This window comes from Arthrobacter sp. StoSoilA2, assembly GCF_019977195.1.
Classification (GTDB): Bacteria; Actinomycetota; Actinomycetes; order Actinomycetales; family Micrococcaceae; genus Arthrobacter.
In genome coordinates this window covers 2988369-3046039 of the sequence record NZ_AP024643.1, presented here as the reverse complement: position 1 = coordinate 3046039, position 57671 = coordinate 2988369, and the positions used below count along the sequence as shown (strand labels likewise).

At 62.1% G+C, this 57671-nt stretch carries 52 protein-coding genes, 2 tRNA genes and 1 riboswitch (2 of these 55 cut by a window edge); of the genes, 45 read left to right on the top strand and 9 right to left on the bottom strand.

Translation table 11 applies throughout. The annotated features are described in order from the left end of the window. The 7 genes from LDN82_RS13835 to LDN82_RS13805 all read left to right on the top strand — a co-directional run. Positions 1–627, top strand: the 3' portion of a protein-coding gene (locus LDN82_RS13835; RefSeq protein WP_224090832.1) for a fumarylacetoacetate hydrolase family protein. 150 nt of this gene lie to the left of the window's left edge; the window shows 627 of its 777 coding nt (coding positions 151–777); its start codon lies off the left edge, out of view; the stop codon is at positions 625–627. A gap of 121 nt (positions 628–748) precedes the next feature. Further along, a complete protein-coding gene (gene gltX / locus LDN82_RS13830; protein WP_224090829.1) occupies positions 749–2269 on the top strand; it encodes a glutamate--tRNA ligase in 1521 nt (506 codons plus the stop codon). A 12-nt stretch (positions 2270–2281) separates the two neighbouring features. Further along, the gene (locus LDN82_RS13825) at positions 2282–3010 is read left to right on the top strand and encodes an HAD family hydrolase (protein ID WP_224164605.1); all 729 of its coding nucleotides are present in this window, start codon (positions 2282–2284) and stop codon (positions 3008–3010) included. A 137-nt stretch (positions 3011–3147) separates the two neighbouring features. Continuing rightward, positions 3148–3219: transfer RNA gene (locus LDN82_RS13820), tRNA-Gln, on the top strand. Between the two features lie 127 nt (positions 3220–3346). Further along, positions 3347–3419, top strand: a tRNA-Glu gene (locus tag LDN82_RS13815). A gap of 146 nt (positions 3420–3565) precedes the next feature. After that, positions 3566–5365, top strand: a complete 1800-nt coding sequence (locus tag LDN82_RS13810; protein ID WP_224164604.1) for a dynamin family protein — start codon at positions 3566–3568, stop codon at positions 5363–5365. Then, positions 5362–6981: a GTPase gene (locus tag LDN82_RS13805; RefSeq protein ID WP_224164603.1), complete on the top strand. Its 1620-nt coding sequence runs from the start codon at positions 5362–5364 to the stop codon at positions 6979–6981. Before LDN82_RS13810 ends, LDN82_RS13805 begins: the two co-directional genes overlap by 4 nt. An 8-nt stretch (positions 6982–6989) precedes the next feature. Here LDN82_RS13805 and LDN82_RS13800 read toward each other — a convergent pair whose 3' ends face one another. Both LDN82_RS13800 and LDN82_RS13795 read right to left on the bottom strand, forming a co-directional pair. After that, the gene (locus LDN82_RS13800) at positions 6990–7526 is read right to left on the bottom strand and encodes a DUF1697 domain-containing protein (protein WP_224090826.1); all 537 of its coding nucleotides are present in this window, start codon (positions 7524–7526) and stop codon (positions 6990–6992) included. A 27-nt stretch (positions 7527–7553) separates the two neighbouring features. Continuing rightward, the gene (locus tag LDN82_RS13795) at positions 7554–8273 is read right to left on the bottom strand and encodes an IclR family transcriptional regulator (protein WP_014922101.1); all 720 of its coding nucleotides are present in this window, start codon (positions 8271–8273) and stop codon (positions 7554–7556) included. Between the two features lie 151 nt (positions 8274–8424). Between LDN82_RS13795 and leuC the strand changes: the two genes are divergently transcribed. From leuC to LDN82_RS13765, 6 genes are all read left to right on the top strand, one after another. After that, positions 8425–9876, top strand: coding sequence for a 3-isopropylmalate dehydratase large subunit (leuC, locus tag LDN82_RS13790; RefSeq protein ID WP_224164602.1), 1452 nt, complete (start codon positions 8425–8427; stop codon positions 9874–9876). Between the two features lie 9 nt (positions 9877–9885). Continuing rightward, positions 9886–10485: a 3-isopropylmalate dehydratase small subunit gene (gene leuD, locus LDN82_RS13785; RefSeq protein ID WP_224164601.1), complete on the top strand. Its 600-nt coding sequence runs from the start codon at positions 9886–9888 to the stop codon at positions 10483–10485. A gap of 205 nt (positions 10486–10690) precedes the next feature. Continuing rightward, positions 10691–12016, top strand: a complete 1326-nt coding sequence (gene murA / locus LDN82_RS13780) for a UDP-N-acetylglucosamine 1-carboxyvinyltransferase (RefSeq protein WP_224090824.1) — start codon at positions 10691–10693, stop codon at positions 12014–12016. An 11-nt stretch (positions 12017–12027) separates the two neighbouring features. Then, the gene (locus tag LDN82_RS13775) at positions 12028–12861 is read left to right on the top strand and encodes a lysophospholipid acyltransferase family protein (protein ID WP_224164600.1); all 834 of its coding nucleotides are present in this window, start codon (positions 12028–12030) and stop codon (positions 12859–12861) included. Next, entirely contained in the window at positions 12858–13910 is a 1053-nt protein-coding gene (locus LDN82_RS13770; RefSeq protein ID WP_224164599.1) for an NAD(P)H-dependent glycerol-3-phosphate dehydrogenase, read from the top strand. Before LDN82_RS13775 ends, LDN82_RS13770 begins: the two co-directional genes overlap by 4 nt. Further along, complete coding sequence (locus tag LDN82_RS13765; RefSeq protein ID WP_224091052.1) at positions 13910–15049, top strand: D-alanine--D-alanine ligase family protein; 1140 nt, start codon at positions 13910–13912, stop codon at positions 15047–15049. The genes LDN82_RS13770 and LDN82_RS13765 overlap by 1 nt, the downstream gene beginning before the upstream one ends. 71 nt (positions 15050–15120) lie before the next feature. Here LDN82_RS13765 and LDN82_RS13760 read toward each other — a convergent pair whose 3' ends face one another. Next, entirely contained in the window at positions 15121–15630 is a 510-nt protein-coding gene (locus tag LDN82_RS13760; protein ID WP_216923870.1) for a DUF3515 domain-containing protein, read from the bottom strand. Positions 15631–15764: 134 nt separating this feature from the next. On the opposite strand from LDN82_RS13760, the gene thiL reads away from it, so the two are divergent. The 4 genes from thiL to rsmD are packed head-to-tail and all read left to right on the top strand — an operon-like array spanning position 15765 to position 20812. After that, positions 15765–16808, top strand: coding sequence for a thiamine-phosphate kinase (gene thiL / locus LDN82_RS13755; RefSeq protein WP_224164598.1), 1044 nt, complete (start codon positions 15765–15767; stop codon positions 16806–16808). 22 nt (positions 16809–16830) lie between these two features. Next, positions 16831–17931: a DAK2 domain-containing protein gene (locus LDN82_RS13750; RefSeq protein ID WP_224164597.1), complete on the top strand. Its 1101-nt coding sequence runs from the start codon at positions 16831–16833 to the stop codon at positions 17929–17931. Further along, positions 17921–20188 (top strand): ATP-dependent DNA helicase RecG, encoded by a 2268-nt coding sequence (locus LDN82_RS13745; RefSeq protein ID WP_224164596.1) that lies wholly within the window; start codon positions 17921–17923, stop codon positions 20186–20188. Before LDN82_RS13750 ends, LDN82_RS13745 begins: the two co-directional genes overlap by 11 nt. A gap of 57 nt (positions 20189–20245) precedes the next feature. Further along, complete coding sequence (rsmD, locus tag LDN82_RS13740) at positions 20246–20812, top strand: 16S rRNA (guanine(966)-N(2))-methyltransferase RsmD (protein ID WP_224164595.1); 567 nt, start codon at positions 20246–20248, stop codon at positions 20810–20812. Here rsmD and LDN82_RS13735 read toward each other — a convergent pair. Beyond that, positions 20809–21468 (bottom strand): fused MFS/spermidine synthase, encoded by a 660-nt coding sequence (locus LDN82_RS13735; protein ID WP_224164594.1) that lies wholly within the window; start codon positions 21466–21468, stop codon positions 20809–20811. The two genes, rsmD and LDN82_RS13735, sit on opposite strands and share 4 nt — an antisense overlap. 131 nt (positions 21469–21599) lie before the next feature. Beyond that, complete coding sequence (locus tag LDN82_RS13730) at positions 21600–22850, bottom strand: aminotransferase class I/II-fold pyridoxal phosphate-dependent enzyme (RefSeq protein WP_224164593.1); 1251 nt, start codon at positions 22848–22850, stop codon at positions 21600–21602. A 35-nt stretch (positions 22851–22885) separates the two neighbouring features. On the opposite strand from LDN82_RS13730, the gene coaD reads away from it, so the two are divergent. The 9 genes from coaD (at position 22886) to LDN82_RS13685 (ending at position 29558) form a co-directional block, all read left to right on the top strand. After that, positions 22886–23368 carry a pantetheine-phosphate adenylyltransferase gene (coaD, locus tag LDN82_RS13725; protein ID WP_223933289.1) on the top strand — a complete coding sequence of 161 codons (483 nt, stop codon included), beginning with the start codon at positions 22886–22888 and terminating at the stop codon, positions 23366–23368. Between the two features lie 183 nt (positions 23369–23551). Beyond that, the gene (locus LDN82_RS13720; protein ID WP_224090813.1) at positions 23552–24079 is read left to right on the top strand and encodes a DUF177 domain-containing protein; all 528 of its coding nucleotides are present in this window, start codon (positions 23552–23554) and stop codon (positions 24077–24079) included. Positions 24080–24112: 33 nt separating this feature from the next. Beyond that, entirely contained in the window at positions 24113–24316 is a 204-nt protein-coding gene (gene rpmF, locus LDN82_RS13715; protein WP_011775139.1) for a 50S ribosomal protein L32, read from the top strand. A 23-nt stretch (positions 24317–24339) separates the two neighbouring features. Beyond that, positions 24340–25050, top strand: coding sequence for a ribonuclease III (gene rnc, locus LDN82_RS13710; RefSeq protein ID WP_216923862.1), 711 nt, complete (start codon positions 24340–24342; stop codon positions 25048–25050). Between the two features lie 19 nt (positions 25051–25069). Further along, positions 25070–26026, top strand: a complete 957-nt coding sequence (mutM, locus tag LDN82_RS13705; protein WP_224164592.1) for a bifunctional DNA-formamidopyrimidine glycosylase/DNA-(apurinic or apyrimidinic site) lyase — start codon at positions 25070–25072, stop codon at positions 26024–26026. 46 nt (positions 26027–26072) lie between these two features. Beyond that, on the top strand, positions 26073–26507 hold the full coding sequence (locus tag LDN82_RS13700; protein WP_224090809.1) for a hypothetical protein: 435 nt from the start codon (positions 26073–26075) through the stop codon (positions 26505–26507). Then, the gene (locus LDN82_RS13695) at positions 26504–27196 is read left to right on the top strand and encodes a hypothetical protein (protein WP_224164591.1); all 693 of its coding nucleotides are present in this window, start codon (positions 26504–26506) and stop codon (positions 27194–27196) included. Before LDN82_RS13700 ends, LDN82_RS13695 begins: the two co-directional genes overlap by 4 nt. 8 nt (positions 27197–27204) lie before the next feature. After that, on the top strand, positions 27205–28524 hold the full coding sequence (locus tag LDN82_RS13690; RefSeq protein ID WP_224164590.1) for an MFS transporter: 1320 nt from the start codon (positions 27205–27207) through the stop codon (positions 28522–28524). Then, complete coding sequence (locus LDN82_RS13685) at positions 28521–29558, top strand: hypothetical protein (RefSeq protein WP_224164589.1); 1038 nt, start codon at positions 28521–28523, stop codon at positions 29556–29558. The genes LDN82_RS13690 and LDN82_RS13685 overlap by 4 nt, the downstream gene beginning before the upstream one ends. A 137-nt stretch (positions 29559–29695) precedes the next feature. Here the strand turns inward: LDN82_RS13685 and LDN82_RS13680 are convergent, their stop codons facing one another. Continuing rightward, positions 29696–34582, bottom strand: coding sequence for a DUF4082 domain-containing protein (locus LDN82_RS13680; RefSeq protein ID WP_224164588.1), 4887 nt, complete (start codon positions 34580–34582; stop codon positions 29696–29698). Between the two features lie 367 nt (positions 34583–34949). Between LDN82_RS13680 and smc the strand changes: the two genes are divergently transcribed. Both smc and ftsY read left to right on the top strand, forming a co-directional pair. Next, entirely contained in the window at positions 34950–38534 is a 3585-nt protein-coding gene (gene smc / locus LDN82_RS13675; protein ID WP_224164587.1) for a chromosome segregation protein SMC, read from the top strand. 20 nt (positions 38535–38554) lie between these two features. Continuing rightward, entirely contained in the window at positions 38555–39763 is a 1209-nt protein-coding gene (ftsY, locus tag LDN82_RS13670) for a signal recognition particle-docking protein FtsY (RefSeq protein ID WP_224090795.1), read from the top strand. 76 nt (positions 39764–39839) lie between these two features. Here the strand turns inward: ftsY and LDN82_RS13665 are convergent, their stop codons facing one another. Beyond that, positions 39840–41060: an MFS transporter gene (locus tag LDN82_RS13665; protein ID WP_224164586.1), complete on the bottom strand. Its 1221-nt coding sequence runs from the start codon at positions 41058–41060 to the stop codon at positions 39840–39842. A 227-nt stretch (positions 41061–41287) separates the two neighbouring features. Here LDN82_RS13665 and LDN82_RS13660 point away from each other — a divergent pair, with 227 nt between their 5' ends. Next, a complete protein-coding gene (locus LDN82_RS13660; RefSeq protein ID WP_224164585.1) occupies positions 41288–42607 on the top strand; it encodes an ammonium transporter in 1320 nt (439 codons plus the stop codon). Then, positions 42604–42942, top strand: coding sequence for a P-II family nitrogen regulator (locus tag LDN82_RS13655; RefSeq protein WP_223933265.1), 339 nt, complete (start codon positions 42604–42606; stop codon positions 42940–42942). The genes LDN82_RS13660 and LDN82_RS13655 overlap by 4 nt, the downstream gene beginning before the upstream one ends. Positions 42943–43092: 150 nt before the next feature. Here the strand turns inward: LDN82_RS13655 and LDN82_RS13650 are convergent, their stop codons facing one another. Next, positions 43093–44493 (bottom strand): glucose-6-phosphate dehydrogenase, encoded by a 1401-nt coding sequence (locus LDN82_RS13650; protein ID WP_224164584.1) that lies wholly within the window; start codon positions 44491–44493, stop codon positions 43093–43095. 171 nt (positions 44494–44664) lie between these two features. Between LDN82_RS13650 and ffh the strand changes: the two genes are divergently transcribed. Together ffh and LDN82_RS13640 are read left to right on the top strand one after the other, a co-directional pair. Beyond that, positions 44665–46242 (top strand): signal recognition particle protein, encoded by a 1578-nt coding sequence (gene ffh, locus LDN82_RS13645; protein WP_224164583.1) that lies wholly within the window; start codon positions 44665–44667, stop codon positions 46240–46242. A gap of 109 nt (positions 46243–46351) precedes the next feature. Next, a complete protein-coding gene (locus LDN82_RS13640; protein WP_224164582.1) occupies positions 46352–47074 on the top strand; it encodes an alpha/beta hydrolase in 723 nt (240 codons plus the stop codon). Here the strand turns inward: LDN82_RS13640 and thiC are convergent. Then, the gene (thiC, locus tag LDN82_RS13635; protein WP_275964515.1) at positions 47057–48904 is read right to left on the bottom strand and encodes a phosphomethylpyrimidine synthase ThiC; all 1848 of its coding nucleotides are present in this window, start codon (positions 48902–48904) and stop codon (positions 47057–47059) included. The two genes, LDN82_RS13640 and thiC, sit on opposite strands and share 18 nt — an antisense overlap. Then, a riboswitch (TPP riboswitch) is annotated at positions 48900–49007 on the bottom strand. (Overlaps the previous gene by 5 nt.) Before the next feature lie 96 nt (positions 49008–49103). Between thiC and LDN82_RS13630 the strand changes: the two genes are divergently transcribed. The 13 genes from LDN82_RS13630 to LDN82_RS13570 form a co-directional block, all read left to right on the top strand. Next, positions 49104–50186: an amidohydrolase family protein gene (locus LDN82_RS13630; RefSeq protein ID WP_224164581.1), complete on the top strand. Its 1083-nt coding sequence runs from the start codon at positions 49104–49106 to the stop codon at positions 50184–50186. Between the two features lie 77 nt (positions 50187–50263). Continuing rightward, entirely contained in the window at positions 50264–51136 is an 873-nt protein-coding gene (locus LDN82_RS13625; protein ID WP_224164580.1) for a VOC family protein, read from the top strand. Positions 51137–51243: 107 nt separating this feature from the next. Next, on the top strand, positions 51244–51696 hold the full coding sequence (locus LDN82_RS13620; protein ID WP_224090783.1) for a hypothetical protein: 453 nt from the start codon (positions 51244–51246) through the stop codon (positions 51694–51696). Positions 51697–51884: 188 nt separating this feature from the next. Then, the gene (rpsP, locus tag LDN82_RS13615) at positions 51885–52304 is read left to right on the top strand and encodes a 30S ribosomal protein S16 (RefSeq protein ID WP_017199647.1); all 420 of its coding nucleotides are present in this window, start codon (positions 51885–51887) and stop codon (positions 52302–52304) included. A 1-nt stretch (position 52305) separates the two neighbouring features. Then, positions 52306–52548 carry an RNA-binding protein gene (locus tag LDN82_RS13610; protein ID WP_144659985.1) on the top strand — a complete coding sequence of 81 codons (243 nt, stop codon included), beginning with the start codon at positions 52306–52308 and terminating at the stop codon, positions 52546–52548. Between the two features lie 131 nt (positions 52549–52679). Continuing rightward, positions 52680–53231, top strand: a complete 552-nt coding sequence (rimM, locus tag LDN82_RS13605; protein WP_224090781.1) for a ribosome maturation factor RimM — start codon at positions 52680–52682, stop codon at positions 53229–53231. Beyond that, positions 53232–54029, top strand: a complete 798-nt coding sequence (trmD, locus tag LDN82_RS13600) for a tRNA (guanosine(37)-N1)-methyltransferase TrmD (RefSeq protein WP_224164579.1) — start codon at positions 53232–53234, stop codon at positions 54027–54029. Positions 54030–54295: 266 nt separating this feature from the next. Further along, positions 54296–54649 carry a 50S ribosomal protein L19 gene (gene rplS, locus LDN82_RS13595; protein WP_014922079.1) on the top strand — a complete coding sequence of 118 codons (354 nt, stop codon included), beginning with the start codon at positions 54296–54298 and terminating at the stop codon, positions 54647–54649. An 80-nt stretch (positions 54650–54729) separates the two neighbouring features. Next, complete coding sequence (lepB, locus tag LDN82_RS13590; RefSeq protein WP_224090770.1) at positions 54730–55404, top strand: signal peptidase I; 675 nt, start codon at positions 54730–54732, stop codon at positions 55402–55404. Then, the gene (gene lepB / locus LDN82_RS13585) at positions 55405–56238 is read left to right on the top strand and encodes a signal peptidase I (protein WP_224164578.1); all 834 of its coding nucleotides are present in this window, start codon (positions 55405–55407) and stop codon (positions 56236–56238) included. It begins immediately after the preceding gene. Positions 56239–56243: 5 nt separating this feature from the next. Beyond that, the gene (locus LDN82_RS13580) at positions 56244–56954 is read left to right on the top strand and encodes a ribonuclease HII (RefSeq protein WP_224090766.1); all 711 of its coding nucleotides are present in this window, start codon (positions 56244–56246) and stop codon (positions 56952–56954) included. Positions 56955–57022: 68 nt separating this feature from the next. Further along, complete coding sequence (locus LDN82_RS13575; RefSeq protein WP_216923842.1) at positions 57023–57367, top strand: DUF2469 domain-containing protein; 345 nt, start codon at positions 57023–57025, stop codon at positions 57365–57367. A 113-nt stretch (positions 57368–57480) separates the two neighbouring features. Then, on the top strand, positions 57481–57671 hold the 5' portion of the coding sequence (locus LDN82_RS13570) for a YraN family protein (RefSeq protein ID WP_224164577.1). The gene runs 175 nt beyond the window's last position; only the first 191 of its 366 coding nucleotides appear in the window; its start codon is at positions 57481–57483; its stop codon lies off the right edge, out of view.

The window sequence follows — 57671 nt, the reverse complement described above, 5'->3', positions numbered from 1 at the left end:
CGGCTCCTTGCCCCGATCATTCCGCGCAGTAAGGTGATCGGCGTTGGGCGTAACTTTGCCGAGCATGCTGCTGAGCTGGGCAACGAGGTTCCGCAGCATCCATTGCTCTTCCTTAAGCCGAACACCTCCGTCATCGGGCCAAACGATCCGATCATCCTCCCGGAGTTCTCTGATGAAGTCTCCTTCGAAGCGGAGCTTTGCGTCATCATCGGCCGTATTTGCAAGGACGTCCCCGAGGAACGCGCCGACGACGTCATTTTTGGTTACACCTGCGGAAACGACCTCACGGCCCGTGACGTGCAGAAGACCGACCTCCAGTGGGCCCGCGCCAAGGGCTTTGACACCTCCGCTCCGCTCGGCCCGTGGATCGAAACTGAACTTGATCCGGACGACCTCTCCATCCAGGGCCGGCTCAATGGTGAACTTCGGCAGGACGGCAGCACCAACCAGATGATTCGCGGCGTGCGCGAGCTCGTCTCGATCGTCTCCCAGGCCTTTACGCTCCTTCCGGGCGATGTCATCATGACCGGGACGCCTGCCGGCGTGGGCCTGGTCAATGAGGGCGACCGCTTCGAAGTGGAGATTGAAGGCATCGGGCGCTTGTCCAACCCCGTGGTCCGCCGCTAACGGCCGCACCAGAGCATAGGGCCCGACGACGGCACGCGGCTTTCGTACGAAAGCAGCGTGCCGTCGTCGAGCCTTTCCGGCGGGGAACCGGGCCGATATCAAGCGGTAAAGTTGAAGCACTATGACTACTGCTTCTGCGTCCAGCGCTGCCTCCAGCGCCATCCCTGCCGTCAACGCCGAGACTCCAGTCCGCGTGCGCTTCTGCCCGTCGCCTACGGGAACGCCGCACGTTGGCCTCATCCGCACCGCCCTGTTCAACTGGGCTTATGCGCGCCATACCGGTGGCAAGTTGATATTCCGCATTGAGGACACTGACTCTGCCCGCGACAGCGAGGAGAGCTACCATCAGCTGCTGGATGCCCTCAAGTGGCTCGGCATCGACTGGGATGAGGGCGTCGAGGTAGGCGGCCCACATGAGCCATACCGCCAGTCACAGCGTGGAGGTATCTACCAGGACGTCATCGCCAAGCTCAAGGCCGGGGGACATGTCTACGAGTCATACTCCACGCCGGAAGAGATCGAAGCCCGCCACAGGGCGGCCGGCCGCGACCCCAAACTGGGCTATGACGGCTTCGACCGCCACCTGACCGAGGAACAGCTTGCCCAGTTCAAGGCCGAAGGCCGGGAAGCCGTGCTGCGCCTTCGCATGCCGGATGAGGATCTGACCTTCAAGGACCTCGTCCGCGGGGAAATCACGTTCAAGGCCGGTTCCGTGCCTGACTTCGCGGTTGTGCGTGCCAATGGTGCTCCGCTGTACACGCTGGTGAACCCGGTGGACGATGCCCTCATGGGCATCACGCACGTCCTTCGCGGGGAGGACCTCCTGAGCTCCACGCCCCGGCAGATCGCACTGTACCGGGCTCTCTACGCCATCGGCGTGGCGGAGTACATGCCGGAATTCGGTCACCTGCCCTACGTCATGGGCCAGGGAAACAAGAAGCTTTCCAAACGGGATCCGGAATCCAGCCTCTTCCTGCACCGCGAGCGTGGCTTCATCCCTGAGGGCCTGCTCAACTACCTTTCCCTGCTGGGCTGGTCGCTGAGCGCGGACGAGGACATCTTCACGGTGGAGCAGCTTGTTGCCAACTTCGACATCCACGATGTCCTGGGTAACCCTGCGCGGTTCGATCTGAAGAAAGCCGAGGCCATCAACGGGACCCATGTGCGCCTGCTCGAGCCGGAGGATTTCAAGCAACGGCTCGTCCCGTACCTCCGGGCTGCAGGTTTCGTGGGGGAGATCCTTACCGCCCGGCAGGAGGAGATCCTCGCCGAGGCGGCTCCGCTGGTTCAGGAACGTATTACCCTGTTGGGCGAAGCCCCTGAAATGTTGGCCTTCCTCTTCAAGGCGGACGACGCGATCGATGTTGCCGACGACGCCCGCAAGGGGCTCCCGGAGAACCTGCAGGAAGTGCTTGACGCGGCACTTGCTGCGTTGGAGCCCATAGAGGATTGGACCGCTGAGAACATTCAGACGGCACTTAAACAGGCATTGGTCGAGGATCTGGGCATTAAGCCCCGAGCTGCCTTTGGGCCGGTGCGCACCGCTATTTCAGGCCGACGTATTTCTCCGCCGCTTTTCGAGTCAATGGTGATCCTGGGTAAGGATTCTTCATTGGCCCGCGTTCGCGCGTTCCGGGGCTAAGCGGCAACGGTCATGGCTATTGAAAGCTCCTTCGGAACTATCCGCGGTGTTCTGTTCGACATCGATGACACCTTGGTGGACCTTGAGTACGCCATGACAACGGCCCTGCGTGATGTTAGCGAGCATCTCCTGCCCGGCCTTGACCAGGCCGGGTGGGTGAAGTTCGGCCGCATCTTCACGCACGAAACAACGCATTTCTATGACCGCTACCTTGCTGGCGAACTGACCTTCAATGAGCAGCGCCTTTTGAGGGGCCGGGCGGCCCTGGGCCACTTTGGGGTGGAGCTCGGAGACGGTGAGGAATCGCAGTCGTGGGTTGCTGAGTACCATCAGCGGCAAACGGCGTACGTGCGCGCTTTCGACGACGTAGCTGGTGTGCTGGATGCGCTCGACGCTGCGGACATTCCCTACGGTGCCGTCAGCAACAACGTTCATGACTACCAACGGGCCAAGTTGGATGGCGCGGGCCTGTCCAGGATCAAGATCCTCGTAGGAACGGATACAGTGGGCGTGCCGAAGCCGCATCCTGCCATCTACCTGGAGGGCGTGCGGCTGCTGGGGACAGAACCAGGCGAGACTCTCTACGTTGGGGACAACCGGCTCCTTGATGCTGACGGCGCAACTGCGGCCGGCCTGATTGGCGTGTGGCTCAACAGGACCGGGGAAGAGGTCGAAGAGTTCGCCGGGCGTCAGGTGGATTCGTTGTCGAGACTGCTGATGAGGGCACCTTCCGCGGCCTGACATCCGTGTGATGCAGGTAACGGCTTCGCGATTTGTGCAGGTGGCAAGACTCCGGTAGAGTCATTACTCGTGCTGAGGGGCACGGAGGGAAAAGCCAAGGGAAACCATGGCGACGAACTCCGGTCCGAAAGTCACTTTGGGATATGGTGTAATTGGCAACACTACGGTTTCTGGTACCGTCATTCTAGGTTCGAGTCCTGGTATCCCAGCTCTGAAATTCCGCGCTATTGCAGCGGAAAATCAGAATTCCAGATCGCTTCGCCGATTTGGAAGAGAGCTGAAAGTATGAAATACTCATTCAGCTTGTTCGCCGGAAACGGTGACAAAAAAGTGCAAGGCCCCATCGTATAGCGGCCTAGTACGCCGCCCTCTCACGGCGGTAACGCGGGTTCGAATCCCGCTGGGGTCACAAACAATTCCCCCGGAACTTTGGTTCCGGGGGAATTTTTGGTTCAAGCGCATTTGCGGTCATGAGCCGGCATTCCGGATTGGCGCCCCGACATTCCCGCGCTCCTTATAACCCGCGGACAGTCTTTGGGCTGGCATGATGATGCTGTGACCGCACATGAAGAGCCGCCAAGAGCAGGGACCAGCCCTGTCGCCAATAAAGCACAGGCTGATGCTGTCAACACCCTTGAAGCGGCCCGCAACGAACTGGCCGGCATCACCTTGCCACTCGCCCTGCCCGACGCCGAAGCCGGTCGGCGCTTGATCAGAGAGACCCTCGCGCAGCTCGACGACTACGTGATTCCCCGGTACCGCAGCCTGGACGCGCCGCTGTTGGCCGTCGTCGGAGGTTCCACTGGGGCGGGTAAATCGACGCTGGTTAATGCGCTGGTAGGCTACCCGGTCACACGTGCCGGAGCTATTAGACCGACAACGCGCCAGCCGATCCTCCTCCACCATCCGCAGGATGGCGAGTGGTTTGAGGGCCAGCGCATACTTCCCAACCTGGAGCGAATCAGGGGTAGCGTCCCTGCGCAACCGTTGCCTGCAAATCAAGCCGGGGTCGAACCGGATGCCCAGGCAATCACGTCCCTGGTGCTCGTGGGTTCCGATCATGTACCCCCGGGCGTGGCGATTCTGGATGCGCCGGACGTCGACTCCATTTCCGATAACAATCGGAGGCTGGCAGGTCAGCTCCTCGCCGCAGCGGACCTTTGGGTGTTCGTCACCACGGCAAACAGATACGCCGACGCCGTCCCGTGGCGCCTGCTCCTGGATGCGGCTTCACGGGACATCACGGTCGCCGTGGTGCTGGACCGCGTGCCACCGGCAGCGGAGGAAGAGGTCAGGACGGACCTGAAGGCGATGTTGGATCGTCAGGGCCTGGCTGCTGCAGAACTCTTTGTGGTGCACGAAAGTGGTTTGGATGATTTGGGAATGCTGCCGCCCGAAACTGTTAGTGGGCTGAGACTTTGGCTTGCCGGCCTTGCCGCTGACGCTGCCGGACGAATGGACGTTGCAAGGCGTACGCTCAACGGAGCCATCAAAGCGGTGAGCGCCCGGTTTGAAGCTATTGCAGCTGCGGCTGCGGCCCAGGATGCTGCGGCCCATGAGCTGCGCTCCGTCTGCGTTCACGAATACGACGACGCCCTACGGCGGATTCTGGACGCGACCAAGGACGGTGCGCTGCTCCGCGGCGAAGTGCTGGCACGATGGCAGGATTTTGTGGGAACGGGTGAATTCTTCCGGGCTTTGGAGCAGAACATCGGGCGCATGCGGGACCGGATCGGAGCATTCTTCAGGGGTGAACCGGCGCCGGCCGTAAAAGTCGAAACGGCGATCGAAACGGGCCTGCAAGCGGTGATTCTCGATGAGGCCGCCAATGCCGCAGAAAACGTCGACAGGCGCTGGCGCTCGGATGCGGCAGGCCGTCAACTCCTGGGTGCCGCAGATCTTTCAGGAACCAGTCCCGGCTTTGACGCGAAGGCCGCTGCCGCCATCCGCTCCTGGCAGGAAGGACTCATGGAACTGATCCGCACCCAAGGTCAGGAAAAGCGCACGCAGGCCCGTTGGCTCTCCTTCGGTGTGAACGGTCTTGGCGCAGCACTGATGGTGGTGGTTTTCTCCATGACTGCCGGTTTGACCGGCTTGGAGATAGGCATTGCCGGGGGAACGGCTGTGGTGGGGCAGAAGCTCCTTGAAGCTGTCTTCGGTGAGGATGCCGTCCGTCGGCTTGCCCAGCAGGCCAGGGCCGATCTTCACACGTCCTGCCAACGCCTCCTCGAGGAAGAGCGGAACAGGTTCCTCAGCAGGCTGGAGGCCACTGGTTTGGAGCCTGGCACCGTTCATGGCGATATGGACCTCGCCCGCCATGCCAAGGCACTCCGTCGCCTGGCAGGGGCGGCATGAGCCGGCACAGCCAAATCCGGGAATCGTCCCAACTCCAGCGGCGGCTCGAAGCGCTCAACACAGCACGGGAACTGGCCGAGGGAGTGCTGCCCGAGCAGGATCTGCAATCCGTGTATGAGGTCCTTGAGCGGGCAACTTCCAGGCGCTCGTTGTCGGCAGGACACACGGTGGTGGGTTTCTTCGGGGCCACAGGAAGTGGCAAGTCTTCCTTGTTCAATGCCGTATCCAGCAGCAATCTGGCAACCGCGGCAGCCCGTCGACCCACGACGTCCGCGCCATTGGCGGGAATTTGGGGCGAGGAAGGAAGCGGGCCGCTGCTGGACTGGCTCGGAGTGCAGGAGCGCCACAGCCTGCCTGGGCTCCCAGGCCTGGCCACTGCGGAGAGCGGCCTGATCCTGCTGGACCTTCCCGACTTTGACTCAACGAAAGTGGAGAACCGGGAGGTAGTCCAGCGCATGGTCGGTATGGTGGATGTCCTGGTCTGGGTACTGGACCCGCAGAAGTATGCAGATGCCGCTGTGCACAACGACTTCCTGCGCCCGATGGCCTCCCACGGAGCGGTCACACTTGTTGTCCTGAACCAAATAGACAAGCTCAATGACGCGGACACCGCTGATGTGCTTCATTCCCTGAAAGGAATCCTGGAGCGCGACGGTCTGGCGGACGTTCGCGTCCTGGGCGCCTCGGCACTGTCCGGCGAAGGCATCGACGCCGTCCGTGGTGCCATCCGGGATGTCGTGATCCAGCGGGAGGCAACCACAAAACGCCTGGCTGCCGATGTCTCCAAGGCTGCAGACGAACTGTCCCTGGCTTCGGGTGCAGGCGAGGCCCGCGGCATCAAGGCAAGCACCAAGGCCAAGCTCGCCACTGAATTGTCGACGGCGGCCAACGTACCTGTGGTGGTTGATGCGGTAGCGCGATCATTCAAGAGGGAATCGGCGCGGAGGACGGGATGGCCCGTGACGCGATGGTTGCTGCGCTTCCGGCCGGATCCCCTGAGGAGGCTGAACCTGGGCAGGCAGGACACCAGGCCCGAGCTCAACCGGACTTCCTTGCCGGTAGCCGGCGCACCCGAACGTGCGAGGACAGATGCAGCCGTGCGTGATTTTGTGGATGAGGCTTCTGACGGCGCTCCTGGCCCCTGGCGGGCGTCCATCCGTGGCGTGGCCAGGGAAGGCCGCGAGCAACTGCCGGATGCCCTGGACCAAGCCATCGCCGGGACGGACCTCAAAACGTCAAGACGTCCGTTCTGGTGGTTGTTGTTCAACTCACTCCAATGGATCGCGCTTCTCCTGGCAGTTGGTGGCCTCGGTTGGCTTGGGGTCCTGGCTGCGCTCGGCTATTTCCAAATGCCCGTTCCGGAGGTGCCGAGGACTGAAGGATGGCCTTGGCCCACGTTGATGGTGGCCTGTGGTGTGGTTCTGGGGATCGTTCTGGCCATCTTCGGCAGAATCATCGGCGGCTGGGCCGCGCGCGTGCGCGCCAAAGGCGTGGCCAAGAGACTGAAAGCGGCAATAGCAGGCGTAGCTGAGCGGCGCATCGTGGAGCCGGTGGAGGTGGAGATTGCCCGTTTGGGTGCCTTCAATGCAGCCTTGAAAGCCGCGCGTAAAGGATAGGGATACCTCTAGAGAGCGGCCGCAGCGTCCTTGACTTTGATCAACGTCCGAAGGTTCCGGGTTGTGGTGCTGGCCTTGTACCGCGGCTTGGCGGAGAGTTTACTGAAGGGACTGGCCAAGGTTCCTCCGGCGGGTGCCAACCATGCGGAAGCTTCCGGTCCGAGCCGCACCTGTTCCACGCCACCAAGGGCTTCTCCGGCCTCAAAGAGTTCGTCAAGCATGGCTTTATCGGACGTGAGCGTGATGTAGCTGTGCGTGGCCTTGTCGTCGGCAGGGTACGGGCAGGCATCCACGAGCTCGGCTACCCGCGAAGCAGTGAGGACAACAACCCAGGCGTCGTAGCCGAAGGATTCACGCAGGCACTTTTCGAACTGGACCTTGACATCCTTGATGCTCAAATCACTCTTCAGGACAACGTTTCCACTCGCCAGCAGCGTCTTGACGTCAGAGAATGGGTAGCCCTTAAGCGCTGATTTCAGCTCGGCCATCTTGATGTTGATCCCGCTGACGTTGATGCCCCTAAGGAATACTGCGTAGGTGGTCATGGACGTCCCCCTTCAATGACGGCAGGTCTAGTCGTTGTTCTTGCGCAAAGCCTCTGTCAGGACCCGGGCGGCATTGCAGACGACCTCGGCGTGCAATCGTCCAGGCTGGCGCGTGAGGCGCTCAATCGGACCGGAAATGGAAACCGCGGCTATGACCCTTCCGGAGGGTCCACGGACCGGAGCGGAAACCGAGGCGACCCCTGGCTCGCGTTCGCCCAGGCTCTGACCCCAGCCCCGGCGTCGTACTCCTGCCAGGACGGTGGGCGTAAAGCGGGCGTTCTGCAATCCTTCCAGCAGGCGGTCGTGGTCTTCCCAGGCGAGGAGGACCTGTGCGGCCGAGCCGGCTTTCATGGACAGCTGGGTTCCCACCGGAATGGTATCGCGCAGCCCGATCGGACGCTCCGCTGAGGCAACGCATACGCGCCAATCGCCCTGCCTGCGGAAAATCTGGGCGCTCTCGCCGGTAGCGTCCCGCAGTTGGATGAGTACGGGCCCGGCAGAGGCGATGAGCCGGTCTTCGCCAGCCGCGGATGCGAGCTCCACCAGGCGACTGCCCAGAACGAAGCGTCCCTGGATGTCGCGACTGACCAGCCGGTGGTGGACCAAGGCCAGCGCGAGCCGGTGAACGGTGGGCCGGGCGAGGCCCGTGGCCGCTACAAGTTGCGCAAGTGTCGTTGGCCCGGCCTCGAGGGCATCGAGTACTTGGGCCGCTTTATCAATGACCCCGACTCCACTAGAATTGTCCATGTAATGATATTGCCGTCTCAATATCTGAGATGCAAGTTGTTTCACTGGCCTATTTTGCAACCGTGCTGCTTCAGTGGTTGGAAGAGTTCAGTGGTTCGAAGAACAGTTCAGCGGATGAAGAACATCCAACTTCAGTGAAGGGAGCAAGGCCGTGGGAAAGACACTGGCCGAGAAAGTCTGGGACGCGCACGTTGTGCGCAAGGGTGAAGGCGAAGGAGCCAATGCCCAGCCCGACCTTCTTTTCATTGACTTGCACCTGGTCCACGAGGTGACGTCACCGCAGGCTTTCGAGGGGCTGCGCCTTGCCGGCCGCAAGCTGCGACGCACCGACCTCACCATTGCCACGGAGGACCACAACACTCCCACCCTGGACATCGACAAGCCCATCGCGGACCTCACCAGCCGCACGCAGATTGAAACGCTGCGCGCCAACTGCAAGGAATTCGGCGTCCGCCTGCACTCGCTCGGCGATAAGGAGCAGGGCATCGTGCACGTCGTGGGTCCGCAGCTGGGCCTGACCCAGCCGGGCATGACCGTGGTGTGTGGCGACTCGCACACCTCCACGCACGGCGCCTTCGGTGCACTTGCCATGGGCATCGGAACCTCTGAAGTCGAACACGTCATGGCAACCCAGACGCTGTCCTTGAAGCCGTTCAAGACCATGGCTATCAACGTCGAGGGGACGCTGCGCCCGGGAGTTACCGCCAAGGACATCATCCTGGCCGTCATTGCCAAGATCGGTACCGGCGGAGGCCAGGGCTACGTCCTGGAATACCGCGGCTCTGCCATCCGGGCCCTGTCGATGGATGCCCGGATGACCATCTGCAACATGTCCATCGAAGCCGGCGCGCGTGCCGGAATGGTGGCTCCGGACCAGATCACCTACGACTACATGCAGGGCCGTCCGCATGCGCCGGAAGGCGCTGACTGGGACGCCGCCGTCGAGTACTGGAACACGCTGCACACTGACGCCGACGCGACGTTCGACGTCGAAGTGGACCTCGATGCGAACACTCTCGAGCCGTTCGTCACCTGGGGCACCAACCCCGGCCAGGGCGTTTCGCTGTCAGCCAAGGTTCCGTCCCCGGAGGACTTCGGCGACGAGAACGCCAAGGCTGCCGCCGAGCGCGCGCTGCAGTACATGGGCCTTGAGGCGGGCACCCCCATGAAAGACATCCGCGTGGACACCGTCTTCCTGGGCTCCTGCACCAATTCCCGCATCGAGGACCTTCGTGCTGCCGCCGACATCATCCGCGGCCGCGAGAAGGACCCGGATCTCCGCATGCTCGTGGTGCCGGGTTCCGCCCGTGTCCGGCTCGAAGCCGAAGCCGAGGGCCTGGATAAAGTCTTCAAGGATTTCGGAGCCGAGTGGCGCTTCGCCGGTTGCTCGATGTGCCTGGGCATGAACCCGGACCAACTGGAGCCGGGGCAGCGCTGCGCTTCAACGTCCAACCGCAACTTTGAGGGCCGCCAGGGCAAGGGCGGCCGTACGCACCTTGTCTCTCCCGTGGTGGCTGCCGCGACAGCCGTCCGCGGAACGCTGAGCTCGCCGTCGGACCTTGAGCCGGCTTCTGCAGGCACATTGACCGGAACCGCAGTCTAGGAGGATCCCATGGAAGCATTCACTACCCACACCGGCATCGGCGTTCCGCTGCGCCAGAGCAATGTGGATACCGACCAAATCATTCCGGCGGTCTACCTCAAGCGCATCACGCGCACCGGCTTCGAAGACGCCCTCTTCGCCGCCTGGCGCAAGGACGAGTCGTTCATCCTCAACCAGGCCCCGTTCAAGGCCGGCTCCGTGCTGGTGGCCGGCCCGGACTTTGGGACGGGTTCCTCCCGTGAGCACGCTGTCTGGGCGTTGAAGGACTACGGCTTCAAAACTGTGCTGTCCTCACGTTTCGCCGATATTTTCCGCGGCAACTCAGGCAAGCAGGGACTGCTGGCAGCCCAGGTGGCACAGGATGACATCGAGCTCATCTGGAAGATCCTGGAGAACGCTCCCGGCACTGAGGTCAAGGTGGACCTGGTCTCCAAGACGGTGGAATGCGGCAACGTCGTGGCTCCGTTCGAGATCGACGACTACACGCGCTGGCGGCTCCTGGAAGGCCTCGACGACATCGGCCTCACCCTCCAGCACGAAGAAGACATCACCGCCTACGAGGCCACAAGGCCCTCGTTCAAGCCGAAGACACTTCCGGCGAAAAGCTGACGAATTCGTCGGCGGCTGAATGCTGCGGAACGAGGACCGGTGGGCCCCCAGGGTGGGCTCACCGGTCTTTTTTTCGGAGGATTGGTGGATACAGGATCTGCCCGGCACGGGGCAGCTCCATTTCGGTTAGGTAACCCGAGCTTCTATGCTTAGCTGGAGCCTTTGTAAGTATGGGGGGCGAGTAGTCGTGAGGAAACCGGTATAGATGAGTAGTGTTCTGACAATCCGCGGTGGCGTCCCGTTGACAGGGCGGGTGACCGTTCGCGGTGCCAAGAACCTTGTGCCCAAGGCCATGGTGGCGGCGTTGCTGGGCAGCGAACCATCAGTGCTTCGGAACGTGCCGGAAATCAAGGACGTGGAGGTTGTTACCAGCCTGCTGAAGCTCCACGGGGTGACTGTGGTCAAGGACCCCGATACGGGTGATCTGACACTGAATCCGAAGGATGCCAAAACGGCATCCAGCACCGCCATTGACGCGCATGCCGGCGATTCACGCATCCCGATCCTGCTGTGCGGCCCCCTGATCCATGCGATCGGAGAGGCTTTCATTCCGGACCTTGGCGGCTGCAAGATTGGCGACCGTCCTATCGACTACCATCTGAACGTCCTGCGCCAGTTTGGCGCCGTTGTGGAAAAGCGCCCGGGCGGCATCCATATCTCAGCACCCAACGGACTGCACGGCGCCAAGATCTCCCTTCCCTATCCATCAGTGGGCGCAACCGAGCAGGTGTTGCTGAGCGCTACGCGCGCGGAAGGAATCACGGAACTCAGCGGGGCTGCGACCGAACCGGAGATCATAGATCTCATCGCCGTGCTGCAGAAAATGGGCGCCATCATCAGTGTCCAGACTGACCGGACCATCCGCATCGAGGGTGTCAAGGACCTTGGTGGCTACAACCACCGGGCGCTTCCGGACCGGAACGAGACTGCGTCCTGGGCCTCGGCCGCGTTGGTTACGCGTGGCGACATTTTTGTTGAAGGTGCTTCACAGCGGGACATGATGACCTTCCTGAACACCTACCGCAAGGTGGGGGGCGGCATGGACATTGGGGATGACGGCATCCGTTTTTACCACCCCGGAGGCAAGCTTTCCCCGCTGGTCCTGGAGACGGATGTGCACCCAGGCTTCATGACTGACTGGCAGCAGCCCCTGGTGGTGGCTTTGACCCAGGCGGAGGGCGTGTCGATTGTGCATGAGACGGTCTATGAGAACCGTTTCGGCTTCACCGATGCCCTGGCCCGGATGGGTGCAAACATCCAGGTCCACCGTGAGTGCCTTGGCAGTGTTCCCTGCCGCTTCGGCCAGAGGAACTTCCTGCATTCCGCAGTGATCTCCGGTCCTACGCCGCTGCGGGGGACCGAGATTGACATCCCCGATCTTCGTGGCGGCTTCAGCCACCTCATTGCAGCTTTGGCCGCGACCGGCACCTCCAGGGTCACAGGCATCGATATCATCAACCGTGGATACGAGCGCTTTACCGAGAAGCTCGCTGGCCTGGGCGCCGATTTCGACATCATCACCACCAAGTAGCGGGGGACCCTTTGAAGGAATCGGCCAAGAGCCGGGCTACGTTCATGCTCCTGGCGGGCATTGCGCGTCCGTTGATGAACCTCCTGATGGGCAAGAAGTGGGAGGGCACCGGGAAGCTCCCCGCGGGCGGCTTCATCGCAGCACCGAACCACTGCACCGAAATTGATCCCGTCGTGATCGGGCACATGCTCTACAACCAGAAGCGTCCTCCGCATTTCCTCGCGAAGGCAGGCCTCTTCAAAGCACCAGTGTTGGGAGCCTTGCTGCGGGCGACGAACCAGATTCCGGTTGAACGCTCGACGGCGGGAGCCAACCGCTCGCTGCAAATCGCCAAAGAGGTGGTGGACGCCGGAGGTGCCATCATTATCTACCCCGAGGGAACCCTGACCCGGGACCCGGACCTGTGGCCGATGAAGGGCCACACTGGCGCTGCCCGCCTGGCATTGCAGACAGGTGCACCGGTTGTTCCGATGGCCCACTGGGGCGCCCATGAGGTGTTCCCCCGATATGCCAAGCGTTTCCACGTCTTCCCTCGAAAGACCGTCAGGGTTCTCGTAGGTGAGCCCGTGGACCTGAGCGCTTTCGCGGACCGGCCCATGGACCGGGCCACGCTGTCCGAAGCTACAGACGTCATCATGGAGGCGGTAACCGAGCTCCTGGCAACCCTGCGGGGTGAGGAGCCGCCCGCCGAACGCTGGGATCCGGCCGTTCATAAGCAGGCCAAACATGGCCGGTTCGTGGAGCGTGGTTCAAATGCTGCACGCGGCGCAGCGCCTGAAAAGGCTGCAGAACCCGCTGGCAACGATGCATCTCTTGAGAATCCGGAACCGGAGGGCAGCAAATGACGGTTATTGAAAGCCGTGTCCCTGCACCGGATACCGTAGCTGTACTTGGCGCAGGTTCGTGGGGAACTACGTTCGCCAAGATCCTCGCGGATGCTGCTGCCACTACCGGGGTGGAGCGGAGGATCCGGATTTGGGGGCGGCGCGCAGGGGTGGTTGATCAGATCAATGCTGAGCACCGCAATGAGCAGTATTTGAAGGACATCGAACTTCCCCACGCCGTCACCGCATCCACGGATGTTGCAGAGGTCCTGCAGGATGCCGGTCTCGTGGTCCTTGCCGTGCCGGCCCAATCGCTGCGGCCCCAGTTGGGGGAATGGAAGCGCCTGCTCGCCCCGGACGCAATTGTCGTATCGCTGATGAAGGGCCTCGAACTGGGGACTGACGCACGCATGAGCGAGGTCATCGCCCAGGAGCTAGGCATCCCGGAATCACGTGTGGTGGTGGTCTCCGGACCCAACCTCGCCATGGAGATTGCCAGGGAACAACCCACTGCGTCTGTAGTTGCCTGCAGTGACGCCGATACCGCCGCCGCAATCGCGCTCTGCTGCACCGCACCGTACTTCCGTCCCTATACCAGCACCGATGTTGTGGGCGTGGAGATCGGCGGGATCGTCAAGAATGTGATTGCCCTTGCTGTAGGTATTTGCGAGGGGCGCCAAATGGGTGACAACACCAAAGCGTCAGTCATCACGCGAGGCCTCGCTGAGACGTCCCGGCTTGCCTTGGCGCTTGGTGGAGAGGCCCACACCATGGCGGGTCTCGCGGGCCTCGGTGACCTCGTTGCAACGTGCTCCTCTGCCCTCTCCAGGAATCACACAGCTGGAAGGCTACTGGGCGAGGGGCTGAGCCTCGAGCAGGTGGCTGAACAGATGACGCAAACCGCTGAAGGTATTAAGTCCGGCCCTGCCGTGCATGAATTGGCTGGCAAACTGAATGTCGAAATGCCCATTACGGCCGCCGTTGTGGCGGTGCTTGAAGGCAAAATGTCCGTTGATGACCTGGGGCCGCGATTGCTGGCCCGGGCCCTGAAGTCCGAAGGCGACTACTGATTGTGACTGAAGAATCCACCCCCGTGACCGGCCGTCGACCCCGTGTGGCGGTCCTTTTCGGCGGACGTTCCAGCGAACACGCTGTTAGTTGCGTGACGGCGGCAGGCGTCATGGGTGCCATTGATAAGAGCAAGTACGACGTCGTGCCCATTGGTATTGCCAAGTCCGGACAGTGGGTCCTTGCATCGGGGGACACCAGCCAGTGGTCCTTGAGCTCGTCCGCACTTCCTGAGGTATCGCCGTCGGACCGGACCGTCACATTGGCAGAGGTGGGCGGCGAGCACCAGCTCATCGTGACCGCACCAAATGCGATACCCGAGGAACTCGGCTCCGTGGACGTCGTCTTTCCTTTGCTCCATGGCCCTTGGGGCGAGGACGGAACCGTCCAGGGCCTCCTGGAGCTATCCGACACACGTTACGTTGGTGCCGGCGTGCTTGCCTCGGCAGTAGGCATGGACAAGCACTTCATGAAAGTAGTTTTCGAAGCCGCTGGACTGACGGTGGGGCCTTATATCGCCGTCACGGACCGCGAGTGGCTCACGGACGCCGAGGCTGTCCGCAAGCGCGTGGACAAGCTCGGTTTCCCGGTCTTCGTCAAGCCTGCCCGTGCCGGCTCCTCCATGGGAATTTCCAAGGTGGATTCTTTGGAGGGCTTGGACGCTGCCATCGAGGAAGCCCGCCGCCACGACCTGAAATTGGTCATTGAAGCCGGCATTGCGGGGCGTGAAATCGAGTGCGCTGTGCTGCAGGGCAGGGGCACCGATGCGCCCCGTACCTCCATGCCCGGCGAAATTGCGGTGGCTCCCGGCGAACACCAGTTCTATGACTTCGCTGCCAAATATGTCGAAGATGGTGCTGCCGCGTTGAGTTGCCCGGCCGATATGCCGGACGAGGCCATTGCGCGCGTCCGGGAATTGGCCGCTGCCGCCTTCGATGCCGTGGGCGCGGAAGGACTGAGCCGGGTGGACTTCTTCTACACGCCCGCGGGTGAGCTCATTATTAACGAAATCAACACCATGCCCGGCTTCACTCCGAAGAGCATGTACCCGCAGATGTGGGCGGCTTCAGGTTTGCCTTATCCGGAGCTGATCGATGAACTCATCCATCTGGCCCTGACCCGCAAAACGGGCCTGCGTTAACCCAAGCCGGCAGCGGCTGGTGTCGGTAGGCAGGACCGGCGCCAGCTGCCCTTTAGCCGGTTGAGCCCCCGCTATTTGGCGGTCGGGAGGTTCTGCAGGTCTTCCTGGCCCACGCAATGGCGCGTTGCTTTGATCTTCCCGGCAGCGGCTGCGAGTTCGGTGAGGACTGTGGCCGAGCTGATGTTGGCGGCTTCCAATTTGACCGGATCGACGAGGATTTCCGTTGCCGGTTCGCGTCCAAAGGTGGTCAGGGTATAGACGCCATCGCCTTCTTTGATCACCCAGTCGATGTCATTCACGCTGACGCAACGGTCAGTGGTTGGTCCAGGGACGTTGACACCGCAGCGCAGGATGATCTGGGAGGGATCGCCCCACGCAGCAGTGGCCTGGCTGTTGGTCTTGCGGAGTGCGGCATCGCCGATCTTGTCCGGGAGCGCCACCATCATCGGGGCGCAGGCCGGATTGGCGGCGTCGGTTGCCGCCGTGACGTCCACAGTGGGGGCGCAGGCTGAAACTGCGAGCACGGACGCTGCGGCCAAGCTGAAGGCCACGGCAGTCCGCGGAAGGGTCTTTCGGTGCATCATTCAAGCCTATCCCGCCCACGCAGCCGCCCGGCGTGAGGTTGGTGGACCCGTTACGAGGGTCACATTGCCGATGGTGCGCCCGGCGCAGGCTCCGGCGATATTTTGTCGGTGTCCCGCGATAGCGTAGAGCCGTGCCCCCAAAACAGCCATCCGAAGTTCAGCCATCCGAAGAATGTCCAACAGTCGCAGATCTGTCGGAGTCCGAGCTCCTTGCCCTGATCTTCCCCCGACTCAACAGCAGCCCCAGCGTCCTGCTGGGTCCCGGCGACGACGCCGCCCTGGTTGCCGCCACAGACGGCCGCACACTGATTTCCATCGATACCCAGACCCAGGACCAGGACTTCAGGCTGGAGTGGAACAACGGCTATCGAACCACAGGATACGACGTCGGATGGAAGTCCGCGGCACAGAACCTTAGCGATATCAACGCCATGGGCGGAACGGCCACCTCGCTGGTGGTGAGCCTGACCATGCCGCCGGCCACACCAGTTCAATGGGTGAAGGACTTCGCGGACGGCCTCACCGCTGGAATCATCGGGCTGGGGGTTCCTGATTGCTCCGTCGCAGGAGGAGACCTCGGCCGTGGCCGGGAGATTGCGGTGACTGTCGCCGTCGTCGGTACTTTGGCTGGAGAGGATCCCGTATTGCGTTCCGGGGCAAAGCCGGGAGATGTCGTGGCAGTGGCAGGTACCCTGGGGCGTGCTGCCGCAGGTCTGGCGCTGTTGGAAAGCGATGTCACCCTAACAGACCTCTCGGCTGGGCAGCGTGCCCTGTTGGATAGCCAATGCCGGCCCTTGCCGCCGTTGGCTGCCGGTCCGCTTGCCGCACGTTCGGGCGTAACAGCAATGATGGACATTTCAGATGGTCTGCTGCGCGACGGCGGCCGGCTCGCCGCAGCAAGCAACGTCATCCTGGACTTTGACGCTGTTGCGTTGAAGGCCCATGCAGTTCCACTGGAACCAGCTGCCGCCTTGCTGGGCGTGGATGCCATGCCATGGGTTCTGGGCGGGGGAGAAGACCACGGGCTGCTGGCTACCTTCCCAGCCGGAATTCAGCTGCCGCAGGGCTTTACTGCGATAGGCTCAGTTCAGGCCGTTGCCCAGTCTCAAGGCACCGGCGTCCGGATTGCCGGACAAGCTGCTGACACCGTGGGATGGGATCATTTTGCAGACTAAGATCGCCGCGAATGCGCACGCCATGAAACGTTGGCTCGGCAAGACAGAGGTGGTCCTGGGCAACCATAGCGACCGCCTGAACGCGATCAACATCTTTCCCGTCGCAGACGGTGATACTGGGACCAACCTTTATCTGACGGCGCGCGCAGCCGTGGCCGCGGTGGCCGGCACCGCTTCGGACGCTGTGGAAACCGGCAACGACGTCGGTGCTGTGCTGTCACGCGCTGGTCAGGCCGCCATGGAACAGGCAAGGGGTAACTCCGGCACCCTTTTTGCTGTTTTCCTGTGCGCTGCGGCGGAGCCGCTGTCCGGAAAAGCGCGCCTGAGTGCGCCGCTGCTGGCCACAGCCCTTAACAGGGCCCAGATCCGGGCTTGGTCGGCCTTGAGCGAACCAGTGTCCGGAACCATGCTGTCCGTCCTTGAAGCAGCGGCCCATGCAGCCCAGGCAGCGGATTCTTCCCAGAACGGCGATGACAGCAACCACGCGCTGGGCGTTGCCTTGGATGCAGTGGTGGAAGCCGCCTTCCAGGCCGTCGTACGCACAGAGGACGAACTCGCGCCCCTGCAGGCGGCGCACGTGGTGGATGCCGGCGGTGTAGGTATGTTGCTGGTGCTGGACTGTCTCCGCTCCGCAGTGCTCGGCGAAGAACTGCAGGATGAGCTCCTCGATGGCCTCCACGGCTACCAGCTGCAGGATCCGCACATCCACCAGCAGATGCCGGCCGACGACGGCGTGGAAGTCATGTGTACCATCAGCCTTTCGCCCTTGGACGCGGCCGTGCTGCGCCAACGCCTGGATGAGATGGGTGATTCCGTCATCATGAGCCAGGTTGGCACTACGGGTCACCATCCAGACGACGACGAATCCACCGCTGAGGCCAGTTATCGTTGGCGTGTGCATGTCCACGTACCTGATCCCGCGCCGGCCGTAGCGCTCATCAGGTCGCTGGGGGAGCCAACGGAAATTGCCGTCAGCCAGCTTGCCCTGCCCCGGGAATATGAAGACGGGTCGCGGGATTTTGAAGACGGGTCCCGGGATTTTGAAGACGGGTCCCGGGATTTTGAAGCAACACAAACTGCAGAACCCAACAGCATCCCGGGCCAGTCACGGCATGAATACTGAGCTGGAACTGCCCCTGGAACGCAGGATCGGCAAGCGCTCGGCGTCCGTCATTGACAAGCACCTTGGCCTCAAGACGACCGGCGCGCTGCTTAACTACTTTCCGCGCAGGTACTTGAGCAGGGGCGAACTTACTCCCATCAGTAACCTTCCCCTGGACGAGGAAGTCACGCTGATTGCGCGGGTCCTGTCCAACAGCACACGTCAGATGCGTGCCCGAAGAGGTTCCATTACGGACGTCGTGGTGACTGATGAAGCCGGTGGTAGCCACGTTCCTGGCACCTTGAAAGTCAGTTTTTTCAATGGGTTCCGGGCCAAGGCGGAACTCCTTCCGGGCCGCCGTGCAATGTTTTCCGGCAAGGTGACCCGGTATGGGGGCGCCTTGGGGCTGACCAACCCGGACTTCCTGTTGCTGGATGAGGATCCGGATGCTGACGGCTCCATTGACCCTGAAAAGTTGGCAGCGATGCCTATCCCTGTCTATCCCGCAACGGCAAAGCTGACAAGCTGGTCCATTCACAAGGTGATTACGGCGTTGCTGCAAACCCTTGACCTCGATGCCTTGGCGGATCCCCTCCCGGAGTCCATTGTCAGCAGGGACGGACTGCTGAGCGTGGCTGATGCTTATCGCCTGATCCACTCGCCTGAGACTGCCAGAGACTGGCAGCGGGCGCAGGAACGGTTCCGCTACCAGGAGGCGCTGGTGCTGCAGGCGGCTTTGGCGCGACGACGTGCCCAGCTTGCTGCAGAGGAGGCCACTGCCCGGCGTCCAGTCAGCGGCGGCCTGCTGGAAGAGTTCGACCGGAACCTGCCCTTCACGCTCACTGCCGGCCAGACAGCGGTGGGAAAGACGCTTTCAGAAGAACTTGGCCAGGACACCCCCATGAATCGGCTCCTGCAGGGTGAGGTCGGCTCGGGCAAGACTATTGTGGCGCTGCGGGCGATGCTGCAGGTGGTTGACGCGGGAGGGCAGGCGGCGCTCCTGGCGCCCACGGAAGTTTTGGCTGCGCAGCATTTCGAGTCCATCCGCAGGACCCTGGGGCCGCTGGCCCGCGATCACCTTTTTGGCGGTACCGGGATGCTCGGAGCCGGCATCGGTGATGAGGCCGGGCGGGCTGGTGTCCAGGTGACCCTGCTGACCGGGTCCATGCCAACGGCGGCGCGAAAACAGGCCATGCTCGATGCCGCTTCAGGAAACGCAGGCATCGTGATCGGAACCCACGCTCTGTTGAGCGACAAAACCAGTTTTCAGGACCTCGGCTTGATCGTGGTGGACGAGCAGCACCGCTTCGGCGTGGAGCAACGTGACGCATTGCGTGCCAAGGCCCAACGTCCGCCGCATCTGCTGGTTATGACTGCCACGCCTATTCCCCGCACAGTGGCGATGACCGTGTTCGGCGATCTTGAAACTTCCATCCTCGATGAACTTCCCGCTGGGCGGGCGCCTATTTCCACCCATGTTGTGGGGCTTGCCGAGAACCCGGGCTGGGCGGATCGAATCTGGAAACGGTCACGGGAAGAAGTCGACGCCGGTCATCAGGTCTACGTTGTATGTCCCAAGATCGGCTCGGACGACGACGGGGACTTCAGCCCGGGGGAAGCGGAACCAAGCGACGCCGAACTCTCGGACGAAGGTCCGGCCCGCGAGCTCGCTTCGGTGACAGCCGTCGTCGAAAGCCTGGTTCAGGAGCCGTCTTTGGTAGGGGTGCCCGTGGCGCCCCTCCATGGTCGTCAGGACCCGCTGCTAAAAACCGAGACCATGGCTTCGTTCGCGGCAAACCAGACCAAGGTGCTGGTCTCCACCACGGTTATCGAGGTGGGTGTCGATGTTCACAATGCCACCTTGATGGTCATCCTGGACGCCGATCGTTTTGGTATTTCCCAACTCCACCAGCTTCGTGGCCGGGTTGGCCGTGGCGGTCTGCCGGGGACGTGCCTGCTGGTCACTACTTTGGAGCCGGGGCACCCGAGCCGTCGAAGACTGGATGCCGTGGCGTCCACCACCGACGGGTTCGAGCTCTCCCAGGAGGACCTGAAACTCCGCCGTGAGGGCGATATCCTGGGCGCCTCGCAATCAGGTGGGCGGTCCACGCTTAAGCTGCTGCGTGTCCTGGAGCACGAAGACCTGATTGCCCGTGCACGCGCGGACGCACAGGCCCTTGTTGCCCAGGACCCGGCCCTGCGTCACCAGCCGGTCCTGGCCGCGACCATTGATGAATACTTGAACCCTGAAAAGGAGGCGTTCCTTGAACGCGGTTAGAGAATCCCCGGGTACGCGCAGTGCTAAACGGTCGGGCACCGGCAATGGAGAGGCGCTGTGAGCCGGATCATTGCCGGAGTTGCTGGTGGGAATCCGCTTACGAGCGTGCCCGGGACCGCAACGCGGCCCACTACGGACCGTGTTAAGGAAGCACTGTTTTCCCGGCTCGAGTCTTTGGCTGTCATCGACGATTCCCGGGTGTTGGATCTCTATGCCGGTTCCGGAGCCCTGGGTGTGGAAAGCGCCAGCCGGGGCGCCCGCAGCGTGGATCTGGTGGAATTCGATGCCAAGGCCAGTGATGCCTGCCAACGCAACGCGGATTTGGTCAACCAAATCCTGGGCGGCAAGAAAGTTTCAGTCCATCGGTCCAAGGTGGAGTCTTTCCTGGAGCGCGCCACAGCACGCGATGTGTGGGACCTGGTGTTCCTGGATCCGCCATATCCACTGGACGAACCAGCGTTGAGTGCCGTGCTGGCCAAGTTGTCGCCCCACTTGGATGAAGGGGCGGTCGTGGTGGTGGAGAGGTCGTCCAGGAGTGCCGAACCGGACTGGCCTGAAGCGCTGGAATGTTTCGCTGACAAGAAGTACGGCGAGACCAAGCTGTGGTTCGCTGAACCCTCCTAGCCTGAAATTCTGTCCAGGTCCACGCCATGGAGGACTGTTGCCGGGTGTGGGCCGCGCGAGAGTAGCGCGCTGGTCCACGCTGCCGGCCATGGCGTTCGGGTGCCCACCACGATGATGTTGCCGGGGTAGCGCCCCGCGAACATTCCCGTCTCGGCAAATGCGATAACGTCCGCCATGGCTTGCCGGAGGGCTTTTACCTGGCTTCGCACCAGGGTCAGCGCCGGTTCGTCGCCGACGTTCACGATCAGTACGCCGTTTGGCCGCAAACGGGCAGCGGCCTCTTCGTAGAACTCCCTGCACGCGATGTGGGCTGGTGCTTCCGGCCCGGAGAAGATATCAAGGATGACGACGTCGAACTCCACGTTGGCGGGAAGTTCGGCCAGCGCCTCGCGTGCGTCGCCTATATGGGTGTGCAGCCGCGTGCCCGCCGGCATAGGCAGCTTTTGCAGAACGAAGTCCAGCAATTCGCGTTCGAGTTCCACTGCATTCTGGTCTGAACCTGGACGCGTTGCCTGAATGTATCGGGCCAAAGTCAGGGCGCCGGCGCCGAGGTGAAGCACGGAGAGCGGTTCACCAGGCTCTGCGGCCAGATCCACCACATGAGCGATCCGGCGAAGATATTCGTAGAAGATCTCCGCGGGGTTGGCCATGTTCACGTGGGATTGTTCAGCGCCACCGATGCTGAGGATGTAACTGCCTTCAATGAGCGTATCGGCATCAACAGTGGCGTGCTGCCCTGTGGTCCGCAGGAAACGCGTGGCGTGATGGCGGCCGGAGTCGTTGCGGTTCAGAGCAGGTCCTTAAGTGCGGACAATCGTTCGGCCGCTTCTTCCAGGACGCTGGTTTTCTTGCAGAAGGCGAAACGCAACAGGCTGCGGGTTCGCTGCGCTCCTTCAGGGTGGCAAAAAACAGGAACCGGGATCGCGGCGACACCTACCAGGCCTGGCAACCGGCGTGCCAGGTCCACGGAGTCCTTGATGCCCAGTGGTTCTGTGTCGACGTTGACGAAGTACGTACCGCCTGGCGTGAAGACGTTGAATCCTGCAGCGCGAAGGCCCTCGGAGAGGATGTCGCGTTTGTGGCGAAGCGTTTCGGCTATCCCGGTGTAGAACGTGTCGGGAAGGGCAAGTCCCACCGCGATGGCGCTTTGGAACGGCGTGCCCGAGCTGTATGTCAGGAACTGTTTGACGGTGCGGACGGCGGCAACCAGGTCCTGGGGGCCGCTGAGCCACCCGATTTTCCACCCGGTGAAGGAGAAGGTCTTTCCTGCAGAGGAGATTGTGAGGGTCCGTTCCGCAGCCCCAGGCATGGAAGCGACTGGAATATGTGTTACGCCGAAGGTTAGGTGCTCGTAGACTTCGTCGCTGACAATGATGGCGTCGTACTTGATGGCCAGCTCAACCACCTTTTCCAGGACCTCCTGGGGGAAAACGGCGCCGGTGGGATTGTGCGGGTTGTTCAGGAGCACCACCTTGGTCCGGCTGCTGAAGGCCTCTTCCAGCCTGGCGGGGTCCGGAAGGAAATCCGGGGCCGCCAGGGGAGCGGTGACATGTTGTGCCCCTGCCAATCCGATGATGGCTCCATAGGAGTCATAGAACGGTTCGAAGGTGAGGACTTCGTCACCGGGCTGGACGAAAGCCAAAAGTGACGCCGCTATGGCTTCGGTGGCGCCGGTAGTGATGATGATTTCCGTTTGCGGGTCTGGAGTGAGTCCATAGAACCGGAGTTGGTGTTCCGCGACAGCTTCGCGCAACTCCGTGGTGCCCTTGCCGGGTGCGTATTGGTTGGCTCCTGCGGCGATGGCTGCCTGCGCTGCGGCTTTGATCTCCGTGGGCCCGTCCTCGTCCGGGAAGCCCTGTCCGAGGTTGATGGCGCCGGAGGATGTTGCCAAGGTGGTCATCTCCTCGAAGATGGTCACTCCGAGGTTTCCGTCAGGCGAAAGCAGGTTGGCGCCGGTGGCGGCCCGCTGCCATGGCGCGGAGGCCTGGCCCGTTGTATGAAGCGGTAAAGTCCTGCCTGCTGATGACATGTCAGCCATGGTATCCCGGCGAAGCTATGGGGTAGGTTCGTGTCATGAGACGTGCGGTATGCCCTGGATCCTTTGACCCTATCCACAACGGACATCTCGAAGTCATCGCGCGGGCAGCGGGCCTGTTTGACGAAGTCATCGTGGCCGTGTCCACCAATTACGCCAAGAAGTACCGCTTCAGCCTCGAAGACCGGATGGAGATGGCCCGCGAGACGCTGGCATCCTTGCGAGGCATTATCGTTGAGCCGATGGGGGAGGGGCTGTTGGCCGAGTACTGCCGCCATCGGGGTGTTTCGGCAATCGTGAAAGGCCTGCGCTCGTCCTCGGACTTTGACTACGAATTGCCGATGGCCACCATGAACCGTCAGCTGACCGGCGTCGAAACCGTCTTCCTGCCGGCAGAAGCGCACTATGTCCACCTTTCGTCCACCTTGATCAAAGAGGTCAATGTATTGGGCGGTGACATTTCGGATTTCGTACCGAAATCTGTGTTGAAGCGGCTCCTCGCTGGCGAGTCTGGAACGTAACCCTCCCGCAAGGGGGTAGTCTTGATAGGTACCTCGCAGCTTCTTGCGGTGGATCCCAGCTGAAACCGTGACGTTCCTTGCGCGCCCGGCATCGGTTTGAGTCCTCAGGCTTGATCAGGCTAAGATGGTACGTCGGTCATATGTTCTACAGGAGTTCTCATTAAGCGAGATGCAAGTTCGCCCTTGGCGCTGGTAGTCAAGGACCTTGGACGCAGTCCAGGAACCATGCGGACACTCAACGAACATGTACCTGCGCCAAGTGACCTTGGTGTGGCGCTCATTGGCGTGAAGGAAGGCTCGGATGTCGAGTTGGATCTTCGCCTTGAGGCCGTACACGAAGGAATTCTGGTATCAGGATCCGTAATCGTCGAAGTAACCGGCGAATGCGGTCGATGCCTGGATCCCCTTGCGTATGACCTTGAAGTCAATGTGCAAGAACTTTTCTTCTATGAAGGCGTCGAGCTTTCTGACGAAGAAGACGATGAAGAGCAACGTCGAGTCGAGCACGATCTGATCGATCTTGAGCCGGTGTTGCGGGACGCAGTTGTCACTATGCTGCCGTTCCAGCCGGTGTGCCGGGAAGACTGCCAGGGCCTTTGCTCCGAATGTGGAGCACGCCTGGAAGACGAGCCGGGGCACCACCACGAGGTCATTGACCCTCGCTGGGCTGCCCTAGCTGATCTGGCTAAGACTGACCGGCAAACTGATTAGTAAGTGTTGGACTAAGAGAGAAATGAGATAGCCGTGGCTGTTCCCAAGCGGAAAATGTCTCGCGCAAACACACGCGCCCGCCGTGCCCAGTGGAAGGCAACTGCCCCCAACTTGGTCAAGACCATCGAAAACGGTCAGGTTACTTACAGCCTGCCGCACCAGGCAAAGGTCGTCACTGACTCTGCCGGCACCGCGCTGTTCCTTGAATACAAGGGCCGCAAGGTAGCAGACGCCTAATCTGCCCCATAGGCTGACAAAGGATGTCTTCAACTGAAGAGCTTCTGAAGCGTCTCGGTGTCTCCATTGACACCGAGACGCTTCGTCTTGCTCTGACACATCGCTCATACGCGTATGAGAACGGTGGGATTCCCACCAATGAGCGTCTCGAGTTCCTCGGCGACTCCATTCTGGGGTTCTCCGTGACCGATTCGCTCTACCGCGAGAACCCCGCGCTGCCTGAAGGCGAGCTCGCAAAGCGGCGATCCGCCGTCGTGAGCACGCGTGCCCTCGCTGGAATCGGTCGCGAGCTTGGCGTGGGCGAGTTCATTTACCTCGGGCAGGGCGAGAAGCTCACCGACGGCAAGAACAAGGCCTCGATCCTCGCGGATACGATGGAAGCGCTCATAGGTGCGACGTACCTCTCCAACGACATCGAAACGGCACGCCAGCTGGTGATGCGCCTTGTGGGCCCGCTCCTGAAGGACGCCGGCGCCCTTGGAGCGGGTACCGACTGGAAGACGAGCATCCAGGAACTGACCGCCAGCCGCCAACTCGGAGCAATCCACTATGCGGTGGAAGGCTCGGGCCCGGATCATGCGCGTACGTTCGAGGCCGTCCTGAACATTGGTGGGACTCCTTATGGCCGCGGCGCCGGCCATTCAAAGAAGGAAGCCGAGCAGGAGGCTGCCGCCGATGCCTGGCGTGCCCTGACTGCCCTGGACCAAGCTCCTGCCGGACCCGCTTCCGCCTGAAGCCGAGTCCACAGACCCAATGCCTGAACTTCCCGAAGTAGAAGTGGTTCGCCGTGGCCTGGCCCGCTGGGTCCGGGGCCGGACGATCACCGGGGTTGACGTCCTTGACTCCCGCTCCATCCGCCGGCATGCCCTTGGCACAGAGGATTTCATCGGCAATCTTGAGCATGCCACGGTGATGGACGTCGTCCGCCGCGGTAAGTTTCTCTGGATGCCGCTCGCCATGGACAGCCTGGGTTCCGTTGGCAGCACCCTGCCCAAGGTAGCGCTCATGGCTCATCTGGGGATGAGTGGACAATTGCTCATGCAGGACCCCCATGTCCCTGACGAGAAGCATCTCAAAGTCAGAATCTCCCTTAGCCCGGTGGAGGGCATGCCGGAGCAACTGCGATTTGTGGACCAGCGCATTTTCGGTGGCCTGTTCGTAACGTCCCTGGTGCCAACTCCCGACGGCGGCCCTGGAGGCTTGGGCGAGACGCCGTTGCCTGAGATCGCTGATGAAGCCTCCCACATTGCCCGGGACCCGCTGGACCCCTACTTTTCCTTCGAGGCGTTCTACCGCAAAGTCAAAAGCCGAAAGACAGGCCTGAAGCGGGCCTTGCTGGACCAGTCGGTCATTTCCGGGATTGGCAACATCTACGCGGATGAGGCCCTCTGGCGCGCGCGCCTCCATTACGCCCGGCCTACCGACACGTTGCGCCGCAGCGATGCTGCCCGGCTTGTGCAGGCCGTGGAAGACGTCATGAACGCGGCACTGGCGGCCGGAGGCACGAGTTTTGATTCCTTGTACGTGAATGTCAATGGCGATTCGGGATACTTCGCCCGATCGCTCAATGCCTACGGACGCGCGGGTGAGTTGTGCAGCCGTTGCGAAGCAGCAGGCCTGCACAGCATTATCAAACGTGAGCAATTCATGAACCGCTCTTCCTACACGTGTCCGGTTTGCCAGCCACGGCCACGAAACGGGCGTTGGTAGGGCCAAAACTGTTCCGGAATCCGGATCGCAATGGCAGACTGTCCCCATGAAAAGCTTGGCGGTTCGGATCGCCATCGCACTGGTTTTCAACGCCATCACGTTGTGGGTGGCGTCAGTTCTTCCCGGGGTCCGTTTGGGAGCCGGGTTTCTTTGGGCCGTCGTGGTGTTCACGGCGGCCACGCTTTTGGTCAAGCCGTTGATCCTGGCCTTTTTCCATCACCGTCACGTCCAGCGGGCCGAGCGGCGTACGTGGCTGGTCACCAAGGTCCTGACGGTGCTGGCCGGGCTGCTGGCCACTTTCGCCATCCTTGTGGTGACGAGCATCTTTTCCAATGGGTTCACCATCAATGGCATCTTCGGCTGGATCGCGGCGACAGTGGTGATCTGGTTGGCATCGTTTATTTACGATTTCGTCGACGACGGGCTTGAGGCCAAGGCCCATGAGCTCCTTGGCGGCGCGGCAAGTCCGGGCAAGCCATGATGGCGCGGCGACTGGTGATTGCGGGCATCTGCCTCGCAGTGCTGATTGCCGCCGTAGCTCTCGTGCTGGACCAGATGGCTTCGAAACCCGGATCTGTTACGGCCCAAAGCCCGGCATCTTCGAGCCCTGGTGCGAACCCCTCGAACGGCTCGGCTTCCGGCAGCGCCAGTGCACCTCCTTCCGGCAGTCCGACGTCGGGCAGTTCCGCAAGTGGCCCGGCGGACGGTGGAGGCGACGGCGGTACAACAGCCAAGCCACTTGAGGTCCTGCCCCCGGTCACATCCACACCCACCGGGCTGCCGGAGCCGTCTGCACCGGCCCCACTTATCACTGGCCCGCTGCCGAAACCCGGCACAGCGAAGGGCTCACTGGTGGAGGGCTGGCCGAGCAGCGTTGTGGCCATGCCGGCCGGGACCACAGTGGGCTCCACCAGCATCTCAACCTCCGGCAACGTCCTGCAGTTGACTGCCGACGGAATCGTGGGCACCCCGCAAGAAGACGTTCTGGCCGCCTTCCGCCAATCCTTGGTCCCTCAAGGCTTCTGGTCCGAGGATGCGCCCGCGCCGGATGGAGCCGTCGCCGCGAGGTTCGTGCGTGGCACGGACACAGTGACGGTGTCGGTTTCGGTGACCGGAACCGGCGTTTCACGCTTCCAGCTTTTGGGCAGCCTGCACACGACGGCGGACTAGGGGCACGCATGTACATCTCACTTTCGGATCGCAGCGGTGGCAAACGGGAAAAGCCCCGCGGAGCCACGACGGCACTATCCAGCGAGGTGCCGTTTCGTTTGTCTCCGGTCATCCTGTGGCTAGGCCTTGTCAGCATGGTGACGGACGTGTCGTCCGAGTCCGTGACGGCAATCCTCCCGCTGTATGTGACAGGATTTCTGGGCCTGTCAACCATCGCTTTCGGATTCATTGACGGCATTAACCAAGGCGCGAGTGCAATTGTCAGGATCGCGGCGGGCTGGGCATCGGACCGCAGCGGACACCCGAAACGGATCGCATTGGCCGGCTATGGGTTGTCCATGCTCGCCAGGATAGGTTTCCTGTTCGCAGGAGGGTTCTGGGCCATTGCAGCCATTGTGACCGGGGACAGGATCGGCAAAGGCATTCGCACGGCTCCACGTGATGCGCTGATCACTGTTTCAGCGCAACCGGAACACTTGGCCCGTTCCTTTGGCGTGCACAGGATGTTGGACAACATTGGAGCGGCCGCAGGGCCAATGATTGCCTTCCTCGTGTTGCTGTTGATCCCCAACGGGTTCAGCACCGTTTTTGTGGTGTCGTTGGCCTTTGCAGTCATCGGCGTAGCAGTTCTCGGGCTGGTGGTGCCGGACCTTCGGGCGGATGGGCTAAAAGGGATTGAAGCGAACAGCGGTGCCGAACAAACAGCCAGCTCCCGGAAGAAAGGCCCCCGGCTCTTCGCGTTCTCGTGGAGCCACCTGCGGGAGCCGGGCCTGGGCAAGCTATTGATCTCTGCGGGTCTCCTTGGGTTGCTGACCATTGGTGATGGTTTCATCTACCTCGTTTTGCAGGATCGGGATTCCTTTGCAGTGCAGTGGTTTCCGTTGCTTTTCGTCGGCACCAACATTGTGTTCCTGGCGTTTGCGATTCCGCTGGGGCGGCTGGCCGACCGGGTGGGCAGGGTACCGGTCTTCGTGGGAGGCCACATCGCGCTGCTTGCCTGCTACTTCCTGGCGGCGGCGCCTTTCGGTGGCCTATGGAGCACCGTGGGCTGCCTGATCCTTCTTGGCGGGTTCTACGCAGCCACTGACGGTGTGCTGGCGGCACTGGCCAGCCAGTTGACTCCATCGGGGAAGCTGGCTACAGGCATCGCCTCTGCACAGACGGTGGTTGCGCTGAGCAGGATGACAGCCTCGGCCGGTTTTGGCGTTCTCTGGTACGCAGTAGGAGCCTCCACAGCCATGGTTGCGGCCGGAGCGTTGTTGGCATGCGCCGTGGTGGCGGTCGTCTTCATCCTTCCTGGGGCAAGGCCAAAGCTGGGCAGCGAATGAGCACTACCTTCACTGGCGGGAGGCTGCGGTGGGCCATCCTCCTTGCGGTAACGGCGGTGGTGCTCGCTGCGGCGGGTATTTATGCGGTTGGCGCCTACCAGCGGTTTGAGCAGAGCCGCACTGCCGCGCCGTCCGTAGGGGTCACTGCAGGCCAGCCGTTGCCGGATGTTCCGTTCGTCCTTTTTCGGAACACGGCAGGCGGACAGGGGTACGGTAATGCCGCTACCGTAGCGTTGTCCTCGCCTGACGGAACGCGCGCGGTGAGCGAACAGGCCTGCGACAGGGTCTACGGAACCGTGTCCACGGTAATTTGCCTCAAAACGAACCGTGGCCTCGTGACCGCGTTCGAAGCCGCCGTCCTGGATCGTGACTGGCAACAGCAACGGGCATGGCCTGTGCCGGGGATACCGAGCCGCACGCGGATCAGTGCGGACGGCTCCATGATTGCAACCACTGTCTTCGTCACAGGCCATTCATATGCGACTGCAGGGTTCTCCACCGCTACTGAAATCAACTTAACTGCGGGTGGTTCAGGTGGTTCGGGGAATCTGGAGGACTTCGCACTGATAGTCAACGGCGAGCGCTTGCAGGCCACGGACAGAAACATTTGGGGGGTTACCTTTGCACCTGGGCAAAGCGACGTCTTCTACGCCACTGCGGCTTCCTCGGGGCGTATCTGGCTTGTTCGTGGCAGTTTGTCGGCCAAGACCCTGACTGCGGTCCACGATAACGTCGAGTGCCCGTCCATCTCACCGGATGGCACACGGATTGCCTACAAGAAGAACGACGCCGGGCCGTTGACTGCGCACTGGAAAGTCGCACTGCTTGACTTGGCTACGGGACGGGAAACTGTTCTTTCGGAGAAGCGAAGCGTGGATGACCAAATCGAATGGTTGGACAACCAAAACCTGCTTTACGGATTGGCCGACGAAAATATCCCAGGTGACAGCAATATCTGGAAGCTGGGGACGGATCCGGCGTCACAGCCCAGCCTGTTTATCCCCCATGCGTGGTCGCCCAGCGTAGTTCGATAAACCCAGCGTAGTTCGATAAAGACGTAGCCCGCTGAAGGGCTGCGCTGGGTTGATGCTTAAATGCCGACGTCCGGCCCTGGAGTTCAAGGGGGCCGGACGCCGGCAGATCGGGGCGGGCTTAGCGCATCAGCAGATCCTCAGCAGATTCCAAGGAGGCCGCAGACCAAACCACCTGATTGCGTGGAGGTTGGGGTCGGACTGGGAGTGGCTGTTGGGGTTGCCGTTGTTGTCGTGGTGGCCGTTGGGGTCGGCGTCGGAGTCGCTGTAGCGCTCGCCTGGGTTTGCGCTTGAGCGGTAGTGGTGGAGTAGACCACGTCCACAAAGTAGTTCGTGGCATTCCAGGAACTGCTTGGCATAGCTCCAGAGGCACCATAGCGGTACAGGCCGTTGTCCGGTCCGGAAGCCGTGAAGACGCCACTGGTCCACGTTTGGTTAAAGAAGCCGGTGGTGTAGGAGTATCTGCCATTGGGTGCCCGGTAGGACACCACGTATCTCTGACCCGTCACCAGCGCTACTGGTGTGGACAGTGTGGCTGTTTGCCATCCAGTAGCCGTCTCGTTGACGAAGGTCACTTGTGCCAGGCGGGTGCCGGACGCGTTCCACAGCGACCCAACATGGGTCCCGGTATTCCCGGTGCCTTTATAGAAACGAATGCCTGTCACGTTGCCTGCCTGGGAAACGGTGAATGCGGTCCCCAGTTCCACCGCTTTCGTTTCCGAAGCCGAGGCCACTTGCGGTAGCAGCGACCCAAAGATGGTGGACTGTTGCACAGTGGGGCTGGCTGTAGTGAACTGCCAGCTGGTCGGCGGCAGGGTTTGACCCTGTTGCGAAACCACGTTCGTCACGCTGACGGATACCGACGCGCTGCTGGGCAGGGCCGTGGTCGGCGTAAACGTCACCGTCCGGCTGTCAGCGGACAAGGCGGTGGTGCCCGCTACGGATGCGCCATTGGCAGTCAATGCCATCGACGCTCCGGACCGGATAGCCGAGGACAGCGTTATCGAGGGTTTGACGTCGGTGGGGATGCCCGTAGCGCCAGGTGCCGGCACCTGGGCCGTGACCGTCAGTGGGGGTTCGGGCACCGCGAGCACCAGGTCCACCAGATAACTTGCTGTGGAAGGCACGTTCGGGAAATCGCTGCTGTAAGAGAACGCTCCTGCGTCTGAAGCGGTTCGCAGGGGTCCACTGGTGAGACCTTCACCGAAGCCGTTGGCCGTGTAGGAGTACTTGCCGGTCGGCGACTTGTAGGCCACCACGTATTCAGTGTCAGCGGCAATATTGACTGGTTGGCTGAAGGTTGCCGTCTGCCAACCCATGCTCGACTCGTTGGTAAACGTGACCGATGCAAGGAGCTGTCCGGCACCGGAGTAGAGCGAACCCGTATGCGTCCCGGTGTTTCCAGCGGACTTGTAGAAGCGGATGCCCGTCACCTGTCCTGTTGTGTCGCTGGAGAAACGGACACCCAGCGTCAGCGGTGCACCATCGTCAACCTCGGCAGTGGTCGGCGTGACGCTGTCCTGGTACAGGGTGCATGGGCACGAGCCCGGTATGCGCGGAGCTGGAACTGTGGTGAAGGTCCAGGTGCCTCCGGTCAATTGCTGCCCGGAGGCAGACGACGTCGCAGCCAGAGTGGCCGTGTATGACGTACCAGCGGCGAGAGGCGAGGCGGGGGTGAACGTCACCTGGCGCGTTGTTTGGTCATAGCTTGTTGTTCCAGCGACGGCGGCGCCACTGGCGGTTTTCACCCCGAGCGTGACGCTTGACGGTGTGGCTGCTTCAGAAAGTACGGCGCTGACCTTGCTGTCCAGCGGGACACTGGACGCGCCAGGCAAAGGCGACTGTGCGCTTGCCGTGAAGGCAGGCGGTGGAATCATGGCCACGACGTCAACCAGGTAGCTGGCGGTTGAACGGGAAGCCGGGAAGCCTCCGCTGTACGTGTAGGCACCAGCATCCGAATCTGTGCGCAAAGGTCCAACACTCATGCCTGAACCGAAGCCGTTGGTGGTTGCGGAGTACGTGCCCGTCAGGGACGTGTAGGACACAATGTAGTCCGTGTTGGCAGCGATCGGGACCGGCTGGCCGAAGATCGCTGTTTGCCATCCGGAAGCACTCTCATTGGCGAAAGTGACTGTCGCCAGCTGTTGTCCGGACGCGGTGTACAGCGCCCCGTTGTGGGTGCCGGTGTTGCCGGCCGACTTGTAGAACCTGACGCCCGTGACTTCGCCGGCCCTGATGCTGGAGAAACGCACGCCAAGAGTTAGTGGAACTCCGTCCCGGATCTCGGCAATGCCGGGTGTAACGCTGTCATCGAAGAGACTGCACGGGCAATCCCCGGCGACCGGCAAGGTTGCCGCCGTCGTGAAGGACCAGGTTCCGCCGGCAGTTACTGATCCGCCGATCGAATCGGTCCCTGTCAGGGTTGCCGTGTACGTCGTGCTGAAGGCCAAGGCAGATGACGGCGTGAACGTCGCCCTACGCGTGGCTGAGTCGTACGCCGTGGTGCCCGCCACGGTGCCGGAGGAGGACTTCAACGTCAGCTGGACGCTGGATGCAGTAACCGGTTTGGAGAACACGGCACTGACCTTGGTATTGACGGAAACGCTGGAGGAGGACGGGTAAGGCGTTTGTCCGGAAACCGTCATCGGCGTGGTGTCAACCGTGCTGAAAAGGGCGTCAACGAAGTAGTGGCCGCCGTTGTAGCTGGCGATCGGGAATCCCGAACCGCTGTAGACGCCCGCAGGCTGGGCACCGAAGCCGCCGGCAACTGTCAACGGCGCATCCGTCCAGCCACTGTAGGCCCACTGGTATTCCTTGCTGGCATAGTGGCCGTTCGGGGCCCAGTAAGAAACCGTGTAAGTTTGCCCGGCTGCCACAGGGACGGCCTGGCTGAAGAGGACCTGCTGCCAACCGGACGTTGTTTCGTTGCTGAAAGTGGCCGTGGCCAGGCGCTCGCCTGAGCCGCTCCAGAGCGAGCCGATGTGCGTGCCTGTATTGGCCTGGCTCTTGTAGAACCTCACGCCCGTGACGAAACCATCCACAGTTGGCGAGAAGCGCAGTCCCAGTTCATAGGCCCCGGCGTCGCCGGAGTCCTGGATGGCAGGGACAGTCTGGCCGAAGACGCTGTAGGGGCCGGTAATGGTGAGGTTCCGGGTGGAAGCGGCACCAATGTTGGCGCTGTCATCGATGGCCCGGACCTGGACAGTGGCCGCTGAGAGGCCTTTCTGGATGTAGGTGTAGGTCCAGTTCTGCTTGCCTTGGGCAGGGTGCCACGTAGTGCCACCGTCCGTTGACACCTCGACGCCGGCCACGACGCCGCCGCTGTCTGAGGCAGTACCGGAAACGGTAACGCTTGTTCCGTGGGCAATGGAGGCAGCGTTGGCGGGTGCGGCAATGGAGACGGTTGGCCCGGTTCGATCCGTGCTGGCCGTTGCGGCGACGATGCCCGCTGCCCGTGTAGCGGGTTGGGCACCCATGTCGGCCAGCAGGTTCGCTTGGGCCTGCCGCATCCGGGGATCGGCCGCTGCGCCATCGCCGTCGTGTTCCTGGTCCAGGCCCCAGGTCCATTGGACGCTGCCGGCTGAGAACACCAAGGCGCCGCTGGGGGCACGGTAGAGAGTCAGATGATGTGTTGTGCGGCCCGGCTTGACCGTGTTGCCGAAGTCCTGCAGGTACTGGTCAACGTCCCCTACTGTGGTGGACAGCTGGATCAGGCCCGCTGGCCGGAATCCATTGTCCAGGTCCTCGTTGGATTCATATCCGATGGTGTGGGGGGCCAAAGCCGCCGAGGAACCTGCCGGCAGCGACGTCAGGGATGTATTACGCCACAGCCTCGTCTTCCCTTCCTCGGCCGAGACGGTCACGGGCAGGTCAGTGTAGTTGGACATGTAGAGAGTTCCGGTAAGCCCGTTCTCCGGTAAGCCCGCGCCAGCGCTTTGCGATGCAAACCGCGGGTCACGCCACGTGCCGGTCCACTGGGTACTGGGGTCGCTCTTGGTGTTGGCCCACGTCTCCTTGTAGCAGGTCAAAGTGCGGCCGGCGCCGCCATCAACCGTGGACGCCTCGAAACGCGTGTGCCAGTACATCTCATTGCCGGAGAGGAACTGCAGGTTTACGCCCGCGTCCCTGGCTGCGGTGACGGCAGCGCGTTGCGGGCCGGACCAGTACTCATCATGGCCCACCGACAGGAAGACCTTGTGATTAAGCAACTGGGCGCCGCTGCGGTCGGTATCCAAGCCACTTATGTAGCTGACGTCGTAGCCATTCTGTTCCAGGAAGCGAACCATCGGATACTCGTTGGCGAAGTAGAAGTCCCGTCCGCCGATCCCGCCACGGGTGTCCATGGGACGGTTGTAACTGAGTTTGTAGGCTCTGCCGTTGGCCGCGCCCTGGTAGAAGTTGGAGCCGCCGTAACCGTTGTACGCCTGCCATGTTGTGTCGGAGGTCTGGAAGACGACGTCGGAATGGTTGCCATCGTTTCGGACAATGAACGTGATGTGGCTCTGGTCTCCGTTGTCAGGCCGCGTCAGGAGAGCTATGTAAATGCCCGAGACAGCCGTCGAGGGAACCTGCCAGGTCGCTGAAACTGCCCAGTTGCCACAGTCATAGAGTTCGGTAGTCAGGTCACTGATGCACTGGGGCTGGTTCTGCCGCAGTACCGACGGCGTCACGTTGGCGATCTTCCGGGCGCCGTTCCCCCCGTACCAGCCTGTGCGGTAGATGGCAATCGTGTAGTTGGAGGCGTTCGTATCGATCTTAAACTTGATGGGCTGCCCGGCGTTGACACTGATCTCCGTGGAAAATCCCTGTATCCCGGCGTCGCCCGCCCCGGCGATATCCCACTCCGACGACGGACTTCCGGGTTTGGAGTTTTCACACACCACAGGATTCATCCCGGGGTCGCAAGGCCCCGCTGCGACGGCCGCCGGTGCAGTTAGAGGCAGCAAAGCTGCAACCATGGCAATCACCAAAGGCAAGAGGAAGCCTTTGAGGACTTGCTGTGGTCGGGTAGCTGAAGGACCGGTCATCAGAACTCCTGGAGTGGTACGCCAATTGCGAATATGGGTCCGCGTCTAGCGCACGGTCCCTGCTTGCCGCTCCCCAGCCAGGGTCAAACCAAGATCTTCAGTTATGGAATACGGGTTCTGCACTTGGCTGATCGTTTCCGAAGATCTGGACCGTATCCAGCCTTAACCCGAGGGACCTTCAGGTCAAAGCCGGATCACCGGAGCGAATCCGCCAAGTAACCCTTGGCAGGAGTGTAGGGGCGCGGCATCCCTGCCGCAAGGCTTTCCCGTTACAGATCCATGGATTTCGGCCAAACGGCAGTAGATTTAGGGAGATACAGCCGCCCCCGAGGGCTGACAACAGGCCATCCAGGAGAACCGAACCGCCTTGCATTTGAAAAGTCTGACTGTCCGCGGATTCAAGTCGTTTGCGTCGGCCACGACGTTCGACTTCGAGCCCGGCGTCACCGCAGTCGTCGGTCCCAACGGTTCGGGCAAGTCCAACGTCGTGGATGCCTTGGCCTGGGTCATGGGGGAGCAAGGCGCCAAGACACTGCGCGGCGGCAAGATGGAAGATGTCATCTTTGCCGGCACGTCCGGCAGGCCTCCTTTGGGACGCGCCCACGTTTCCCTGACCATCGACAACGCGGACAACGCGCTTCCCATTGAGTACAGCGAAGTCACGATTTCCCGCACACTTTTCCGGACCGGAGGCTCCGAATACGCCATCAACGGTGCGCCCTGCCGGCTCCTGGACATCCAGGAGCTTTTGTCCGATTCCGGACTGGGACGCGAGATGCACGTGATAGTCGGCCAAGGCCAGTTGGACCGCGTACTACACGCGACACCTGAAGACCGCCGCGGTTTCATCGAGGAAGCCTCAGGTATCCTCAAGCACCGGCGCCGCAAGGAAAAAACCGTCCGTAAGCTCGAAGCCATGCAGGCCAACCTGGCCCGTCTTGGCGACCTCACCGCAGAGATCCGACGCCAGCTGACACCCTTGGGCAAGCAGGCAGAAATCGCCCGGCGTGCACAAACAGTCCAGTTCGATGTCAGGGACGCCCGCGCCCGGCTCCTCGCCGACGACCTCGTAGCGCTGACATCGAGCCTGGAGCAGGACGTCGCAGACGAAGCCGCCCTCAAGGAACGCCGCCAGGTGGTCGAGGCAGAACTGGGCCACGGCCGGCAACGCCAAGCCGCATTGGAACAGCAGGCAGCGGAAGCAACCCCCCGGCTCAACGCAGCGCGGGACAACTGGTACCAGCTGTCGGCGGGCCGTGAGCGGCTCCGCTCGCTGGGTTCCCTGGCAGCCGAACGTCGCCGGCTGCTGGGCTCCTCGGAAGCTGTACCGGACTCCGGCCGGGACCCCGAACAGCTGGAGCGCCAGGCGGCGAAGGTCCGCGGGGAACAAGCGGCCTTGGAACACGACATCCTCGCCAAGCAGGCCGCCCTCCTGGAAGCAACAGTGGCGAAGGACTCTGCTGAGGCGCTCGCAGCCGCAGAGGACAAACGGCTGACGGCCATGCTAAGGGCAGCTGCCGACCGTCGTGAAGGTCTGGCCAGGCTCGCAGGCCAGGTCGCGGCCGCACGCTCCAGGGCAGAAGCGGCGGAGGCCGAGCGCGGCCGGCTCCGCGAATCACTGGCTGCGGGCAACGAGCGACGCCGCCACGCGCAGAGCGAATTCGCTGCACTCGAATCGCAGGTTGCAGGGGTTGAAGATGGCGAAGAGAGCCTGGACGCCGAGTACGAGAATGCCACTGAGGCTCTGGACTCCGTGCTGGCGGAGATCGAAGAGCTGAAGTCCGCGGAACGGGAAGCACTTCGTCAGCGGGATGCCCTGACCGCGCGCCGCGATGCACTTCTTTTGGGACTGAACCGCAAGGACGGCTCGGAGCGTCTGCTCACTGGCGATGTCCAGGGGATTCTCGGGCCGCTGGCCGGGATGCTGGCCATTGAGCCCGGTTATGAGGCCGCGATAGCAGCCGCGTTGGGCTCGGCATCGGACGCGCTCGTGGTAGGGGACTCCACTGTCGCCGTCGCCGCGATCCAACTGTTGAAAGAGGACGACGCCGGCAGGGCCGCGTTGCTCTTGGCCGACGCCGACCGTGGGGCTGGCGAAGCAGCATCCCCCGTGGAGCTGCCGGGTGGCAGCAGATGGGCAGTGGACGTCCTCAAGGTCACCGAACCAGCTGCCCAGGGTGCCTTGGCCCTGCTGGCCGGGGCCGCCGTCGTCGACGATCCGGCAGGGGCGGCAGCGCTGATTGGTGAACACCCGGAACTCAAGGTGGTCACCCGCACAGGCGACGTCTTCACCTCGCTGACCGCCCATGGCGGTTCAGCCACGGCGCCCTCCCTGCTGGAGATCCAGGCAGCAGTGGACGACGCCGTGGCCGGCCTCCAGGAGGTTACGGCACGGTTGGAGCGTGGACGGTTCGCCCTGGCCGGGGCCGAAGCCCGTCGCGCCGAAGCCCGGGACCGGGCGGATGCGGCCTTGGAAAGGCTGCATGAATCCGATGCCCGCCTTGCTGCCGTAGCAGAGCGCCTGGGCCACTTGAACTCCCTTCTTCGCAGTGCGGTGGGTGAAAGCGAACGCCTGGAGGCATCACTGGCGCGTGCCGAAGCGAACATTGCAGAAGCCCGGTTGGACCTTGAAGTCGCGGCTGAGCGGCTCGCAGCCGCCCAGGAAGCTCCGGACGAGGAACCCTCCACGGATCGGCGGGACGAACTCGCGGCGCAGGCGCGCTTGGCCCGTTCCAACGAAATGGAGGCCCGACTTGCCCTGCGCACGGCAGAAGAACAAGTAGGCGCTGTCGCTGGCCGGGCGGCCTCACTGGAACGCGCAGCGGCTACGGAGCGGCGGGCCCGTGAAGAGGCGGCCCGGCGGGCGCAAAGGCGGCGCGCCCAGGCCCAACGTGCTGGTGCAGTGGTGTCGGCCGTTGAGCAGGCGCTTCGCTTCATCGATATATCAGTGGATCTCGCCGGCCATGAACGCGACCTTGCCGAGCAAGCACGGGAGCAACTGGAGAAAGAACTCTCGGGCGTGCGTTCCGGAAACGATTCGCTGGCAAAGGAACTCGCCGAACTTACCGACTCTGTGCACAAGGACGAGATGGCAAGGACCCAACAGCGTCTTCGAATCGAGGCGTTGGAGGCCCGTTCCATCGAGGAACTCGGACTATCGGCTGAACAGCTCGTTGCAGATTACGGACCCGATCAACCTGTCCCACAGCCGGCTGCCGCAACCACGGACAAATGGGCGGAACTCCGTGCGCCGGTGGACGAAACGGGTGCACCGCTCGTGGAGGGAATTCCCTTCGACCGGGCTGAGCAGGAGAAGAGGCTCAAAAAGGCTGAACGGGAACTGGCTGCACTGGGGAAGGTCAACCCCCTGGCCCTGGAAGAGTTTGCCGCCCTTGAGGAGCGCCACCAGTTCCTCAGTTCGCAACTGGAGGACCTCAAGTCCAGCCGTAAGGACTTGCTGGACATCATCAAGGAAGTGGATAACCGCGTCCAGCAGGTCTTCACCGAAGCCTTTGCCGATACCTCTGCACAGTTTGACCGCGTCTTCGCACGGCTCTTCCCAGGCGGCGAGGGCAGGCTGGTCCTGACGGATCCAAACGACATGTTGACCACTGGCATCGAGGTGGAAGCCAGGCCGGCAGGCAAGAAGATCAAGAGGTTGTCCCTGCTCTCCGGCGGCGAACGGTCACTGACCGCTGTGGCATTGTTGGTGGCGATCTTTAAGGCCAGGCCGTCGCCGTTTTACGTCATGGACGAAGTGGAAGCGGCCTTGGACGACACCAACCTTGGCCGGCTCATCACGATCTTCGAGGAGCTTCGGGAGTCCAGCCAGTTGATCGTCATCACGCACCAGAAGCGCACGATGGAAGTGGCCGACGCCCTCTACGGCGTCACGATGCGTGGCGACGGGGTGTCCACCGTCATCAGCCAACGGCTCGGTGCCGGGGCATAGCTTTATGAGAAGGTAGGGGAGTGAACGATTTCCTACCCATAATTCTGTCCATTGTCGCTGCGCTCGTCGTGGTCGGCGGGCTGGTGCCGGTACTGATGAAGGCCCGGAAGTCCGGTGCCAACTACCCTGGAACGCGGGACGCCAATGACCCTGTTAAGTCATCGGCTGCAGGCAGCGGAACCCTTGTGGAGGACCGGCCGGATGCCGTAACAGCACCTCCTGCCCCTACCTTCGACGAAAGAGTCGAAGGTGCTGATGTTCCGGATGATGCAGCCGGGTTGGAGACTATCGCTGTAGAGACGCCGGCGCCTGTGGAAGGCCGCCTGACCCGCCTTCGCGCCCGTTTGGTGAAATCGAACAATATTCTGGGCAAGGGTCTGCTGGCTCTGCTGTCCGGGGACAAAATCGACGAGAACGTGTGGGACGAGGTTGAGGAGACCCTGCTCCTGGCCGACCTCGGCACCGAGCCCACCATGCAGTTGGTCGATGCCCTCCGGGAACGCGTTAAAGTGCTGGGCACCCGCAGTCCGGAGGATGTCAAAGCCATGCTCCGCGAAGAACTCATCAAGCTCGTGGATCCCACGATGGACCGTTCCCTCAACGTCGAGCGCAAGGGTGACCGACCCGCCGTCGTGCTTGTTGTTGGTGTCAACGGCGTGGGCAAGACCACTACCGTCGGCAAACTGGCGCGCGTGCTCGTGGCCGAGGACAAGGACGTGCTGCTTGGTGCAGCGGACACTTTCCGCGCCGCAGCTGCTGAGCAGTTGGCCACGTGGGGCCAGCGTGTAGGCGTACCCACCGTCAAGTCCGACATCGACGGCGCCGACCCCGCCTCGGTTGCCTACGAAGCCGTCAAAGCGGGCATCGACCAGGAGGTCGACGTCGTCATGGTGGATACCGCTGGCCGCCTGCAGAACAAGACCGGCCTCATGGACGAACTCGGCAAGGTCAAGCGCGTGATCGAGAAACTGGCTGAAGTGGACGAGGTCCTGCTGGTCCTTGACGCCACCACTGGTCAGAACGGCCTGAACCAGGCACGGGTTTTTGCCGAGGTGGTCAACATCACAGGTATTGTGCTGACCAAATTGGATGGCACGGCCAAGGGCGGCATTGTGGTCGCCATCCAGAAGTCGCTGGGTGTGCCTGTCAAGCTCATCGGTCTCGGCGAAGGTCCGGACGACCTCGCGCCGTTCGAAGCGGAGGGCTTTGTGGACGCCCTGCTTAACTAGTTCCCGTTCAACCAAAGTCTCCACGCTGGCTGGCCGGCAGCGGTGGTCCTCAGTGAGGGCAATCGCTGCCTGCCGGTCAGTTTTTGCTTTTAAGGGGTTCCCGCGCCACCAGCCAGCCAGCGGCGGTGAGCAGCAGAACTCCGCCGGTGACAGCGAAGGCGAGCCCGTAGCCGAGGCGGTCGGCGAGGATCCCGGCTACGACGGGGCCGATGATGGCACCGGTGTCTGCGGCCATCTGGAAGACCGCCAGTACTTTGCCGCCGGAGCGTCCCCGGCCTATGACATCAGCGACAGCAGCCTGCTGGGCCGGGCCCAGCAAGCCGGAACCGAAGCCCGCCACAGCGGAAGCCGCGAAAAATGCGGGAAGGTCTGTGGTTAATCCGATGACACCGGTGGCGAGGCCAGTGATGACAAGACCGGGAATGAGCAGGGGCTTCCTGCCCCAGGCATCGGCGAGGCGCCCGGAGAACGTCAAAGCAATGGCATTGCCCACGGCAAAGACGGCCAATGCCCACGCCGCCGTCTCAGGCCGCGACTGAAGCGCCGCGACGGCAAAGAGCGGGATGGTTGCCATCCGGACGCCAAAGGTGACCCAGCCATTTCCGAAGCTGGAAAAGACAGCCGCCCGGTAGGCTGAGTCGGCCAGCGCCTCCTTCAATGTCATGGGCGGAGAGGGGGTGGCATCCTGACCGGGGGTACCCTCGCCGCTAAGCATGGTGCGGACAACCAGCGCCGCGAGGAGCAAAGCTCCCGCATAGGCAAGGAACGGTACCCGAAGGCCGAAGCCTGCCAGGAGGCCACCGACAACCGGCCCCAGGACGCTGCCTATCAGAAAGGCCGATGCGTACGCACCTGATACGCGTCCCCTGCGTTCCGGCGGTGCCAGACGGATGAGCAGCCCCATGGCGGCGACTGTGAACATTACGGAACCCGCTCCGCCAAGGCCCCGGAAAATCAGCAGCTGCCAGTAATTCTGGGCGAACGCACAGGCGGCAGTGGAAACGGCAACGATCAAGAGGCCGGATACGTACACGTTCCGCTCACCGAAGCGTCCGATGAGTGAGCCCCCCGCCGGGGCGAAAACCAATCGCATGAAAGCGAAGATGCTGACAATGACGGCGGCGGCGGTGGCGCCAACGTCGAAGGTGGTGGCGAATTGGGGGAGCACCGGCGCTACAAGCCCGAAGCCCAGCGCAATTAAGAACGCTGCCGCCAACATCACCTTGATGTCGCGGGGCAGCGGTTCCTTCTCCCGCCGGATCCTTGGATCTTCAACGGATCTGGGCGACTCAGTCATGCGGTGCGGGTCCTTCAATTCTGGGTATTTGCGGGGAAGTGTGACGCATGAAACATATCCGTAACAACGGTGATATGCACCATTTACGTTGGGGAGGTTGTTGTAACGAGCCCGCAATGTAAAACCTGCGCAGGCGAAACACGGCGGCACAAAAATCTTAAGCAGGACGCAAAACGGCGTCAGGACGGCGGTTGAACCGCAGATCTAGCAAGAGAGGAACGTGCACCATGGAACTTACCGCAGGTCACGTATGGGTCATGGTGGCGGCGGCACTCGTGCTGTTCATGACTCCCGGTTTGGCATTCTTCTACGGCGGCATGACCCGCGCCAAGGCAGCCCTGAACATGATGATGATGAGCTTCATCTCCATCGGCATCGTGGGTGTGGTCTGGGTGCTGTGGGGCGCGTCGATGAGCTCAGGCGAAGGCTTCATGGAGATCGTGGGCAATCCGTTTGCCACCTTCGGCCTTGAAGGTATCACCACACCCGATGGTTTGATCAAGGTCGGCTACGCGGCCACCTTCGCCATCATCACGGTAGCCCTTATCAGCGGCGCCATCGCAGACCGCGCCAAGTTCGGCGCCTGGAGCCTGTTCGTTCCCGTTTGGGTCACCCTGGTCTACTGCCCGCTTGCCTACATGGTCTGGGGCGGCGGCTTGTTCGGCCCCGAAGGCGCGATCGGCAAGGCCCTTGGCCCGGCCATCGACTTCGCAGGCGGCACCGTGGTGCACATCAACGCCGGTGTTGCAGCACTTGTCCTCGTTCTGATCATCGGTAACCGCCGCGGCTTCGGCAAGGACCCGAACCACCGCCCGCACAACATCCCGTTCGTCATGCTCGGTGCAGCCATCCTCTGGTTCGGCTGGTTCGGCTTCAACGGCGGTGCAGCAGCCACTGCTGAGCAGGCCGGCCTGATCTGGATCAACACTTTGGCGGCCCCCGCCGCAGCCATGATCGCCTGGCTCGTCACCGAACGCATCCGCGATGGCCACCCGACCTCATTGGGTGCAGCTTCCGGTGTGGTCGCCGGCCTGGTTGCCATCACTCCCGCTTGCGCCAATGTCAGCCCGGTGGGTGCCCTTGGACTCGGTGTTGTAGCCGGTGTCGCTTCAGCCCTGGCAGTCGGCCTGAAGTTCCGCTGGGGCTTCGATGACTCCCTGGATGTTGTCGGCGTCCACCTCGTGTCGGGCATCATCGGCACCGTGGCTCTTGGTTTCATCGCCCTTCCTGTCGACGGCGTTGGCGGTGGCCTCTTCTACGGTGGCGGCATGACGCAGATGTGGGCACAGCTCGCAGCTGCCGGCGTCGCAATTGCCTTCTCGGCAATCATGACGGCCATCATTGCCTTCGCAATCCACAAGACCATGGGCTTCCGGGTCTCCACCGAGCAGGAGAGCGTGGGTGTCGACCTCAGCCTCCACGCCGAGACTGCCTACGAGTTCGGCGTCGGTGGCCACGGCGGAAGCTTCCAGCCGCTGCACGACCTTGTTACGGGCAAGTCTGAAGAGAAAGCTGCCGCCGAAGGCAAGGAGAGTGTCCAGGCATGAAGCTCATTACAGCGATCGTCCGCCCGGAAAAGCTCGAAGCAGTCCGGGAAGGCCTGGAAGCGTACGGGGTCCAGGGTTTGACGGTCAGCGCGGCAAGCGGCTACGGCCGGCAGCGCGGCTACACCGAGGTGTACCGCGGCGCCGAGTACAACGTGGACCTGCTGCCCAAGATCCGCATCGAGGTTCTTGCCACGGACGAGCAGGCAGATGACATCCTGGATGTCCTCATCGCCAGCTCCAACACAGGACGTGCCGGAGACGGCAAGGTCTGGACCGTGGATGTTTACGAAGCAGTTCGGGTTCGGACCGGTGAGCGCGGCTCAGCCGCCATCTAGGTCCTGAAACCAGGTTCATACACAAGGCGGGCCGGGTACCAGTAAAGGTACCCGGCCCGCCTTCTGCGTCCCCGGCCTGCTGAAGCAACGCGGGGTCACTTACGGCCCGTGGTGAGGCCATTTATGGGCCCTAAGTGACCCCGCGTTGCGTTAAGGCGCGACGGCGGTAGGCCAGTCCGCGGGTCCGGTGCTACCGGCGTCGTACTCATCCAACGGGACGGCGCCCCGCTCCCATGCCCGGAGGACCGGCTCTATGATTCGCCAGCAATCCTCGGCGGTGTCGCCCCGGACTGAAAGCAGGGGATCGCCGGTGACGATGCCCTCAAGGACTTCGCCGTATGGCAACATGCCCGGCTCGTTGAGCTCGGTCACGAGGCTGGCGCGGTCCAAGGTGAAGATGTCCCCGGGGCCGTTCACATCGACGTCGAGTTGGAGCACATCCGGACCGAATCCAATCCGCAGCTGGTTGGGGGAGTCCACGCCGGAGAACCCCGTGGGCAGGTGCGGTACGGGACGGAAAGTGATCACCGCTTCCTTCCGCCGGCGCCCTATGGCTTTACCGGAGCGCAAAAGGAAGGGAACGCCCTTCCAACGCCAGTTATCGATGTCCACCCGCACCTCGGCAAGCGTTTCGGTATTGCGGGCAGGATCAACGCCTTCCTCGGCGGTGTAGTCCGGCACTGTCCGTTCGCCGAGGGTTCCTGCCGCATAGCGTGCCCGCCGGGTTGACTCGCGGTAAGGGGCCTTGACGCTGCTGGCCCTCAAGACCGTGGCCACGGCATCACGGAGATCACGTTCATCGATGCTGGCTGGTGCATCGATCGCGATAAACGCCATGATGTGCAGCAAATGGCTTTGGATCATGTCACGCAAGGCACCAGCGCCGTCGTAGTAGCGGGCCCGTCCTTCAAGTGCCAGGTCCTCGTCGAAGACGATTTCCACCTTTTCGATGTGGTCGCGGTTCCACACTGGCTCAAGGAACCGGTTGGCAAAGCGCAAGCCAAGGATGTTCAGGACTGTGGCCTTGCCCAGGAAGTGGTCAACGCGATGGATGTGGTCCTCCGGGACCAGCGTGGCCAGCGTTTGGTTGAGTTCGCGTGCAGATTCACTGCCCGAGCCGAAGGGCTTTTCCAACACCAGGCGCGTGCCGGCTGGCAATTGCCCGCGCCGCAGGACCTCGCATGCCTTCTGGCTAACGTGGGGCGGCAGGGCGAAGTAGATGGCGATGGGTCCCTCCAAGCGTGCCAGGAGGTCTGCCAGCGGGCCGTCGGCCGTGACGTCCAACTGGTGGTACTCGGTGGATTCGGCCACGTTTGCCAAGGCATTACGCCCGCCCGCATCGGCTGCCTTTGACGCAGCCGCAAATGCTCCAGTGACCCTCTCCTGCCATTGTTCCGGCGACCAGGGGTCGGACCCCGCGCCCACCAGCCGCAAACCTGGCGCCCTGCCCGTGGCGATAAGCCCTGCAAGTCCGGGGAGGAGCAGCCTTCCCGTAAGGTCCCCGGATGCGCCGAGGATGAGCAACGTTTTCACAGTTGTTTTGCTGGTCACTGTGCCAGCATGCCATCTTGCAGGTGCGACTTGGTACCCTAGATAGTCGAGTCCCCTGATTGGCGCAGATTTGTTGGGGTTGAGGCAAATTTGTTGGGGCAGGATTAAGTCAAGACTCTGGCGTGCCGCATTGGCCGCCAATCGCAGACCATCGAAAGAAGTGCACGGCGCGTGTTCAATTCACTCTCTGACCGGTTGACAGCAACCTTCAAGAACCTCCGTGGCAAGGGCCGCCTCTCCGAGGCTGATGTCGATGCCACCGTCCGGGAGATCCGCCGCGCCCTGTTGGACGCGGATGTTGCCGTTTCGGTGGTCCGCGAATTTACCTCGCGGATCCGCGAGCGGGCTCTGGGTGCTGAGGTGTCGGGTGCGCTGAACCCGAGCCAGCAGATCGTCAAGATTGTCAACGAGGAACTCGTTGAGATCCTCGGCGGTGAAACCCGGCGTATCCGGATGGCCAAGACCGGCCCCACTATCATCATGCTTGCCGGCCTCCAGGGTGCCGGTAAGACCACCCTTGCCGGCAAGCTCGCCAAGTGGCTGAAGGCCCAAGGCCACAGCCCCATCCTCGTAGCTTGCGACCTCCAACGGCCCAACGCCGTGACGCAGCTCCAGGTTGTCGGCCAGCGGGCAGGCGTTCCTGTCTTTGCGCCTCACCCCGGAGCCACCTCGGAGTTGGAGCACCCGGCCGGTGACCCGGTGGCGGTTGCCAGCGCCGGTGTGGCGGAAGCACGCCAGAAGCTGCACGACGTCGTGATCGTTGACACCGCCGGACGCCTTGGCGTCGACGCCGAGATGATGGACCAGGCACGCCGGATCCGCCAGGCGATCATCCCGAACGAAGTGCTCTTCGTGATCGACTCCATGATCGGCCAGGATGCCGTCAACACGGCCATGGCGTTCGACAACGGCGTTAACTTCACCGGCATCGTGCTGTCCAAGCTCGACGGCGATGCCCGCGGTGGTGCCGCACTTTCGGTTGCGTCCGTCACGGGTAAGCCGGTCATGTTCGCGTCCACCGGTGAAGGTCTGGACGACTTCGAGCTCTTCCACCCGGACCGTATGGCGTCGCGCATCCTGGACATGGGTGACGTCCTGACCTTGATCGAACAGGCTGAAAAGGCCTGGGACAAGGACGAAGCTGCCCGGATGGCGAAGAAGTTCGCCGACCAGGAAGACTTCACCCTGGACGATTTCCTGGCCCAGATGCAGCAGATCCGCAACATGGGTTCCATGAAGAAGATGCTCATGATGATGCCGGGTGCCCAAAACATCCGCCAGCAACTGGAGAACTTCGACGAACGCGAAATCGATCGCGTCGAGGCGATCGTCAGGTCCATGACGCCGCACGAGCGCGTGGCTCCCAAAATCATCAACGGCTCCCGCCGGGCCCGCATAGCAAAGGGTTCAGGTGTGCACGTCTCCGAGGTCAACGGCCTCCTGGAGCGCTTCGCCCAGGCCCAGAAAATGATGAAGAAGATGGCCCAGGGCGGCATGCCCGGTATGCCGGGCATGCCTGGAATGGGTGGCCCCGGTGGCGGCCGCAAGGGTGCCAAGAACGCTCCTAAGAAGAAGGCGCGCTCCGGCAACCCGGCAAAGGCAGCCCAGGAACTCCGGGAGGCCGAAGCCAAACGTGCCAACGCGGCCTCGGCAGCTCCTACAGGAGCGGCGTTCGGTCAGGGCGCTGCGGACTTCGATCCGTCCACGCTGAACCTCCCCAAGGGCTTCGAGAAGTTCCTGGGCAAGTAACCCGGAACCTCCGACTCAACACTGTGACAGTTGGCGCCGTTATGAATGCACATAACGGCGCCAACTGTTTTTGGGCAGCGATGTCAGGGCTCTGGACTAGGGTGAATCCATGCACAAGCAGCGCGTAGTCTTCGTCCACGGTCTGGGGAGCTTTGGCGCCTCGGCATGGCCCAGGCAGCACGGCATGGCCCTGTCATATGACGCACTTTTCCTCCGCCGGCACGGCTTCGATCCCGTCGCTGAACCCCTGGAATCGGACGTCGCTGCGGATATCGGCATCGTCGTTGCTTCGCTGGAGGACGCCGGGGGCGGGCACGTCGTGGCGCATGAGCAAGGTGCAATCTCTGCCATGCTCGCAGCAGTTGAACGCCCGGACCTGGTGCACTCACTGACACTGGTTGAACCGGCTTGTTTATCCTTGACCGCCGAGCTGCCGGCCACCACATTCCATCGTTCGCTCATGGAGCCGTTGTTTGACGTGCGGAACCAGGTTCAGGATGCCGACTACGAACGCGAGTACTTCAGGCGTGCATTTTCGGCCGAAGCCAGTGGGCTGGACACACCCGAAGCCCGCCGTTCCGCACGTCGCCTCCGGCTTCAGGCGCCTCCTTGGGAGGCGCCCCTGCACATCGTTCCCGGCGTGCCTACCCTCGTCCTTACGGGCGGGTGGGAGCCCCTGTACGAAGAAATCGCCGGGTACCTGGAGGACACCGGTGCCCTCCGCCGCGTAGCAGCTGGAGGGCACCGGCCCCAGGACTCGGTGGATGGCGACCGGATTATTCGCTCATTTGTGGCCGAGGTTGTCCGGACGAGGTCAGTTAAGGTTTCCTGACGCTCCGGCCGCGTGGGTAGAGGGGAGCTGCAGCTCAGGCAGGTACACCTTGCCACCTGAAGCCAGGAATTCTTCGCTCTTTTCCCGCATGCCGTCGTATATCCCCGCAATAGCTGCCTGCGCGTCGGCCGAACCGAACTCGTCCCTGATGTCCTGGCTGATACGCATCGAGCAGAATTTGGGTCCGCACATCGAGCAGAAGTGTGCGGTCTTCGCCGGTTCCGCTGGCAGTGTTTCGTCGTGGAATGCCTCGGCGGTGACAGGGTCCAGGGACAGTGCGAACTGGTCCCGCCAACGGAACTCGAACCTGGCCTTGGAGAGAGCATCGTCGCGTTCGTTTGCGCCGGGGTGTCCCTTGGCGAGGTCCGCCGCGTGCGCTGCGATCTTGTACGTGATCACACCGGTCTTCACATCGTCCTTGTTTGGCAGCCCCAGGTGCTCCTTGGGAGTCACGTAGCAGAGCATGGCGGTGCCGTAGCGGGCGATTTCTGTGGCACCGATTGCCGAGGTGATGTGGTCATAGCCGGGAGCAACGTCCGTGACCAGCGGTCCCAACGTATAGAAGGGGGCACCTTTGCAGAGTTCCTGTTGGCGCTCCACATTCTCGCGGACCAAGTGGAAGGGAATATGCCCGGGTCCTTCAACCATTACCTGGACATCAAATTCCCATGCCCGCTGGGTCAGTTCGGCGAGCGTGTCCAACTCGGCGAACTGGGCGGCGTCATTGGCATCTGCCGTGGCGCCCGGGCGCAGCCCGTCACCGAGGGAGAAGGCGACATCGTACTTGGCGAAGATTTCGCACAGCTCATCGAAGTGCGTGTAGAGGAAGTTTTCCTGGTGGTGCGCCAGGCACCAACCCGCCATGATCGAACCGCCGCGGGACACGATGCCGGTGACGCGGTTGGCTGTCAGCGGCACGTACCGAAGCAGCACGCCGGCGTGGATGGTCATGTAGTCCACACCCTGCTCGCACTGCTCGATCACGGTGTCGCGGAAGATCTCCCACGTGAGTTTATTGGCCTCGCCGTTGACCTTTTCCAGGGCCTGGTAGATCGGGACAGTTCCTATGGGCACGGGGGAGTTGCGGATGATCCACTCACGCGTGGTGTGGATGTCATCGCCGGTGGACAGGTCCATAACGGTGTCGGCACCCCATTGGGTGGCCCACTGCAGCTTGTCTACCTCTTCGGCAATGGAGCTCGTGACGGCGGAGTTGCCGATGTTGGCATTGATCTTGACCAGGAATGCCTTGCCGATGATCATCGGCTCGGATTCCGGGTGGTTGATGTTGTTGGGAATGATGGCCCGGCCTGCGGCGACTTCACTCCTGACGAGTTCAACTTCGCAGTTCTCACGCAACGCCACGAACTGCATTTCAGGCGTGATGATGCCCTTCCTGGCGTAGTGCATCTGGGTGACGGTCTTGCCTTCGACGGCGCGGCGGGGCACCGGCTGCGCGCCCTTCCACTCAGCTGACGCTGCGCCTCGGCGGACGGCCGACTTGCCGTCGTCGAGCAGGTTCCGTTCGCGGCCGGAGTAGGCTTCCGTGTCGCCCCGGCCCTCAATCCATGCGGCCCGGAAGGGCTCCAGGCCCACTACGGGATCACTGCCGGGCCCCGCGGTCCGGTACACCTGCAGCGGAGCGTTTGCCTCACCGTTTGGGGACGGTTCAAGCGCGATTTCCGTGACGGGGACGCGAATGCCGTTGGCGGGGTCTTCCAGCCAGGCCAGCGAATGGGACTTCAGCGACTGCGTGACGGTTTCAGCCGCCTTTTCGCTGGTGTTGGCCTGGTTTTCGGCAGGGCTGTGCTGTGTTTCGGTGGTGCTCAAAGGATTACTCACTTCCTTCGCCGGCATTACCCGGACAGGTTCAACGGTCGCAGACTGCTTCAGTCCGATCTCAGCCCCTGCAGGGGCCCCCGTGTGGTCGTAGACGAAGCTACCACAGCTCCGATCCGGGGCCCAGTCATGATCCAAACGCAGACCCGTTGGTAAACCTGTGTCATGCAGGGCAGATTAGGCTTTTGCCATGGCCAACATCATCGAATTCACCGGTCCTGTGCTTGTTGCAGGAGACGACCAACGGCACGGGCTGTGGTCCGTTGATGGCAACCTGACGTTCGAACGTCCCGTTGCCGCACCCGATTCCATACTGGAGGGATGGGTCCTCCCTGGGTTTGTGGACGCCCATTGCCACATTGGACTTGGCGTCGGCGGGGCAGTTGATGAGCAGACAACCCTTGCCCAGGCCCAAGCCGACCTGAAAGCCGGCACGTTGATGATCCGTGACGCCGGCTCGCCAAGCGATACACGCTGGGTTCAGCGGCGGGAGGATCTCCCACGGCTGCTTCGTGCCGGGCGCCACATCGCCCGGAGCCGGCGTTACCTGCGTGGATTGGGTCACGAAGTGGAGCCCGGCGAACTCGTGGAAACAGTCCGCAAGGAAGCCCGGGATGGGGACGGTTGGGTGAAACTCGTGGGCGACTGGATCGATCGCGGTGCCGGCGACCTCGCGGTTTCCTTCCCTCGGAACGTGGTGCGGGATGCGATTGCTGCCGCCCACGACGAAGGGGCCAGGGTGACGGCCCACTGCTTCGCTGAAGACACTATTGATGACATGCTCGACGCCGGGATTGACTGCATTGAGCACGCCACCGGCCTTTTGCCCCGGCACATTCCCCGCCTGGTGGAGCAGTCTGTCCCGATTGTTCCTACGTTGGTAAACATCGCGACTTTTCCGGATATCGCAGTCCAGGCCGCACCTAAGTTTCCGGTCTACGCCGAGCACATGACCCGGCTCTGGGAGCGACGACGTGAACGGGTGCTCGAGGCCTTTGAAGCCGGTGTTCGCATCTACGCGGGAACGGACGCAGGGAGTGTGATCAAGCACGGCAGGATCGCTGATGAAATGCAGGAACTTTACGACGCCGGCCTGCCAGCCACTGCCGTACTGGACGCCGCCACGTGGGGCGCACGGGAGTGGCTGGGAGCCGAGGCCATCAGCGAAGGGACAAGTGCCGACGTCGTGCTGTGCCGGGATGATCCCAGGGAGAACCTCGCAACTGTGGCAAGCCTGAACCATGTAGTCCTTCGCGGGGAAGTGGTCTACTAGGAATAAATTGAAGCTTCAAGTAATTTAGATAGGTAGAACGTGCCGAAGGGCGGCCACCTATGAACCGGGAGCTTCACATGACGACGACATCCAACCAGGATCTCCTTCCTGCCGAACTCACCATGGGCACGGTCATGCTCAAGGTCGGCGATATGAAGGTCATGAGTGACTACTATCAGCGGGCCTTGGGCTTGGAGATCGTGGCCGAGCAGGATGGCGGGCTGTACCTGGGACGACTGGGCAAGCCTGTAGTCCACCTCGCTCCCGCGGCCGGCCTGCAGATTCCAGGCCGTGGGGAAGCGGGGCTTTTCCATACCGCCATCCTGTTCCAGGACCAGCCTTCCCTGGCAGCCACCATCGCCACGGCGGCACAGTACGAACCGCGCGCCTTTGTGGGCAGCGCCGACCATTTGGTGAGTGAAGCGTTCTACTTCACCGATCCGGAAGGCAACGGCATCGAGCTCTACTACGACAAGCCGCGCGATGTCTGGCAGTGGGATGGCAAGAATGTGGTGATGGACAATGTTGCCTTGCCGCCGCAGCGTTTCCTCCAGCAGCACTTGAGCGAGGCTGCCGTGACTGGCCAGCGGGAAGCCGCTGCCGGCGTCGGGCACGTGCACCTTCAGGTAGGTGACGTGCAGACCGCCCAGGATTTTTATGTGGACACGCTGGGTTTTGAGAGGACTGCGGGCTGGCATGGGCAGGCGTTGTTTGTTTCTGCGGGCGGCTACCACCACCATATGGCGATGAACGTATGGAACAGCCGGGGGGCCGGGCCCCGCAGGGATACGCTGGGCCTGGGCGAAGTCCTGATCGAGGTTCCATCTGCCGAGGATGTCGCCGCACTGGCTGACCGGCTGAAAGTTGCGTCCGTGGCGAACCACCATACGGGCCTGGAGTTGCAGTTCGAAGACCCCTGGCGCAACAATCTGAGCGTGGCAGTTCGCTAAGCAACCTCCCACTGCCTTTTCGAGGGCATGGGCCGGGACTGCACTAGGCTGGGTCTTGACGGTATTCGCCCCCCGGGCCCTTGCCGCCGCCCCGTCAGCACGAACGAATGAGAGCACTCTCCATGGGCTTTGCCGAAATTTTTGTAGCCACCCACGATGAAGCCCTCAAGAGGGCGGCTGCCCTGGACCGGGGCGCCGACGTTACCGGTCCCGCCGTCAGGATTGATGGCATCACCGACTTTGAGGTCGAGCAACTGGGTGACCTTGCCGGCAAAGCCGTTCATGCTGCCGGCGCAGACTACGAACTGGCGTTGGTGGACGTCACCAGCGACGCACTCCTTGGTGTTCCAGAGGCGATGGTGAGGGCGCTTGCCGAGCTGCTGACGTACGAAAGCGAAGGCGACGGGAACGTTCTTGACGACGTCGCTGCGGCCTGGGCAGCGCAGGAAGACATGCCTTTTGGCGCGGACGAATCGCGTCGGTACGTGCAGCAGTTGGCCTCCTTGGCTACTGACGTGGAAAAAGCGGAGCGGTCAGGGCTCTACGTCTGGTCTGTCTGACCGTTGGGGCCGGGAGTGGCGAAAGTCGTAATTACTTCCCGCATCTGGCACAATGGTCAGGTACTTGATTGGCACGGCCCCTCTCTCCGTGCCCAAATCTTGTCCTTTCGAACCCCCAAGTATGGCCCGCCCCACGGGTGCAGAACGTCGGGTTCAACCCCGTTTCAGAAACAGGAGTGACCACAAAAGTGGCCGTAAAGATTCGCCTTAAGCGCTTCGGTAAGATGCGCGCACCGTACTACCGCATTGTCGTCATGGATGCCCGCGCCAAGCGCGATGGCCGTGCCATTGAAGAAATCGGCAAGTACCACCCCACCGAAGAGCCGTCGTACATCGAAGTCGCTTCCGAGCGCGCCCAGTACTGGCTTTCCGTTGGCGCCCAGCCGACCGAGCAGGTTGCCGCGATCCTTAAGATCACCGGTGACTGGCAGAAGTTCAAGGGCCTGCCGGGCCAGGAAGGCACCCTGAAGACCAAAGCTCCGAAGGAAGCCTTCGTAGCCCCGGAGAAGGGTTCCGTCATCATTCCGGAAGCCATCACCAAGAAGGCCAAGAAGGACGAAGCTGAAGCTCCGGCCGAGGCTGAAGCAGAGACCACCGAGGCTGAGTAAATTGCTGGCAGAAGCGCTCGAGCACTTGGTCCGTGGGATCGTTGACAGCCCTGAGGATGTCAAGGTCAGTGCCAGGAACAACCGCCGCGGGGAATCCCTTGAGGTGCGTGTTCACCAGGAGGACCTCGGACGGGTGATCGGCCGTCAGGGACGTACCGCACGCGCATTGCGCACTGTGGTTGCAGCCCTGGCAGGTGGCGAGCAGGTCAGGGTCGACGTCGTCGACACCGATCGTCGCCGGTAACGCGCTCAGCAATACTTGTCTTAGATCCGGCCCCTTCACCGAATATGGTGGAGGGGCCGGATTGCTTTATCGATCATTTCACTTCCGCTGCTGCCCGGCAGCGCGGGCACAACGAGAATTCAGAGGAACCCATGCAGCTCCAGGTGGCCCGGATCGGCAAACCCCATGGCATACGCGGCGAGGTGACGGTGCAAGTGCTCACCGACGCCCCCTCCGAGCGCTTCGTCGCTGGAACCGAATTCGTCGTCGAGCCGGCCTCTGCGGGCCCGCTGACCATCCGAAGCGCCAGATGGAACAAAGACATCCTCCTGCTGGGCTTCGAAGAGATTGCAGATCGCAACGCCGCCGAGGCCATCCGTGGTGCGAAGCTTTTCATCGAAACCGAAGAACTCGATGACGAAGACGACGAAGGCTGGTATGAGCACGAACTCGTAGGGTTGGAGGCGCGGGTTGGCTCACAGGTTGTGGGCAAAGTTGCCGCTCTGACCACACTGCCGGTCCAGGACCTGTTGACCATTAAGACGGAGGAAGGGAAGGAAATCCTGGTTCCCTTCGTCGATGAGATCGTGCCTGAGGTCAACATCGAGGACGGCTTCATTCTCATCACACCGCCTGCTGGTCTCTTCGAAATCAACGATGACACGGCCGGGGAGTCCAGGGACGGCGCCGGGGATGATGCCTGAATGAGGATCGATGTCGTCAGCATCTTCCCTGAGTACCTTGCCCCGCTTGAACTTTCGCTGATAGGCAAGGCACGCCAGGATGGGCTCCTGGAACTTAACGTCCACGACCTCCGGACGTTCACCACTGACAAGCACCGGACCGTGGACGACACTCCTTACGGGGGCGGCGCCGGCATGGTGATGAAGCCCGAGCCGTGGGCGCAGGCGCTCGAGTCGGTCGCCGCGGTTCGTGAGGGCACCAAGCCTGTGCTGATCGTGCCTTCGCCGGCAGGGGAAAGGTTCACCCAGGCCCTTGCCTATGAGCTCGCCGAAGAGGAACAGCTGGTCTTTGCCTGCGGGCGGTACGAGGGAATTGACGAGCGCGTCATCGACTGGGCCCACGAGCATTTCACAGTGCGGCCTGTCAGCCTTGGCGACTACGTACTCAATGGCGGCGAAGTTGCTGTCCTGGCCATGGTGGAAGCCATCGGTCGTTTGCTTCCAGGCGTGGTGGGCAATCCCGAATCGCTCGTTGAAGAATCCCACTCGGACGGCCTGCTGGAGTATCCGGTGTATACCAAGCCGTCCTCATGGCGGGACCACGAAGTGCCTCCGGTCCTGCTCAGCGGCAATCACGGAAAAATCGCGCAGTGGCGGCGTCACGAACAGTTCCGTCGCACTGCCGAGCGCCGTCCGGACCTCCTTGACCACTTCGACGCCGGTCAGTTGAGTCGTGCGGACCGCAACGCACTCGCGGACCTGGGTTACGACGTCGTGGATGGTCGCCTGCGCCGCCGCACGGAAAGCAATGCGACATAGCGGACCCGCTGCCCGCCCCCGGGCATTGCGAGTCAGCATAGTTGGCCCGATGCCGGGGCGTGTGGCAGAATTAACCCTTGTGTCTGCTGGGCCAGCACCTGCCACAGGGGGAGCGAAGCCAACAGCCGGACAACCCGGTGCCGCCAATCAGTGGCGGAATCGGACACTAAGAAACTTCGGCGGAGATTTCCGGTTGGCTTTGTGCCGCGGGCTTGTCCGCCGTAACCCAAAGTGGATGACCTGTGGCGTTCACCAGGAGTGGATTAATGCATATCCTCGATAGCGTAGATGCAGCCTCGCTGCGTAACGATGTTCCCGAGTTCCGCGCGGGTGACACCCTCAAGGTTCACGTCAACATCATCGAAGGCAAGAACTCCCGTGTCCAGGTATTCCAGGGCTTCGTCCTGGGCCGCCAGGGTGACGGCGTTCGTGAAACCTTCACCGTGCGCAAGGTTTCCTTCGGCGTCGGCGTAGAGCGTACCTTCCCGGTACACTCCCCGATCATCGACAAGATCGAGGTCGTCACCAAGGGTGACGTCCGTCGTGCCAAGCTTTACTACATGCGCGCACTGCGCGGTAAGGCTGCGAAGATCAAGGAAAAGCGCGACTTCGCGAAGTAAGTCCACGACTTACGCAACGGGTCCAGGATCCGTGCCCGGTTTGTTCCGGAGCAATCCGCAACGCAACAGGGATACGAGTCATGGACACATCAGAACGCCAGCCCCGGAAACAGGGCTGGCGTTTTGTTTTGCTGGCATTGGTCCTTGCCGTCGCAATCAGTGGCCTGGTCCGCTCTTTGTGGATCGACGTCTACTACATTCCTTCCGAGTCCATGGAGCCGTTGCTGGGCACGGGGGACAGGATCCTGGTTTCGCGGACGGCGTTCACCGCCGGGCCCATCCAGCGTGGAGACGTGGTTGTCTTTGATGGGCGTGGGTCGTTCGCCCCGCTCAGCAGCGGTAAGGGTCCCCTTGTTGATGCGGCTGCTGCAGCAAGCCAGTGGTTCGGGCTCACGGGAAGCGACACCACATATGTGAAGCGGGTTATTGGGGTTCCGGGTGACCACGTTCAGTGCTGCTCCCCCGACGGCCGCCTCACAGTGAACGGTCAGGTACTTGAGGAACCCTATGTTTATCCCGGAGACGAACCCAGCAAACAGAAGTTCGACGTCGTAGTCCCCGAGGGCCGGCTCTGGCTGATGGGCGACCACCGATCCCGCTCTGCTGATTCCCGCGGACTGCTGGGAGCGCCCGGTGGGGGAATGGTCCCGCTTGACCGGGTGATCGGCAGACCGGTCCAGATTATCTGGCCCCTTGATAGATTTGCAGAGGTGCCTCGCTCCGCGCAGGCCGAACCATCAAAGAACGGACAATAAATGCCGGACAAAGTTCCCGAGAATCCCGAGCGGCACGACGACGACGCGCGGCTCTCGGACGGAACGGCTGGCGTGGCCGGAGTGGCTGAGCCCAGCCCGGTCGCTGACGCTGCTGACGATACCGGCAACAAATCCGAAGAGGGCGAAAAGCCCCACAGGACCCCTGTCCTTGGATGGCTGAAGGAAATCGTCACGGTCGTGGCCATTGCCATAGTGCTCTCCTTCCTTATCAAGACCTTCCTTTTCCGGGCGTTCTACATTCCTTCTGAATCCATGGAAAGCACCTTGGACGTGAATGACCGCATCTTCATCAATCTGCTGGTGCCGGAGCCCTTCGCCTTGGAACGGGGCGACGTCGTGGTTTTCAAGGATTCGCAAGGTTGGCTGCCCGCAGTTCTCAAGAAACCGGCGGGACCCCTTGATTGGGTAGGCGACACTTTGGAATTCGTCGGGTTGGCAGCCGACGACAATGAGCAGCACCTGGTCAAGCGCGTGATTGGGCTTCCGGGCGATCATGTTTCCTGCTGTGACGCGCAGGGTCGGGTCAGCATCAATGGCAAGCCAGTGGACGAAACATACATCAATCCCGCGGAAGTGCCCCAGCCCAACCCGTTTGACATCGTCGTTCCAGAGGGCAAAGTCTGGGTGATGGGAGACAACCGCAACCACTCGGCCGATTCCCGGGCGCACCAGGAAGTCAATGGTGGTTTCATTAATATCGAGGACGTTGAAGGCAAGGCCACGGTCATCGCCTGGCCCGTCAACCGGTGGACGGTGCTGGACAATTACCCGGATGTCTTCAAGAACGTTCCCGCGGCCACGTCAGGAAAGTAACGGCCATGGGAAGCACCCGGCTGAAAACCAAGACACCGACCGACGTTCCAACCCTGGACGTCGAGCGTTCCTTCCTGTCTCCCCGGGTTCGACTGCTGGCAGGTGTGGACGAGGTTGGCAGGGGAGCCCTGGCTGGCCCCGTGAGTGTGGGAATCGCAGTGGTCAATCTTCAGGACCACGCCCTTCTGGCCGATGTCAGGGACAGCAAATTGCTCAAGCCCGAGGATCGCGACAGGTTGGAGCCTTTGGTCCGTGACTGGGCTGTAGCGTCCGCAGTTGGACATGCGTCCGCCCGCGAAATCGATGAGGTGGGTATCATAGCTGCCCTGCGCCTGGCGGGAACGCGGGCGTGGTGTGAGATTCTGGCCGGTGGCATCACGCCCGACGTCGTGTTGTTGGACGGCAGCCACAACTGGCTTTCTCCGGAAGTTCAAGCTTCACTGTTCGACACCGCACCCACAGGACCCTGGTGTGAAGCTCCGGTCCACACGAAGGTAAAGGCAGACATGAGCTGTCTCAGCGTGGCTGCTGCCAGTGTTTTGGCAAAAGTAGCTCGCGATCGGATCATGGTTGATCTCCACTCTGAAGTACCGGCGTACGGCTGGAACGAAAACAAGGGTTACGCCACCGCAGCCCATCGCGAAGTGATCAGGCTGCAGGGTCCCAGTGCCTATCACCGGACAAGCTGGAACCTCACCGGGCCGGACGTTGTCTGACTGCTTGCTTGGCAGCGTGTGTCCTGCTGATGGCGTCCGGTGCGCGGCAGATGGTGCAAGATGGAACTATGAGCGCCGAGGACCTTGAGAACTATGAAACCGACATGGAGCTGCAGCTCTACCGTGAATACCGGGACGTTGTCGGTTTGTTCAGCTACGTTGTCGAAACTGAGCGGCGTTTCTACCTGGCCAACCATGTTGATTTGCAAGCCCGCAGCGCAGACGGCGAAGTCTATTTCGATCTAACCCTGCAGGATGCCTGGGTTTGGGATGTTTATCGTTCAGCCCGCTTCGTGAAAAATGTCCGGGTCATAACGTTCAAGGACGTCAACGTCGAGGAACTTCCACGCAATGAAGACCTTGCGTTGCCCAAGGATGGAGGCCTGGGAGATCTGGGCGATCTCGGGAATTAGCCCCGCTTCCGCATAACTCTTCCTCCACAAGACGGTGATGTGACGGGTTTACCCACATAGCGCCGGGACTGTCTGTCACCGACCGCTGCCAGCGTGAAAGCTGGGTAGCGGAGGTGGTGCTCATGAGGGCAAAAGACATTCTTGGCCGTAACGGTGAGGCTTTGGCCGCAGGATTCCTGGAAGGCCAGGGCATGCGGATCGTCGATCGAAATTGGCGGTGCGCCGACGGTGAAATCGACATCGTGGCGCTGGAGGGCGACACCCTGGTGGTCGCGGAGGTAAAGACCCGCAGCAGCCTGGATTA

Coding starts and splice junctions, on each gene's coding strand:
- gltX (WP_224090829.1), top strand. CDS start 749: ATGACTACTGCTTCTGCGTCCAGCGCTGCCTCCAGCGCCATCCCTGCC.
- LDN82_RS13825 (WP_224164605.1), top strand. CDS start 2,282: ATGGCTATTGAAAGCTCCTTCGGAACTATCCGCGGTGTTCTGTTCGAC.
- LDN82_RS13805 (WP_224164603.1), top strand. CDS start 5,362: ATGAGCCGGCACAGCCAAATCCGGGAATCGTCCCAACTCCAGCGGCGG.
- LDN82_RS13800 (WP_224090826.1), bottom strand. CDS start 7,526: ATGACCACCTACGCAGTATTCCTTAGGGGCATCAACGTCAGCGGGATC.
- LDN82_RS13795 (WP_014922101.1), bottom strand. CDS start 8,273: ATGGACAATTCTAGTGGAGTCGGGGTCATTGATAAAGCGGCCCAAGTA.
- leuD (WP_224164601.1), top strand. CDS start 9,886: ATGGAAGCATTCACTACCCACACCGGCATCGGCGTTCCGCTGCGCCAG.
- murA (WP_224090824.1), top strand. CDS start 10,691: ATGAGTAGTGTTCTGACAATCCGCGGTGGCGTCCCGTTGACAGGGCGG.
- LDN82_RS13770 (WP_224164599.1), top strand. CDS start 12,858: ATGACGGTTATTGAAAGCCGTGTCCCTGCACCGGATACCGTAGCTGTA.
- LDN82_RS13760 (WP_216923870.1), bottom strand. CDS start 15,630: ATGCACCGAAAGACCCTTCCGCGGACTGCCGTGGCCTTCAGCTTGGCC.
- LDN82_RS13750 (WP_224164597.1), top strand. CDS start 16,831: ATGAAACGTTGGCTCGGCAAGACAGAGGTGGTCCTGGGCAACCATAGC.
- LDN82_RS13745 (WP_224164596.1), top strand. CDS start 17,921: ATGAATACTGAGCTGGAACTGCCCCTGGAACGCAGGATCGGCAAGCGC.
- LDN82_RS13730 (WP_224164593.1), bottom strand. CDS start 22,850: ATGGCTGACATGTCATCAGCAGGCAGGACTTTACCGCTTCATACAACG.
- coaD (WP_223933289.1), top strand. CDS start 22,886: ATGAGACGTGCGGTATGCCCTGGATCCTTTGACCCTATCCACAACGGA.
- rnc (WP_216923862.1), top strand. CDS start 24,340: ATGTCTTCAACTGAAGAGCTTCTGAAGCGTCTCGGTGTCTCCATTGAC.
- mutM (WP_224164592.1), top strand. CDS start 25,070: ATGCCTGAACTTCCCGAAGTAGAAGTGGTTCGCCGTGGCCTGGCCCGC.
- LDN82_RS13700 (WP_224090809.1), top strand. CDS start 26,073: ATGAAAAGCTTGGCGGTTCGGATCGCCATCGCACTGGTTTTCAACGCC.
- LDN82_RS13695 (WP_224164591.1), top strand. CDS start 26,504: ATGATGGCGCGGCGACTGGTGATTGCGGGCATCTGCCTCGCAGTGCTG.
- LDN82_RS13690 (WP_224164590.1), top strand. CDS start 27,205: ATGTACATCTCACTTTCGGATCGCAGCGGTGGCAAACGGGAAAAGCCC.
- LDN82_RS13685 (WP_224164589.1), top strand. CDS start 28,521: ATGAGCACTACCTTCACTGGCGGGAGGCTGCGGTGGGCCATCCTCCTT.
- LDN82_RS13680 (WP_224164588.1), bottom strand. CDS start 34,582: ATGACCGGTCCTTCAGCTACCCGACCACAGCAAGTCCTCAAAGGCTTC.
- LDN82_RS13665 (WP_224164586.1), bottom strand. CDS start 41,060: ATGACTGAGTCGCCCAGATCCGTTGAAGATCCAAGGATCCGGCGGGAG.
- LDN82_RS13660 (WP_224164585.1), top strand. CDS start 41,288: ATGGAACTTACCGCAGGTCACGTATGGGTCATGGTGGCGGCGGCACTC.
- LDN82_RS13655 (WP_223933265.1), top strand. CDS start 42,604: ATGAAGCTCATTACAGCGATCGTCCGCCCGGAAAAGCTCGAAGCAGTC.
- LDN82_RS13640 (WP_224164582.1), top strand. CDS start 46,352: ATGCACAAGCAGCGCGTAGTCTTCGTCCACGGTCTGGGGAGCTTTGGC.
- LDN82_RS13630 (WP_224164581.1), top strand. CDS start 49,104: ATGGCCAACATCATCGAATTCACCGGTCCTGTGCTTGTTGCAGGAGAC.
- LDN82_RS13625 (WP_224164580.1), top strand. CDS start 50,264: ATGACGACGACATCCAACCAGGATCTCCTTCCTGCCGAACTCACCATG.
- LDN82_RS13620 (WP_224090783.1), top strand. CDS start 51,244: ATGAGAGCACTCTCCATGGGCTTTGCCGAAATTTTTGTAGCCACCCAC.
- rimM (WP_224090781.1), top strand. CDS start 52,680: ATGCAGCTCCAGGTGGCCCGGATCGGCAAACCCCATGGCATACGCGGC.
- trmD (WP_224164579.1), top strand. CDS start 53,232: ATGAGGATCGATGTCGTCAGCATCTTCCCTGAGTACCTTGCCCCGCTT.
- rplS (WP_014922079.1), top strand. CDS start 54,296: ATGCATATCCTCGATAGCGTAGATGCAGCCTCGCTGCGTAACGATGTT.
- lepB (WP_224090770.1), top strand. CDS start 54,730: ATGGACACATCAGAACGCCAGCCCCGGAAACAGGGCTGGCGTTTTGTT.
- lepB (WP_224164578.1), top strand. CDS start 55,405: ATGCCGGACAAAGTTCCCGAGAATCCCGAGCGGCACGACGACGACGCG.
- LDN82_RS13580 (WP_224090766.1), top strand. CDS start 56,244: ATGGGAAGCACCCGGCTGAAAACCAAGACACCGACCGACGTTCCAACC.
- LDN82_RS13575 (WP_216923842.1), top strand. CDS start 57,023: ATGAGCGCCGAGGACCTTGAGAACTATGAAACCGACATGGAGCTGCAG.